Origin of the sequence: Myroides odoratimimus (assembly GCF_030326305.1) — a bacterium.
Classification (GTDB): Bacteria; Bacteroidota; Bacteroidia; order Flavobacteriales; family Flavobacteriaceae; genus Flavobacterium; species Flavobacterium odoratimimum_A.
This window is the reverse complement of record NZ_JACAKB010000023.1, coordinates 1-57,671: the sequence shown is the minus strand read 5'-3', so window position 1 is coordinate 57,671 and position 57,671 is coordinate 1. Positions and strand designations below refer to the sequence as shown.

Sequence of the window (57,671 nt, the reverse complement as noted above, 5' to 3'; positions counted from 1 at the left end):
GCCAAAATACCTTCTTGACTAGCAATTTTATTAGTATAAGCATACGCTTCTTCTTTACCTATAGTGATAATACCATCAAAGATATCTGTATTTACTACTTTAGGTATAAATCCAGCACCAATACCTTGTAATGGGTGTGGACCAGGTTTTCCTCCACTTAAGACAGGAGAATTCTCAGGTTCTACAGCAAATACTTTTAAGTTAGGAAATACTTTTTTTAACTCTTCAGCTACTCCAGTGATATGTCCACCTGTTCCTACTCCAGTGATTAGATAATCAATACCTTCAGGGAAGTCATTGATAATTTCTTGAGCAGTAGTTTTACGGTGTACTTCTGGGTTTGCTAAGTTGTTAAATTGTTGAGGAACCCATGCATTCTCCATTTCTTCTGCTAATTCAGTTGCTTTAGATACAGATCCTGATGTTCCAAGTTCTTTAGGAGTAAGTACAAATTTAGCTCCATAAGCAGCCATAAGTTTTCTGCGTTCAATACTCATTGACTCAGGCATTACTAGGATTAATTTATAACCTTTAACAGCACATGTCATAGCTAGACCAACTCCAGTATTTCCTGAAGTAGGCTCTATAATAGTAGTGTCTTTATTGATTACTCCTTTTGCTTCAGCATCTTCAATCATAGCTAAGGCAATACGGTCTTTTAAACTTCCTCCTGGGTTTTGTTTTTCTAGTTTGATCCAAACATTAATATCATTTGGAAACAATTTATTTATTTTAATATGAGGAGTATTTCCAATTGCCTCAAGTACATTATTTATTTTCATGATTCTTAGATTTTTTTGTTTAATTAAATTATGAAATTTATTGGTTCAGGATAATTTTCTTGATCTTTAGAATAACTTTTACTTTTGCTATACATAATAGAGTTTGGTTTCACACTTTTGGTTAACCATACATTACCACCTATAACAGTATCATGACCTATAACAGTATCTCCACCTAATATAGTAGCTCCAGAATAAATAATAACATTATCTTCTATATAAGGGTGTCTTCTTGTATTAGCTTTATCTTTAGATACAGAAATAGCTCCTAGAGTAACTCCTTGATATATTTTTACGTTTTGCCCAATAACACAAGTTTCTCCTATCACGATACCCGTTCCATGGTCTATGCAGAAATGAGATCCAATGGTAGCAGCAGGATGAATATCAATACCTGTTTTACTATGTGCATGTTCTGTCCATATTCTTGGTAATAATACTACTTTCTGTGTATGTAGTTGATGTGCAAAACGATAAATAGCAATGGCATAGAATCCTGGGTAAGCTATGTATACTTCTTGAAGACAAGTTGCCGCAGGGTCATTCTCTAATATAGCTTGTGCATCTGTTTTAAGTGTAAAGAAAATATGCGGTAAAGCATCAAAAAAGTCATTAGCTATTTTTTGAGATTTATCTACATCATTATTAATTTTAAAAACAATAGAAAGTAATTCTAGCTTTAGAGTAGACAAACGGATATTGATAGCCTCTTCTGATAGGTATTTCTTATCTTCTAATTGGAATAGAAAGTGAAATAATGTATCAGTGAATTTTTCAATTCTTTGTTTGTCTAAGAAAGATTGTGAACTTTCATTTTGTGTCAGTATTTCTCTAACGAAATCGTTTTGCATGGATAAACGTAATTTGAATTAAAGTAATTAGAGTATGTTTATAAGAGGAATATCCTTTAAATAAATATAACTAATAGTGATATTTGATAATGATTAAATGTAACTAAGTACATTATTATGTAAATGTAAGAATTGTAAAATGAAGGTAGAAGAGTGTTTAACAAAACTTTCGATTTATTTATGAAATGTATTTATAGTAGCTTATCTATAAGTCATATAGTGGCAAAGTATCTATTTAGGATAATAGTTGTTAAAAACAAATATTAGCCCTTTTTACTATACAATATTATTTTATCTTTGTTAAAGAATTACAAAGGCGAAGTAATTCAATCAGTTATGTGTTTTGTTTCTGAAATAGATTTTTTATTTTAATTTCTTTTGAGCTGGCTACTTAAAAAGGGATTTGGTTTTGTTGTTTTGTTGTTCTATTTCAAAATTTGTGAAACAAAAAAAAATACATACTTAAAATAAGAAGGGTTCCTTATAAAGGAACCCTTTTTTATTCTAATAATAGTGACTTTAGGTTGATACGATATGCTTTAAGTAATTCAGCTTTAACGAGGTAACCTAGGTACTTTTTGTTTTCTTGTACTAATACGAATTCTAAGTTGTTAGTTTCTAAAGTCTGCATAATGATTTTAGAAGAATCGTTTTTAGATACAATTATAGGTGTTTCTATTAAATCTTTGATAGGTGTGAATTTGGTTTGAAACTCACTGAATATAATAGGTCTTACACTATCTAGATTAATAATACCTATGATTTTTTGCTCATTATCTAGTATAGGAATAAACGTTTGTTTTGTATTTGCAAAAATATCTACAACAGCTGCGGTAGTGTGTTGTGGTGTTAAAGTCTTAATATCATTTTTAATATAATCACTTGCTATTATAGTTGATAATATATTAGAATCTTTATCAGAAGTGAACACCATCCCCGTTGTAGCTATAGATTTAATATCCATAGAGTATTTTTCCATATGCTTAGAAATTGCAAAGCTAATAGATGATACGATTAATAGAGGAACCATTAACCCGTATCCTCCTGTTATTTCTGCAATTAAGAAAATACCTGTCAAAGGAGCATGAAACAATCCACTGATTACAGCTGCCATTCCTACTACGGTAAAGTTCTGAACAGGAATTTCTTTTATTCCTAATAGTTGTAACAGCTTGGCTAATGTAAAACCAAGATAAGAACCTACGAATAGAGAGGGAGCGAAGTTACCTCCATTCCCTCCACTTCCCATTGTTAATCCTACAGCATAAGTTTTTACTAAGGCAGCTCCTCCTACGAAGAGTAATAATACCCACTGTTTATTAGAAAAATTAGCTAATAAAGTATTATTTAGAATAGACTGAGGTGTATCACTAGTTAGTATTTTAATGCTTTCGTATCCTTCACCAAAAAGCGTTGGGAACAGAAAGATTAGAACTGCTAACATAGAAGCGCCTATTAATGCTTTTTTATAAGCACCAAACTTCATACTTGATATATAGTGTTCTGTCTTACGAAACATTCTAGCATGGTATACACAAAAGAAACCTGATAGAATACCTAATAAGATATAATAAGCCGTATTACCTGTATCAAAAACCAATTGGTTTTTAAAAGAAAGTAATATGTCTTCTTTTATAATTAGATTAGTTACAATAGTACCTGTAGCAGCAGAAATCATAATAGGTATAAAAGCAGATACAGAAACATCAACTAAAATAATCTCTATGGCAAATAGAACACCAGCTATCGGTGCATTAAAAGCTGCTGATACTCCTGCCGCAACACCACAACCCAATAATAGTATTCGATCTTTATAATTAAGCTTATAGTTCTGAGCATAATTAGAACCAAAGGCAGCTCCTGTAATGGCAATTGGAGATTCAAGACCTAGCGAACCTCCCATACCTACAGTCAAGGAACTTGTGATAATCTGCGAGTACATCTGCTTACGTGGCATAATACCAGACTTCTTAGCAACAGCAATCATAATTTGATAAGTACCTTTTTCGATAGAACCATTTAGAAATTTCCTAACGATAAATACGGTAAGTAAGATACCTATAATAGGTAAAATACTGTTCATATAAGGTAGATGAGATATATTATCTATATATGTAGCAAGCTTAAATACATTGTGAGCAAAGTATTTAAGAATGGTAACAGCTATAGCAGATGAAGCTCCTACTAAGACACAAGAGAAGTATAAAAACTGTCTATTACTTAAGATAGACTTCAGGAAGAATAGTATTCCTTCAGCATACTTAAATACTTGACTAGCATAGTACTTTATTTTCTGTGGATTTATAATTTTCATATTGCAAAAATAATGTAAAAGAAAACCCTTTTGGTAATAATTATCTAGTTTTGTTATTCGTAAAAATATAAAGTTATAAGATAAGATATTATTTTAATAAGTAACGCTCTGTTTTTCTAAAATCAATTAAATGTTCTTGTAATTCTATAAAGAAAGTAGAGAAATGCTCTTCAAATGTCTTATAATGTTCTATTAGTTCTGTTGTAGCGAAGGACATTTTAGAGATTCCTTTTGTTCTACGATCCATTTGTGTAAGTATATATTTTAGACCTTCTATAGAACGATATTTTACAAGCCAGTTTTCTTCAAGCATGATGTGTAAGAAGTTTTGAACTTTAACAGGTAGGATAGTAAAGTTCTCTTGTAATTCGGTATAGAAACGTTGAGTATATTCTTCTAATGGGATAGAACTGTATTGAATCCAATTTTTCGCTAGAAAGTGATCATAATACATATCTATTAGAACCGCGGCGTAATGGTTGTATTGGGGTACAATAAGCTTTTTACTTTTTCTCCAGATTTCATGAGCATCTGTATAAGTATCTATTTCTCGATGTAAGATTACACCTTGTTGAATTTTAGTAGGATAGTTTAAATAGTCTTTTCCTCGAATACTATCTGCTACAAAGTTTCCTATTTTAAGTAAATTGTCATCCCCAGAGAGGTATATATGGGCTAAGAAGTTCATAATCTCATTTTGACTATAAAAATACGGTATTTTACAAAATTGTTCAGGCTGTCCCACCTATAATTCTATATCTTTGTGTTAATAAAAAATATGTAATTATGACATTGATTAAATCTATATCTGGTATACGTGGTACTATAGGAGGAAAAGTAGGGGATAATCTTACTCCAATTGATGCAGTGAAATTTGCATCAGCTTATGGAACATTCCTTAAAAACAACTCAAATAAAGAAAGTTTAAAAGTGGTAATAGGTAGAGATGCTCGTATCTCAGGACCTATGATTCATAATTTGGTAGTAAATACTTTAGTTGGGTTAGGTATTCATGTAATAGACTTAGGTTTATCTACTACGCCTACTGTAGAGATAGCTGTTCCATTAGAGCAAGCAGATGGAGGTATTATCTTAACTGCTTCTCATAATCCAAAACAGTGGAATGCTCTAAAGTTATTGAACAGTAAAGGAGAGTTTCTAAGTGGTGCTGAAGGGCAAATCATTTTAGAAATTGCTGAGAAAGATGCATTTGATTTTGCAGATGTAGATAGTTTAGGGACTATAGAGCATAAAGATAACTATATGGACATCCATATAGAGGAGATATTAAAACTAAAGTTAGTAGATGTTGAAGCTATTAAAAAACGTAAGTTTAAAGTAGTAGTAGATGCTGTTAACTCATCTGGAGGAATTATTATTCCTGCTTTATTGAGAAAATTAGGAGTAGAGGTAGTAGAGCTTTATTGTGATCCAACTGGACACTTCCCTCATAATCCAGAACCTCTAAAAGAGCACTTAGGTGATATCTGTGCCTTAGTGAAAAAAGAGAATGCAGACTTTGGTGTAGTAGTTGATCCAGACGTTGATCGTTTAGCTTTTATTTCGAATGATGGCGAAATGTTTGGAGAAGAGTACACTTTAGTAGCAGTAGCAGATTATGTTTTAAGTAAAACACCTGGTAACACAGTATCTAACTTATCATCATCACGTGCATTAAGAGACATTACTCAGAAGCATGGAGGGACTTATAATGCATCAGCTGTAGGAGAAGTAAATGTAGTGGAGATGATGAAGGCTACTAATGCAGTAATCGGAGGAGAAGGTAACGGAGGTATCATTTATCCAGAGACACATTACGGACGTGATTCTATCGTAGGAGTAGCTTTATTCTTAACACATTTGTCTAACTTAGATATGACTGTGGCAGAGTTAAGAGCTTCTTACCCTCAGTATTATATGAGTAAGAATAAGATAGAACTTACGCCTAAGTTAAATGTAGATATGATCTTAGAGCAGATCGCTGAGAATTATAAAAATCAAGAAGTATCTACAGTTGATGGTGTGAAGATAGACTTCCCTTCGTCATGGGTACATTTAAGAAAGTCTAACACAGAACCTATTATTCGTATATATACAGAAGCAGGAACACAAGAAGATGCAGACAGTTTAGCTTTGCGTATGATAGACGAATTAAAAGTGATTGCTGGAATATAAATATAGAATTATAGCAAATAATAAAGGGAACCAAATCGGTTCCCTTTATTTGTATAATAAGTATTCATTGAATTCTGCATAGTAGTATACTGAATACAGAATCACTTACCTAGCGCATGAACAAAGGTATCACACCTCTATAATAAAATTATACGGAAATCCTCATTCCGAAATAAAAGATGTTTACAATTTATATTTTCTAAAGATACCTTCTTGAAAGGGAGTCCATAAGCAAGCTTTCATCTTAGCTTTTTTTAGACCAGAATTAGCCCAAGTATTACATGTATATAAGAAGCTATACTTTCCTTCTCCTTCATAAAAAGAATCATTTAATCCGTATGCTTTATCAGTTTTGATATTAATTATATTGTTATCTGTATTTCGTTTAAATGAAGATAGTATATAATCGATAAGGATCTGATATTGTTGTTTTGATAATTTTACTTCTCTTGTGTTTTCGTCTAGTTCTATATTAGATAAGTAAGTAGAGTGTATTGCAGTAGTTCCTAATCCAAATGCAGCATTTAGAGCTATACCAGGTTTTACACTATCCCAATCTTCTACATCTAAAAAGAAACCTTTATCACCCCAACCTAATGCGATATAGGCAAAGTTTCTACGTTGTCCTTTTGTATGTTCGAATTTTAGTTCTTTACTCCAATCTATTAAATCTGATTTGACAGGAAACACGAAGTCTGTATGCATACCATTAGTAGTAAGGTACATGGTGAATTCTTCAGGTTCTTCTTGTACTTTATTTACAGTAATATTAGAAAGTCCTCTTGCGGCTAAAAAGTAAATAATAACACATACCCCTAAAGTAGAGATTGAAATTAAGATTATTTTGATTAATAGTTTTATATATTTCATAAAAAAGTAAGATACTTTTATTGTGCTAATGTAGTAATTTACAATGATACAAACGATGTAAACTTCTTTTTATTATAAATAAAAAATCCTTTCTAATCAGAAAGGATTTGATGATATTACTATTTGATATTAGCAGGTTTTTTACCTCTGTGTTTCCATCGTTTATGTGTCCAGAAGTAGTATGAAGGCGCTTCTATAATTTGCTTCTCTAATTCACCTAAGAATCGATGAGTCAATTCATAATTAGGAACATCCTCTAGTGCTTCTCCTTCTTTTAATAAAGGAACAAAAGTTGTTTTATAATGTCCTCTTTTAATGTACTCTACTTTTAGATACATAGGTACCATATCGAATTTCTTACACAGCGCTTCTCCTCCTGTAAATACAGGAACTTCTATCCCCATAAAGTCTTGCCAACAATTGGCTTTACTCACCATAGGAGATTGATCACTAATAAAAGCGTAAACACCGTGGTTTTTACTCACTTCATTTTGTCTGATTACTTTGATAGTTTCCTTCATTTCGACAAGAACAGTGTTAAATCGAGAACGAATCTTTTTGATTAACTGATCAAAATAAGGATTACCTATTTTTTTATAGACAGCATAACCTTGGAATTGAATAAAACGATCTAAGATGATGATCCACTCCCAGTTAGCATAATGCGCACAGAATAACATAACACTTTTACCTTGTTTCTCTACTTCTAATACAGTGTCTAGGTTAGAAAAGGTAAATCTCTTCTTTAGTTCTTCTTCAGAGATAGTAAATGTTTTGATCATTTCTAAGAAGATATCACATAAATGTCTAAAGGATTCTTTCTCTACTTTTTTAACCTCCTTTTCAGAGAGGTGAGGCATAGTCATTCTAATATTCTCTCTCACTGTTTTCTTTCTGTATCCGACAACTTTATATAACAATACATAGAAGATATCAGAGATAAAGTAAAATATAGGGAAAGGCATCTTAGAGATTAGCCATATTATAGGGTAAACAAGTATATATATAAGGAAATTCATTCTGTTTAATTTTGTGCAAAGATAGTTTAATACCATAATCTAACACAAATTTAATAGGCGAGTAGCGAACAATTCTTTATTTTTAACCAAATATTTTTATATGGATATATCTACGATTACCCTAATCCTTCTAGGGTTAAATGGACTTGTTACTTATAAGGGGTTAAATGATTTTAGCTTTTTTAATAAGTATTGCTTTGATATTAATCAAATTAATAAAGGAGAGCGCTATCGCTTTATAACATCAGGTTTCTTACATGTTGATTGGATGCACTTTGCATTTAATATGTTAACCTTGTATTTTTTTGCAGATATTATTATCCATGTTTCAGGAGTATTATATTTCTTGATAGTCTATATTGCAAGTTTATTAGTGGGAAATATATTGACTTATCAGTTTTATAAAAACCAACCTCATTATAGAGCAGTAGGGGCATCAGGAGCTATTATGGGAGTATTATATGCATCTATTATGCTTAATCCTTCTATGAGTTTGTATATGTTTTTTATACCGATTCCTATTCCTGCTTATATGTTTGCAGTAGGGTATTTACTGTATTCACTTTATGGAATGAAGAAGAATAATGATGGTATTGGGCATACAGCACATATTGGAGGAGCATTAGCAGGTTTAATATTGATTGTATTAAAGTACCCTATCTTGATCCAAACAGAATTTAAATTAATAGCAATACTATTAATCCCTGTATTGATTTTAGTAGGAATGTACAGAAGTAAAAGGATTCAATAGACTTTTTTTGGCAATTATTTATGACCTTGGTACTATTTACAGTATGTTTTTTAGATACATTTGTAATATAACAAAGCAAAAAGAAAGTCACAAATGAAAAAAATGTCAATTATGTTCGCGTCATTATTAATGACAACAACAGCTATCGTAGCTCAAAATAACAACGGTGTAGTTGTACCTCAGATTCAAGTAAATGGAGTAGGAAAGGTAAATGTTACACCAGATAAAGTAGTAATCAGAGTAGGAGTAGAGAATAAAGCCGAAGTAGCAGCAGATGCTAAAAAAGCAAATGATAAAGCTATTGCAACTATCATTAAGTACATAAAATCAATGAAAATAGAGGATAAAGACATGCAAACAGAACGCGTGAGCCTTTATAAATCTAGAGACTATGAAGAGAAGAAAGATTACTTCTCAGCATCTCAGACTTTATCTATTACATTGACAGATATCTCTAAATATGAGAAGTTAATGGTAGGACTTACAGAGTCTGGAGTGAATAGAATCGATGGAGTAGACTTCCAGTCTTCTAAGACAGCAATGTATGAAGCAGAAGCTCGTACACTAGCAGTAAAAGAAGCAAAACAAAAAGCTATTGACTATGCAAATGCATTAGGGCAAAAAGTAGGTAAAGCTATTTTAGTATCTGATAGTAGTGCATCTACACCTATTATTGTTAGACCAATGGCAATGATGAAAGCATCAGCAGATTTTGGAGAACAAACTATCGCATTAGGAGAACTAGAAGTAGTATCTAATGTTTCTATTAGTTTTACGTTAGAATAGTAAGTTTTTTATTTATAATTAGAAAGGGCTGTCAGATATCTGGCAGCCCTTTTCTCTTTTCTTATTTTACGTAGTCAAACTCTAGTTCAACCTCTTGTTTTTTAGCAATTCTTTCAGCTTGTAGTGCTCTTAGTTCTACGCGCTTTATTTTACCACTAATGGTCTTCGGTAGCTCTGTCACAAACTCTATCTTACGTGGCATCTTATAAGGTGCTAGATGTTCACGAGAGTATTTAAATAACTCTTGTGCTAAAGTTGCAGATGCTTTAGTATGGTCATTTAAGATAATAAATGCTTTTACTTCAAATCCTTTTACTGGATGAGGACTCGCTACTACAGCAGATTCTACTACATCATGGTGTTCTAATAGTACACTTTCTACTTCAAATGGACCGATACGGTAATCAGAAGCTTTGATCACATCGTCATCTCTACCGATAAACCAGATATAACCATCTTCATCTTTATATGCCTTGTCGCCTGTGTAGTATAATCCATGTTTAAATACTTCACTCTGTTTTACTTTGTCGTATAAGTACTCTTTGAATATTCCGTTTAGCTGTCCTGTACCTGTTCTTACACAGATATTCCCTTCCTCATTGATAGCGACTTCTTTTCCATCATCATCTGCAATGACAATATTGTATAAGAAAGTAGGTTTACCCATAGAACCATATTTTAGCTTAGCATTAGGATAGTTAGCAATCATACATGTACTTTCTGTTTGACCAAAACCATCTCTAACGACTAACCCTGTTCCTTCTTTCCACTCTTCAATGATCTCAGGATTTAGAGGTTCACCAGCTGCTACACATTTCTTTAGGCTAAAGTTGTATTTCTTTAGATCCTCTTGTATGAAGAAACGCAGTACAGTAGGAGGAGCACATAAAGATGTTACCTCGTGTTTCTCTATCATTTCTAGTGTTTTAGCTGCATTGAAGCGCTCTTTCGTAGCAAAAGCAAATATAGTAGCTCCTACATTCCAAGGAGCGAATAAACTACTCCAAGCAAATTTAGCCCACCCAGGTTGTGAGATATTATAGTGAATATCATTGCGCGTAAGTCCTATCCAAGAGGTAGTAGTAAGGTGTCCTAGAGGTTGACTTAACTGAGTATGGCATACTATCTTAGGCATTCCTGTAGTACCAGAGGTAAAGAACATAAATAGAGTGTCATCAGGTTTAGTCATTTCACCTTTTGCCTCTTTACTCTGTTGATCTAGTACAGTTAGTGGGGACCATCCCTCTCTTTGTCCATCTACGATAATCTTTACAGGGATCACTATACCAGACTCTTTTTCAGCCTGATCTATCTTTTCTACATTATCACTATCTGCTAATATTACTTTAGGAGCTATCTTTTGGAATCTATACACTAAATCTTTTACACCCAATATACTTGCAGCTGGAGATAATCGATATCCAGCTTTTATTGTTGCTAAATGTGTTACCCAGTTAATGCGTTGTAGCATCATTTGTGTTAGAATCACATCATCTTTTTGAATTCCTTTAGAACGCAAAAAGTTAATCAATTGATTATACCGATCATGTAAGGTCTGAAAGGTGTAGTGATGAGTCACCTCTCCATCTGTCCATAATAGGGCAGTCTTCTCAGGTGTTTCTTTTACGTGTATATCTTCATACACTTCTTGTACCCAGTTAAAGTACTCTGGCTTTTCGATTTTTAGATCATGTAAGGCATCGTAATTCTGATCGATGAGTAATTCACCGATTTGTTTATACAAATCTTTCATTCTTTATTAAATTAGTTTTTGGTAGGGGTAATTTACAGAATTAAGATGTATATAAAAATAAAATAATCAATTATGAATAGATAAAGTGCTTGTTTTTAGTGGTTTTAATTAACTAAAATGCAATGAAAAGTAGTGCAATATGATAATTAAATAATTTAAATTCGCTCAGTAGAGTTGTTTTTTAACTATTATTAATAAGAGTTGTTTATCACTTTAAAAATGATAAAAATGAATTTATACTAGTTGATTTGTATTTTAATTGAAATTAATCAACTAGGTATGTATATTTTTTGAAGTAACTCTTCGTATTCCTTTTCTACTTCACTAGAAGATGTAATTCCTCCACCACTTTTATACACTAGTTGATTAGCTTGCTGCTCTATAAAGCGAATCATCACAGCACTATCAACGCTTTCACCATCATAGATACCACATACTCCAGTATAGTAATTGCGGTCGTATTGTTCTGCTTTGGCTATTATATTTACCGTACTTTCTTTAGGAGATCCAGTGATAGAGCCTGCGGGTAGTAGTTTGCTAAATATAGTTCCTATCTCCTTGTGCCAATTAGGAGATAGTTCTCCTGCTATCTCAGAACTCATCTGTAAAATAGCCCCTTTAGAAGTCTCTAGTTTATCTAGGTATCTAAAGCGGTTTACTCTCACTTTTTTAGAAACGATATTTAAATCATTTCGGATTAAATCAACAATCGTATAATGCTCTGCCGTCTCTTTTTTATCATTTAAGAGAAGTTCACTAGCATTGGGAATATCTGCTTTAATAGTTCCTTTCATAGGATAGGAGTATATCGCATTATCCTTGATCTGAACGAATATCTCAGGTGAGAAGCACGTGAACTGATCTTTTACCAGTAGTTTATACTTTGCCTTAGCAGTGTGATACACATCTTCTAAGGTGTATTCAGATGATATAGGCGTAGCTACAGTGAGGTTAATAAGGTATGTATTCCCTAGCTGTAACTCTTGTTTGACGATATCAAACTTCTCTTGATATTGCTCAAAGCTAAGAGGTCTTGCTTCTATTTTTAGATCAGAGATATGCTCTTTTGGTTGTGTATTGCTTATTCCGTTGAAGTTATATTTTATTTCTTCTTGATCAATATCTTTTAAGGGTTGGATGATACAGTCTTTTCCATTATAGCTAATGATAAAAAGGAAAGGAATTCTCTGTGATCCCAATGAGTTCATTAGAGAGATAGTTGTATCTTTGAGCACCATATTTAATCAAGTTTAAAGGTTCAAAAGTACAAAATAGTTTATGAGTGAAATCAAACAAATTGTTATAATAGATAATCATGACTCGTTTACTTATAATTTGGTTCAACTCTTTGATGAGAACGAACATTGTAATATTACAGTAATTCCTCATGATGAGGTTGTTTTAGAATCTTTGGATAAGTTTGATATGCTTGTTTTATCTCCAGGACCAGATGTCCCTCGTAGTTACCCTATCTTGTTTCGAATATTAGATAGATATAAAGCAGATAAACCGATCTTAGGTGTTTGTCTAGGGCATCAGACTATCGGAGAGTACTTCGGAGCTACATTAGAGAATCTATCTTATGTCTATCACGGGCAGTCTACTACCTTACATTACAGAACAGAAAATATTTTATTTGCTACTATAGATACACCTGTTTCAGTGGGGTTATATCATTCATGGGCTTTATCGACTACTGATTTTCCAGAAGAACTAGAGATAGTAGCGCTTAGCGATGAAGGAGTTATCATGTCTATTCGCCATAAAGTGTATAATATTAAGGGAGTACAGTTTCACCCTGAATCTTATATTACCTCTCATGGTAGAGAAATCATAAATAATTGGGTATTATCCCTGTAATGATTAGATTATTTATTGTGCTTTGCTTGTAATAGCATTTTTTTATCAATCATTATAGAGTTTGTCTATCAAATTTTGCAGTATAAATAATATAAAAATTATCTATCTAATAATAGTATAGCTATAAAAATTATATATTAATAAAGAAAGAGATAGGGAAATGTATAATTGATATAACTATTGTTTTTTCATCATTTTAAAGCCTATTTAGGATAAAAAATATCTATCTAATTCATTAAATAAATGAGAATAGATACTCTAATTTTGCACTGTGAAAAAGAAATTATTAATTACTAAATGATTTAGAATACAATGCAAGCAGGAGTAATAAAAGATGAAAGAACACGCAAATATTTGCCATGGCTGGGAGCTCTAGCCATCTTTATGCAAGCACTAGATGCTACAATTTTAAACACAGGATTACCCTCTATCGCGAAGAGCTTAGGAGAGTCACCCTTAGGGATGCAGAGTATCATTGTGTCCTATACATTGACAGTCGCTTTGTTGATTCCGTTGAGTGGATGGTTAGCAGACCGATTTGGTACGAAGAGAATCTTTATCTTAGCAGTGGGGCTATTTACGTTAGGTTCTGTATTCTGTTCTATGTCAGCTACCTTAGATCAGCTAGTTCTAGCACGTATATTTCAGGCTGTTGGAGGAGCGATGATGGTACCTGTAGCTCGATTAACTTTAATTTATGCTTATCCTAAAAACCAGTTGTTAAAGGTGATTAACTTTATCACCATACCTGGACTGATAGGACCTATGTTAGGACCTGCAGTAGGAGGTTTTTTAGTAGAGAAGTTGTCTTGGCATTGGATATTCCTTATTAACGTACCAGTAGGAGTGATAGCAGTACTTTTTGCTAGAAAGATTATTCCTAATTTTACCAATACGGTAGGGCGTTTTGACCTTCTGGGATGGGTGTTGTTTAGTGGAGGACTGACTACCTTAACTTTAGTAATAGAGAAATGGAATAGCCCTACAATATCTTCAGTACAATTAATTACACTATTTATTGTAGCGATGCTGATGGGAGTAGCTTATGTATTCTATGCTAGAATGACAAAAGAACCTTTGATTAAATTGAGCTTATTTAAGATTACCACGCTTCGTTTAGGGTTGATTGGTAACTTAATTACACGTTTCGGAATTGGGGGAATGCCATTGATGATTCCTTTATTATTACAAGTTGGATATGGATACTCAGCGATGTACGCAGGGATGATGATGATTCCACAAGCCTTGTCTAACTTGGTCTCTCGTAACTTCGTAGTACCTATTGTAAGACGTTTTGGATACAGAAGTACGTTGATTACCAATACAGTACTGACAGGGTTGTTAATCAGCTGTTTCTTCTTTATAACGCCTACTACACCTTATTGGGTAATTATCTTACTGATGATCGGTAACGGTGCTTTTAACGCGATACAGTTTACCTCTATGAATACTATTTCTTTAGCGGATTTAGACCAAGATACGTCTAGTGAAGGAAACAGCCTGCTATCCGTGACACAGCAGTTAGCAGTTAGTTTAGGAATATCTTTATCAGCGATGGTGTTGATGTTGTTTCAGAACAGTCAGATTGCAGAATCAGGTGATAAGATAGGTGTGTTTAGATATACTTTCTTAGTTATGGGATTGATTACGATACTGTCTAGTTTAGTATTTATTAATCTGAGTAAAGATGCAGGATCAAGTATGTCTGGAGCGCGCTCTTATAAAAAAGAATAAAAACATTGTCTCTGTTTTTTAAAATAGTTACATTTCTTTAAAATAAGTAGAGATGGAGATAAGAAAGATGGAAATCAACGATGCTGGTGTAGTTGCTAATCTTTTAGAACAAATGGGGTATCCTAATACCTTGGGTTTTTTGCCCCATAGAATAGCCGAAATGAATAATTGTGAACGAGAGGCACTCTTAGTAGTAGAGGACAAGGGACAAGTCATCGCCTTTATCTCAGTACACTTTATTCCTCAGATAGCCTTAGAAGGTGATTTTGCAAGGATAAGTTATTTTGCAGTAGATCAGAATATCAGGAGTAAGGGTGTGGGGAGATTAGTAGAAGAACACGTAACAGCTCTAGCGAAAAGCAGAGGGTGTGATAGAATAGAACTCCACAGCCATAGTAGAAGGACAGATGCACAGCGCTTCTATTTCAGACAGGGATATGAGGATGTGCCTAAGTATCTAGTCAAGTATTTAAACCCATATTTGCATTAGAAATACTATAAGGTAATTCTACTTCATATTTCTTTCATTAGTTCTTAAACCATATTATAGTATGCTTTACTAACTAATTTAGAGCTATTTTGTATAATTACTTTTCGTTTATATGTCTATTGCGTATCTAGGTTAAAGTAGAACTTCAGTCTTAGAGGAATAGATCAGAAAATATATATTATGAAGCAGTAGTAGACTTTGGTCTACTACTGCTTTTTTATGCACTCTAGTCTTGTATTCTTATAAAATTGCTCCTTATTTTTTTCTTTTTGAGTAGAAAATAGTCTCTTAAAACATCGTTTTTATAGTTTTTAGGTTTCTTTTTTTCAGTTTAAAGGTGAAATAAGCGATATATCCCTGTTTTTATAAAAAATAAGGAGTATTTTTTTGGCTTGAAATCATGATAATTAATTGATAGTGAGATATTTGTTTGGTTTTTGTGTTCTTTTTAGCACTTATCTACAATAGCTCTTAACCCCTAGTATTTTTGGGGATTATAAGGAAATCCTTCGACAATACATGGACAATACCTCGATAATGGTGGATCAGAGCATGGTTTAGTCCAATAAATGTCCTTTTATACTCCACTTACTGTTCTTGTATTTCATGTTATGATAAAATCTAAATTAAATAGGAATAGAAGCTCCATTGATACACTTACATTATCCTATTCTGATTTAAACACACTACTAATGACAGCTTTTAAAAGAAAGAGAAAGATAGAAGTGTAAAATTGAGGATTCTGCAATCGTTCTTTTTAAGGTTTAATAGGTAGAAAAGGTAATCTTCGGGAGAGGAATAACTTCTTTTTAGATTAAATTCTTAATATGAACTATTAATAGAAAAATACAGTTTAGTGTATAAAAGAAGTAGGAAAGATACTTATTTAGGTTTATTACAACTTTTATAGAAAGCTTTTTATTCCGTTTACGCGACTTTTTAGAATATATATAATATATACTTAAATGTAGTAAATAAGAGGGTTTCGTAGTTTTATCTGTTTATAAATTATGAATAATACAATAGATTTCTTTTTTAGGGATCTGAAATGAATATAATGATTTTTACTACTGTTTAGTTGTGTTTATTTGAAAGAATACATAGAGGATATGGTGTATTGTTATTTGTTGTGCTAATTAAATTTGTTAAAAAGAGCGTTGTGGTATGGAATTTGATTTTGTTGTTAAAAGAGTAGCATGTTCTTTAGAAGTTTTAGTACTATTTATAATGATTATATAATTTGTTATAATTTATTATTTTTTTAAGGAATGTTATTTATGTTAAAAATATTTGATAATTTTAAATACAAGTTCACATTGATTGTGATATTATATTGATGTACGTTAATGTATATAGGTAGTGAGCAAAACCAAATGATGGCTGATATATGTCATCTTTGAAATAACACTAAAATTATACTTTTAACATATAAATAAAGAAAACAATTAGAGTCTGTTTAAAATTAGAATATAAAACTGTTTATAGGATATTTTTGAGTGTATCAAGATATTTTACTCTTATAGAATCTATATATCTAAAAGAAGTAAAAACGAAGAAATACTCCATAATAAATAGAAGTAAAATATAGTACTGATTTTCTATATAGGCTTTTAGTAACAATAATAAGGATTCATTAATTATTAAAAACAAAGTACAAAGATGAACACACTCTCACGCAAGATTGTAATGGCCGCGACAGGATTATTTCTTTGCTTTTTCCTATTAATTCACTTTTTAGGAAATACACAGTTATTTTTAGAGCCAGAACACGCAAGACTTAGCTTTAATGCGTACTCGCATTTTCTAACCGGAAATCCATTGGTAAAAATGGTTTCTTATGTTTTATATGCTTCTATTATAGGACATGCCATCTATGCTTTAATTATTACTTCTAAGAACAAGGCTTCTGGAGGTACATATAAAAGAGATAATAGAGGTAGAGCTAGTAAATGGTACAGCAGAAATATGGGAGTACTAGGGACAATAGTTTTAATCTTTATTGTTCTGCATTTTCAAAACTTTTGGTATGTGTATAAGTTTGGGGAAATAGGCATCGATGCTAATGGAAACAAAGATTTATACGCAGTAGTAGTTACAGCATTCCAAGAGCTGTGGTTGGTAGTGGTATATGTTATCGCGATGATAGCATTGTGTTATCACTTGATCCATGGAATTACGAGTGGAGTAAGAACGTTAGGTTTATTTCACCCAAAGTTTGTACGTTGGGTTAATATCTTCGGAGTTGCTTATTCAGTAATTATCTGTGTTGGATTTGCTGCAATGCCAATTTTTATTTACATCACTAATCTTAAAAACTAGCTATGAAATTAGATGCAAAAATACCTCAGGGGCCATTAGAAGAAAAATGGTTTAACTATAAAAAAACTGCTCGTCTGGTAAACCCTGCGAATAGAAAAAAACTTGATGTAATCGTTATCGGAACAGGATTAGCAGGAAGTTCATTAGCCGCTTCTCTAGGAGAGATGGGATATAATGTAAAAGCTTTTTGTTTTCAAGATACGCCTCGTCGTGCGCACTCTGTAGCTGCACAAGGAGGGGTGAACGCTGCAAAAAATTATAAAAACGACGGTGACAGTGTGTACCGTATGTTCGTAGATACATTAAAAGGAGGAGACTTTAGAGCGCGTGAAGCGAACGTATATCGTCTAGCAGAATGTTCTCTTAACTTGATCGACCAAGCGGTAGCTCAGGGGGTTCCTTTCGGTAGAGAATACGGAGGATACTTAAACAATAGATCATTCGGAGGGGTACAGGTAAGTAGAACCTTCTACGCAAGAGGTCAAACGGGACAACAATTATTATTAGGTACTTACCAAGCGTTAATGCGCCAAGTGGATAAGAAAACAGTACAACTATACTCTTCTCATGAGATGTTAGATATCGTGGTGATCGATGGTAAAGCGAGAGGGGTAGTAGTGCGTAACTTAGAGACTGGTGAGATAGAGAAACACTCAGCACATGCTGTAGTATTAGCAACAGGAGGTTTCGGTAAGATTTATTACCTATCTACTTTAGCGATGGGATGTAATGGATCTGCTATCTGGAGAGCACATAAAAAAGGAGCGTATTTCGCTTCTCCTAGCTGGACTCAGATTCACCCAACTTCATTACCTCAGTCTGGAGATTACCAATCGAAACTAACATTAATGTCAGAATCACTGCGTAATGATGGACGTATATGGGTACCTAAAAAAGCAGATGATACAAGAGAGGCTAACGATATCCCAGAGGATGAAAGAGATTACTACTTAGAGCGTCGTTATCCTGCATTCGGAAATTTAGCACCTCGTGATATCTCATCTCGTGCAGCTAAGGAGCGTATAGATGCAGGACATGGTGTAGGACCATTAAAGAATGCGGTATACTTAGATTTCTCTAAAGCAATCAAAGAGCAAGGACAACCAAAAATCGCTGAGAAGTATGGAAACTTATTCCGTATGTATGAGAAGATCACAGGTATCAATGCGTATAAAGAACCAATGAAGATATCTCCTGCGGCTCACTTCTCTATGGGAGGACTATGGGTAGATTATGAGTTAATGACTACTATTCCTGGATTATTTGCATTAGGAGAAGCGAACTTCGCTGATCACGGAGCGAATAGATTAGGAGCGAACTCATTACTTCAGGCTTCTGTAGATGGATACTTTATCGCACCTTATACGATCGCTAACTATCTAGCAGATCAGATTAGAGTAGGTAAGATCTCTACAGATCATCCAGAGTTCGACAAAGTGGTGACTGAGAATAAAGAAAAAATAGACCAATTATTAAATATAAAAGGGGATAAGTCAGTGGACTACTACCACAAAAAATTAGGTAAGTTATTATATGATTACTGTGGTCTAGCTAGAACAGCTGAAGGGTTAACTTATGCAATCGAAGAGATTAAGAAGTTAAGAGATGAATTTTATAAAAACGTTCATGTTCCAGGAGAGAATGATACAATGAATGCTGAATTAGAAAAAGCAGGACGAGTAGCAGATTATCTTGAGATTGGTGTGTTGATGTGTTATGATGCATTGACTAGAAACGAGTCTTGTGGAGCACACTTTAGAGAAGAGTACCAGACAGAGGAAGGGGAGGCTGCTCGTAATGACGCTGAGTTCCAATACATCTCTGCATGGGAGTGGCCAGGGTCATTAGATAAAGAGCCTATCTTGAATAAAGAGGAGTTAAAATTCGAATTCGTACAACCAACTATCCGTAGTTATAAATAATTAAAAAAGTCTATGAAACTGCATTTAAAAATTTGGAGACAAAAAAATCGTAAAACACAAGGAAAACTTGTTGATTATACGTTAGAAAATGTGAATCCACATATGTCTTTCTTGGAGATGTTGGATACATTAAACGAACAATTAATTGTAAATAAAGAAGAACCGGTAGAGTTCGACCATGACTGTAGAGAAGGTATCTGTGGACAATGTGGTGTAGTAATCAATGGAAATCCTCATGGACCATTAGAAAATACAACTACATGTCAGTTACACATGCGTGAGTTCAGAGATGGTGAGACGGTATTAATAGAGCCTTTCAGAGCAAAGGGATTTCCTGTGAAGAAGGACTTAAAAGTGGACAGAAGTGCCTTTGACCGTATTATCTCTGCTGGAGGATATGTGTCTGTAAATACAGGACAGGCTCCAGAAGCTAACACAATTCCTGTATCACATGAGACAGCAGAAGCAGCTTTTGACTCTGCGGCATGTATCGGATGTGGAGCATGTGTGGCTACTTGTAAGAATGGTAGTGCTGCTCTATTCACATCAGCTAAGATTACTCAACTAGCGCTGTTACCTCAATCTCAAGAGGAGCGAAAAGAAAGAGCATTGAGAATGATCTCGCAGATGGATGCAGAAGATTTCGGACACTGTTCTAATACAGAAGCGTGTGAAGTAGAATGCCCACAAGGTATTTCTGTACTTAACATTGCACGTATGAACTACGAGTACAATCGTGCTAGCTTTTTAAAGTTTAAGAAATAACAAATAAAAAATAAGCCTATGAGCACTCTCACACTCTATAATAGCTTAAAATTTAAAATAATAGTAGGAGCAGGATTATTCTGCTCCACTATTTCATTCGCACAAGAAGTCAAGACAGATACAATCAAAGTCTTCGAAGACAAGGTTATTATCAATCCTGAACCGCAGAAATATCCTAAGTTTAAAGTAGGAGGAGTATTCCAGACTCGATACTTAGATAACTTTAAAAAAGGTGTGGATATAGATGGACTACATCACTCAGAAACACCGGAAAAGACAAATTATGCTAACAATTCTTTTGATATCAAGAGAATGCGTGTTTCTATGAATGCGAAGATTACTGAAAACTTAGAAGTAACAGCTCTTGTTAATTTTGCGGACTTTAAGAATAAAGACGTAAGTACACGAGTTTTAGAAAATGCGTATGCTAAGTATACGGTTAACCGTTACTTTCAGATTACAGTAGGACAGTTTAGACCTCTATTCGGATTAGAAGAGACGTATGCGGTAGATATTGTGAAGTCAATAGATTACTCTAACTCTTACTATCTATTTGGTAACAATGGGTGGATGAGCTTCCAGGTAGGTGCTGCTATTACAGGTAGTGTAGACTTGGGTAAAGTGCCAATGAGTTACGGGTTCTCTGTGACGAATGGTAATGGAAAGAATAAGACGGATAGTGATGATGGTAAGCATTACTCAAGTAGACTTTTATTTAACCTGAATAAGAAGCATGATTTTAATGTAGGTATTAGTGGAGGTATAGGTGAGGTGCAAAAAGAAAATGTGTATGCAGTAGGAGTAGAGGCAGCAGCTAAGTTTCCTATTGGTGATCGTTGGTGTTTTGATTTTCAAACAGAGGCTAAGCAAGGAACTAATCACGATGCGTTCTTTAAGTTGGCGGCTGATAAGCGCTTAGGTAAATTAGATGATTATGTAATGAAGAGTTTCTATGTGCTACCAAACATTCGTTATGAAGTTGGTAGAAAGCACTTCCAGGCTATAGAGTTCGCATGTCGTTATGAATACCTTGATGCGGAATCACAGTTAAATTCTAATGCACGTCAGACATTGACACCTATGTTTAGTTTAGAGTTCCTTAAAAATTATGGAGCGAGAATCCAAGTGGGGATGCAAATAGACAACTTTAAAGAAAATATAAAAGATTCGAAAACTTATAATTCTAATCTAGCATTTATCCAATTACAATGTAGATTCTAATTGTACCACAAAGACGTATAAGTGATGAAAGAAGTAAATCTTAAGAATCTTGCGATTACAGCTGTAATCGGGATTGCACTATGGTTTTGTCCAATTCCAGAAGGAGTAACTCCAGATGCCTGGCATTTATTTGCCATATTCGTAAGTACCATTTTAGGTATTATCCTAAAAGCAGCACCAATGGGAACAATGTGTATGTTAGCAGTAGGTCTAACAGCATTCTTTCAATTGTTAGCACCTGGAGATCCAGGTAAGTCAATAGCACTGAGTTTAAGTGGTTTTGGAGATAAAGTAATCTGGTTAATTGGTATCTCTTTCTTTATAGCAAGAGGTTTTATCAAAACAGGATTAGGGAATAGAATTGCGTTTTTATTTATTCGTGCCTTTGGAAAAAGTACATTAGGGTTGGCTTATGGTTTAGGACTAGCAGATTTAGTATTAGCACCTGCTATTCCTAGTAATACTGCTCGTGGAGGAGGAATCATCTATCCTATCATGAAGTCTATGGCTATGAACTTTGGTTCTGATGCAACTAAACCAGAAACACATAAGAAGTTAGGTTCTTTCTTGACATTGAATTGTTATTATATGAACTTGATCGCATCATCTATGTTCTTAACAGGTACAGCAAGTAACCCAATGTGTCAGAAGTTCGCTGCTGATATGGGAATTAATATCTCATGGATGTCATGGGCAGCTGCAGGTTTTGTACCTGGGTTAGTTGCTTTTATTTTGACTCCGATAGTATTGTATAAGATCTTCCCACCAGAACTTAAGAAAACAGGAGATGCACCTAAAGTAGCTGCTGAAAAATTAAGAGAAATGGGTAAGTTATCTATATCAGAGATCTTGATGTTAATGACTTTCGTTATTCTGTTAGTACTTTGGATTACTGGAGACTTATTTAGTATCGATGCGACTACTACTGCGTTTATTGGTTTAGCGATCTTACTGTTGACATCTGTGTTGACATGGGACGATGTAAAAGCAGAAAAAGGAGCTTGGGATACTATTGTATGGTTCGCTGTACTAGTGATGATGGCGAGTTCATTGAATAAACTAGGTTTCATTGGATGGTTCAGTGATTTAGTAAAAGGTAAAATGGGTGATATGGATTGGCATTATGCCTTCCCTATTATTGTGATTGTTTACTTCTTTAGTCACTACATCTTCGCGAGTGCAACTGCTCACGTAGCTGCTATGTATGCAGCCTTATTAGGAGTAGGGGTGTCGTTAGGAGTACCACCTGTATTATTAGCGATGATGTTAGGTTTTATGGGATCTATCTACGGAACATTAACACACTATGGACATGGCCCTGCACCTGTATTCTTCGGAAGTGGATATGTGGAACTAAAATCGTGGTGGACTTATGGTCTAATCATCGGAGTAATGTTACTCGCTATTTATTTAGTAGTAGGTACGAGTTGGATGAGTTTAATAGGAGCTTTTTAATAAGTAGTTTATAATTTGATTATGCAGGGCTAAGTATTCTTTTATATCTTTCGGGAATAAAAGAATACTTAGCCCTTTTTTTGATAATACGAAGGTAATCTGTGGTTAAATAAGAAAAACGATGAGAAAAGCAGAAGTAGTAGTAGTTTGGTTTAGACGTGATTTAAGACTAGAAGACAATGTCGCCTTCTATCATGCAGCAGAGAGTGGATATCCTATTCTACCTCTATTTATCTTTGATAAAGATATTTTAGAGCAGTTTAGTCAGGTAGAAGATAGACGAGTACAGTATATTCATGAACATATTGTGAAGATAAACGACGAGCTGAAGAAGTATAATTCAGGTATACTATGTTATCACAGTACAGTATCTCAAGTATTCGAGCAATTAACAGATAACTATTTAATAAAGGCTGTTTATAGCAATGAAGATTATGAGCCTCAAGCTATTCAAAGAGATTGTGAAGTAGCTTCTTTTCTTCAACAAAAGAATATTCCTTTTTATCAGTATAAAGATCACGTCATTTTTAGAGGAGGTGAAATCTTAAAACAAGATGGAACTGCATACCAAGTATATACTCCTTATGCTAAAAAATGGAGATCATTATTGACAGAAAATAATTTGTTTGACTATACCGTAGCATTAGAAAAGGCGTTGTTCCATCATTTTCAAAGTGATATTATTTCTCTAGAACAGCTAGGGTATCGTTCTTCTGAAAATAGGAAGATAACGAATGAAATAGATTTAGCTATCATTTCAACGTATGATCAGTATCGTGATTATCCAGGTATAAAAGGAACTAGTCTATTAGGTACAGCATTGCGCTTCGGTACTATATCTATTAGAAAATGTGTACGTATTGCTTTAAAAGAAAATGATGTATGGCTATCAGAGTTGATTTGGAGAGAGTTCTTTAGTCAGATCATGTATTTATACCCCGCAGTAGAAAAGCATTGTTTTAAGTCCAAATATGAGGGTATAAAATACCGCAATAATGAAGAAGACTTCTTGGCATGGTGTGAAGGTAATACAGGTTATCCGTTGGTGGATGCTGGGATGAGAGAATTAAATGCTACAGGATTTATGCATAATAGAGTGCGTATGGTAGTTGCTAGTTTTTTAGTGAAGCATTTATTGATTGATTGGCGTTGGGGAGAAGCTTATTTTGCTCAACAGTTACTAGATTATGACTTAGCCTCTAATAACGGGAATTGGCAATGGGTAGCAGGCTGTGGATGTGATGCTGCACCCTACTTTAGAATATTTAATCCAACAGAACAGGCAAAGAAGTTCGATAAAGACGGAAGCTATATGGACAAATGGGTTCCTGAGTGGAGAGAACTCTATTATAGACAACCAATAGTTGAACATAAGTTTGCTAGAGAAAGAGCTTTAGAAGTATTTAAGGAGGGATTAAAAGAATATTAGTATATTTTGGTTGTAATGTATAAAATATTGATAAAAGGATTAACGAGTTCGATGCGGATGATAATTTTTTATACTTTTAGCTTTTCTTAGAATCAGGAAGTGTAATGTTTAGAAAATACATTTTATATTGTTTATTAATCCCTTTTTTTCATAGTTGTACTAAAAAAGGGGAAAGACAGTTAGATGTACAAAAGCATAATCTGCACGCTGGGAAAGTAGAAAAAATGTATTATAATGATACAATTAATTACTCAGAAACTGACCGTCTAGTTAAACGACTATTGCTATTAGGTAATGCTTATTATAGACCAAGTACATTAGCTAATAAAGATGATATCTATAAGGAAAAGAACAAGTTAACTTATGCGTATCTTAATGCCTTAAAGAATCAAGATAGTGCATCTCTAGCCAATACTTATTTTGACTTAGGAGAACATTATCAATATACTACTGTATCTGATAGTAGTTATTACTATTACAATAAATCAGCACAATATTACAAGAGTATAAAGGATATTAAGAACCTTCAAAAGACTTATTTATACTTTAGTATATTGCTTTCTAGTAGAGGGGTTTTCTTAGAAGCTCAATTACAGTTGTTACAAGCAATAGCTTTAAATGGAGATAATGTAGATAAACATACTTTATACAGTCAAGCATTCATATTAGGAGTGATAGAATTGGGCTTAGAAAGAAATGATAAGGCTATAACTATGCTAAATAAAGCTGATGAGTATTTGGGGGCAGAAGAATTAAAAAACTTCTATTCGCAAGAACAAATACTCATGAATAAGATTTCTATTAAAAATAACCTCTCTCGTGCGTACATAGAAAAAGGGAATTATGATCAAGCAGAGCAAATTATTCAAGAAGCTTTTAAACATTTAGAGCTATTAGAAAATAAGGATAAAGAGTCTTTTTATTCTATGTTATTGCACACTAATGCTTCTCTTCAATTAAAAAATAAGAAGTACGACTCTGCGATAAGTTATGTGGTCGAGGCAATGAATCACAGTCTAGGTATAGATAATCTACATGCCTATAATCTAAACAAAATATTATATGCCGAATATAAGTTAGAAAGAGACGAACTCACGCATGGAATTCAGTTACTAGAAGAAGTGTTATCTTCTGCTACTCACTATGATGATTTAAGAATACAGAAGAAAGCGTTAGAGTTATGATAAACTTGATTCTAAAACTAACTTTTCTTATTATCAGTATATCAATGAATTGATTAATAACGATATTAATACGATCAGAAGCAAGTTCGCACGATTACAATATGAATCAGACTCTCTTATCAGATCAAATCAGATATTAAAAGATCAAAATAACCTTATAACTTATGCGAGTATAGCTTTGTTTTTTAGTTTTATAGGAATATTGTGTATTGTCTTTTATAGAAGTAAAGCTAAAGAAATAGCTCTTGTTCAGATGTATCAGAAGGATACTGAGAATTATTATGACTCTATTATTCATATTCAGAATAGTATAACAAGAGCACAAGAATTAGAACGAAAGAAATTTGCTAAGGAATTGCATGATGGTGTTTTAAATAAGCTATTTGTTACACGATTTTCTCTTTTACAGTTAGAAAACGATAATCTAGAAACTATTAAAGAGTCTTTAGTTAAGGAGGTACAAGAGGTAGAGCGATTTATTAGAAATAGTTCTCATGCATTATACAATGAAGAGAAATTCTTAATTAGCAATTTTGGACAACTTTTAGAGGAATTAGTCTATATGCAAAATAGAAATGTTAGTACAGTCTTTGATTGTAAAATAGATTCTAAAATAGAACTAGAGAAGCTAAGTCATAAGATCAAGGTAAATATTTATAGAGTGCTTCAGGAAGCGTTTCAGAATGTTCAGAAATATGCTGAAGCGAGAGAGTGCAGGCTAATAGTGGAGTATTTATCAAATGACTATTTCCGAATCGAGGTAGTAGACAATGGAAAGGGATTTAATGTAAAATCTGCTAAACGCGGATTGGGAATTAAAAATATGGAAGATAGACTACGTGTTTTGAATTCAAAGCTTATTCTTAAGAGTAAGAAAGGAGCTGGTACTTCTATATCCTTTACAATACGCAATAATTAAGGGGTTATACTTTATATATCATCCAAATATTAGGTTCTATATACTCACCTTTATTTAGCTCGACATTTACCTTAAGGGTACTTAATCCCATAGGTAATATATATTCTCCAGTTGATTGGAAAGTATATCCTGTCCATTTTTCCCATTGTAATATCGTTCCTTTAATATGAAATGAAGAGGAGCATACACCTTGAATTATAGCTCCATTGATTACATGTTTTCTAACCTCAATATCATATGGTAACCCTGAATTATTAATCCATTGTGAATAATTGGTTGTATCTTGAAGAGGGTAATGTTGTTTCATTTTAGGCCTAATCGGGCTGATAATATTTTGATATTTCTTTTGAGTAGCTATCTGTTTTAGGTTACTCATGATATAGCGGTGTATCTCATTTTCGGGATAAGACTTATTCGTAAAAATAGATAGACAACACCATGTATTCGGTTTTAGAATGCGTTCGTGATCAGCAAAGGATTTCTCTAATGCCCATCTCCATCCTCCTGCAGGAAGTTTAGCAAACTCTATTTTAGTTAAGTGTAAAGGAATACAATGGATGGTAGCAACGAGGTTGTTGTCTTCTAGTATTATGAATTGATCAGTAGAAAATACTGTAAAGATACTATTCCAATATTTGTTTCTTATGCTATCTGCATTTAAGTATGCTGGGAAAGTATCTAATTCTGTAATCTTTTGTATTAAGTTATCTTTCTGAACTGAGTTTAATTGATTAAAACATATAAAGCTAAATTCTGCTGTATTCATTGTGTGTAGAAAATTACCATTTGCTATGAGTTAGAAAGATACTGCATTTACTGAGATAAATATCTCTTTCTTGAGATTATTATTAACTATTTTATAATCAGAATATAAACTATTTTAATCTAAAAAATTGTATTTTTAGATATAGAAGTGGCTTGGAATTTGAGTGTAATGTATAAATATATGTATTGAGTATATTTATGTTTTTAATTTTAATAATAGATTTTACCAATAGTTGTATTGAGTCAAAGTATGCTAAAATCTAGTTATCAGTGGATTATATCTGTAAGTTTGTAAAAGAAAAAGAGAGATAAACGACAAAAATAATAATTATGAAAGAACAAAAATTGACAACAGCTTCAGGTAGACCTTATGTAGATCATGAGGATTCATTAACAGCAGGTGCTAGAGGTCCTGTATTACTAGAAGATTATATTTTACATGAAAAGTTAGCTCACTTTAATAGGGAGCGTATTCCAGAGCGTATTGTGCATGCTAAAGGTTCAGGAGCTTATGGAACATTTACAGTAACAAACGATATCACGAAATATACTAAAGCTAAATTATTTAGTGAAGTAGGAAAACAAACAGATGTTTTTGTTAGATTCTCTACTGTAGGTGGAGAGAAAGGGTCTGCTGACTCAGAACGTGATCCACGTGGTTTTGCAGTGAAGTTCTATACAGAAGATGGTAACTGGGATTTAGTAGGTAACAATACACCAGTATTCTTTATTAAAGATGCTAAGAAATTCCCTGACTTTATCCATACTCAAAAAAGACACCCAGGTACTAACCTAAAATCACCTACTATGGTATGGGATTTCTGGTCATTAAACCCTGAGAGTTTACACCAAGTATTGATCTTAATGTCTGATAGAGGTACTCCATTTGGATTTAGACATATGAATGGATATGGTAGCCATACCTTCTCTATGATCAATAGTGAGAATGAAAGAGTATTCGTGAAGTTCCACTTTAAAACAGCTCAAGGAATTAAAAACCTTACAGGGCCAGAGGCAGACCAAATGAGAGCGACAGATATGGACTATGCACAACGTGATCTATATGAAAATATCTCAAATGGTAATTTCCCTAAATGGAACTTAAAGATCCAAGTAATGACTGAACAACAAGCTAAAGAAGCAGTTGTTAACCCATTTGATGTAACGAAAGTATGGCCACATGGTGATTATCCACTAATCGATGTAGGTGTATTAGAGTTGAATAAAATGCCTAAAAACTACTTCCAAGATGTGGAACAAGCAGCTTTTGCGCCAACACATATTGTAGACGGTATTGGATTCTCTCCAGATAAGATGTTACAAGGACGTATCTTATCTTATCCAGACGCACAACGTTATAGATTAGGGACAAACTATGAGCAAATCCCTGTGAACCGTTGCCCATTTATGACTAATAATTATCAAAGAGATGGTTATATGAGAGTAGATGGTAATGGAGATGATGCACCAAACTACTTCCCAAATAGCTTTGATAATATTACAATAGACCAAAGTTATAGAGAACCAGCTCAAGAGCTGAATAGTGTTATCGCAGATAGATATGATAGAAATGGTGAAGGAGAGAATGATCACTTCAGTCAACCAGGAAAATTATATGAGATCATGACTGCAGAGGAGAAAACGAATACTGTTGCTAATATTGTTGCAGCAATGGGTGGTGTAGACGGACCTAAGCGTGATGAGATTATCGGAAGACAGTTATGTCACTGGTTTAGAGCTAATGTTGAATTAGGTACTAGAATTGCTCAAGGACTTAACTTTGATATCAGTAAACATATGAATTCATAATAGTTATCTATATATTTTAAAAGATTCCATTGCTTCTAGCATTTGGGATCTTTTTTTGTTTTTACTATTATTTATTGAATAGAGTAGTAAAATGGTATTCTAGATTATTATACCTATTTTTGTTAGTAACCTTAATTCAATATTTATGCGTCACTATACTTTAGTCAAGATAATACTTGTATCAACTCTATTTGTAGGATGTTCTTATCAAACTTATCAGCCTATTTATTTTTCTGATTTAGATAAAAATAAGAATGTAACAGAAGGTAAAAAAGGCTATATGGTACAGTTAGCCCCTGATGAAAAGCTTGTGTTAGATCAAAAAACTCAAGTAGAAACAGAGGTGGGTAAGTTCTTTGTACATAGAAGTGAGCGACCAGTATTTCCTATTGTTTCTAATGGTGATACTGTATATCGATCGAATAGACATATCGAGTTTAAGAAGGTTCATAACTTTCGTGATATGGGAGGGATTAGAAATAAAGATGGAAAACAGATTATATGGGGACATTTCTTTAGAAGTGGACACTTATCTAAACTAAAGAAAAAAGAGTATACTAAACTTGATAATCTAAATGTAAAAACAGTTATAGACTTACGTACAGATAAAGAAATAACGAAGAAACCAGATAGGGTACCAGAAGGCATAGAATATAAGAATGTACAAGTGTATGACGACTCTGAGGATATGTTCTCTAAGACTAAAAAGGAGGTGCTTAAAGGAAGAGTAACTCCTGTACAATCTGATAGTCTAGTGATGGAGTTTTATAAACTGTATATGACAGAGAATCCACAGTTAGTCAGAGGGATAATGGATGATGTTTTTGAATCTAAAGAAGCAGTATTATTTCATTGTTCTGCAGGTAAAGACAGAACAGGTATGATAGGAGCAATGATACTTAGCATTCTAGAGGTAGATAGAGAGACGATTGTTTCTGAATATATGTTGTCTAATAATTATAGAGTAAGTGAAGTAGAGGGAAGAATGAAGCTTGCTAAAGTAGGTAAAGTGATCTTTCCGAAGATTAACTATCAAGTCATAGAGAATTTCTCTTGGATTAAGCCTATTTATATTGAAGCAATGTTTCAAGGAATAGAGGAGAAGTACGGATCTGTTGATTATTATATTGAACAAGGTTTAAAAATAAGTAAAGAGAAGCGAGCTGAATATATTCAGAAATTTACCTATTAGTTATTTTGTGTTCGTTTTCAATTGTTTTAATTTAGAGAAATTAAAAGTTAGAATATATGTATAGAGTTATATTTACTATTGTAACCTTCTTCAGTGCTTTACTTATGTCAGCACAGGAGATGTCTTTTAGCCAAAAGATAGGCCAGTTAATGGAATTAGTAACAGAAGAGCAGGTTGATAATAGTCAAGTAAGAGAAATATTAAAGACCTTAGCTATTGCTCCTAAAGAAATGAAAGAAGGAGCTATGGATTACAGTATATATGATAATTTTGAAGGAGATACGTTGTATTATATTCCGTATAAGACAGCAGAAGAATCTCGTTTTTCTGTTGAGAAACTAAGACAGGGAGATAAGTTGTTTTATACACTTCAGTTTTTAATGCAAAGTACCTATACTAAAGATAAACAAGGCAATATAGCGTTTGTAGATCCTACGTATTTATATAATACAACAATAGAAGAACTACAACCTTATTGTACTACTCCGATGAAGTATAAAAATGGCAAAGGAAATAGTCCTGAGTCTCCATTGTTAAGCTGTGTTTATATCAATCCTAAAAGCAAAAGAAAACTAATGTATTGGGTAGTATGTGAAAATAAAATAGGCAATACAAAAGGAAATACAGTAAAAGAAATCAAGATTCAAAGTCAAGAACTTTGGAGATAAACTATAAATACAAATTAGAGATATGCTATTATCTAATGTAAGTAGAGCAGACGCCTTAATGGTCGCAATTAAGTTATTGATTATATCATCTGTAGCAAGCTTGAACTGTTTGCTTATTCAGCACAATATATATACTAAAGCGAATCTAGGAGTACAGTATATCAATAAGGATCTAGTAAGATTTGAAACTATAAATTTCATCGTAACGATATTGAATATTGTAGCAGGTGCCTTTTTTCTTATTGTATTTGTTGTATGGTTTTATAGAGCTTATGTGAATATGCAGTCTTTAGACACTCGTCTTCATGATTCTAAATATTGGGTGGTCTTTGGATGGTTAATACCTGTTTTTAATCTAGTGATGCCGTATCGTTTATTAAACAAGATGACAATCAGTGCGGTATCGTATATACATAAGAATACGACTACGAGATTGCAGAAGTTTAGGTTTTATTGGATTTTATTGATTTGGATTAGTTTCTTATTGATCTATTTGTTGCGTATGTATCAGTATAGTATGGCTACGAGAATAGATGTTATGTATATTATCGAACTAGGGATAATTATTAATGCATTATCATTACTTACTTTATTTGTGTTTGCTTCTTATTTTAATTTCTATAGAAAGATGGAAGCCTTAATCTATAAGTTAGAACATGAAAATAAAGAAGGTAATGTAAATTGTATTGAATTGGTAAGAGAATAATACACAAACCTAAAACTGTTTTTATGTCAGGAAAACAAGTTTTTTTACAATTCGTCCATGGTATCAGTGCTCCCTATCTAGATAAGGGGTTTATAGCTACTCAGAAAGGTCTAGTGCTCAAACAAAAGCTAGAGGACACAGGCTTTGAATTGGTGCTGAAGTTCCATGCAACTCAGAGTGATGTAAAGGCCAGTGTACAGCTATCATGCCTTATCATGGTATTATCGGAACAGCTAAAAAAGTGGAGGTTACAAAAGTATAGAAGTAGAGATCTAGCAGTAGACACTGTCTTTATATCCTATCTTCATGATATTATCCCTGTTATGTCTAATAAGTTTAGTTGGGAAATTACCCCAAAGAATATCGACGAACAAATAGTAGTTTTTAGAGAACTTTTAGTGAGTTATGTCAATCCTATATTTGAACAATTTAGAAATAAAGACTCATTGATCGCTTATACGATAGAACAAGGATGGAGATTTAATGTAAATATGTCTCCTAAACAGTTTGTCTATCCTATTGATTTTATGACCTGTTTTGCTTCTTATGAAGAGAACTGTTTAGGCTTTAACAACTTTATAAAGCAAGAAGGGCTAACAGGACAGGCTAAGCGCATCTATAAAGAAATGAGCTCTCCTAAGTATAAAGGATATATTAGCAGTGATGCTATAGAAGATAAATTATTCCAACTCGCTTATATGCATAAGATTCCGATTTGGTAATGAATCATTGTATAAAGACAAGAGCGAAATGTACACCTACATTTCGCTCTTGTCTTTTATATTGAACTTATATTATCTAGTTAGTACCTACTCTTTTATAAGTAAAATCTTGATTATTTTTTTCTAAAACAATGATATTCTCATTAGTCGCTTTTATTGTAAAGTGTAGTGTATCCTTATTAGAAAGAACTAAAAGCTCGTGATTCTGTACCCACCAGTTTTTATATTCATTATTAACCATATTCACAGATGTAGCGTCTCCATTCTCTTTTAAAGAAAAATTTTTAGGCTTTTCTTCATTAAAAGGAGAGAACTCTGTCCAATCACCAATAACTGCTTTACTCAATATCTTTTCTTGTTCTGACATCTCAGGAAGCTTAAAACTCTCTTCCTTTTTACAGCTCATGAATGTAACTGCGCATAATGTTATAAAAATACAAGTCTTAAATATTTTCATTTTAAATGTTGAAAATTTATAATAATAAATAAATATATTAATAATAATTAAATTTTGGTTATTTAATTACTATAGATTGAGTTCTATTTAGAAAATTTTAGTGTATGTATAGAGCGATATAGAATATCTAGGTTTACTTCCATTTCATCTTTTGTTAAGTGCCCGAATCCTAATCTCATACCTGTTAGTTTTTTATCTTGATAGAGTAGCGTTTTAGGTAGGTAAAGGTTATTCTTAGCGCATTGTTTATGGAGTTGCATTAAGTTGATGGGTATATTCCATTCTGTCCAGATAGCTAATCCACCAGCAGGTACTGTAAAATGAATATCATCATTAAAAAAATGTTGTAACAACTCTGCGAATGAGTCACGTCTTTCTTTATATATTTTAGAAGCTTTTTTTAGATATCTAAAGATTTCGCCTTCTTCTATTAATTCATTTAATACCTGTTCCATGATGATGTCTCCTCTAGGATCTAATAATCTTAGAAACTTTTGCATTTCTATTAGAACACTTTCTGGTGCTACAATAAACCCATGCTCAAAAGTGGGCGCTAATGATTTGCCAAAAGATCCAATGTATACTACCATGCCATCTGAGTCTACACTCGCTAGTGGTAATACAGGGCTTTTGTCATAATGAAAATCATAGTCATAGTCATCTTCTAGGATGATAAAGCCATACTTACGTGCTAAGTTAAGTAGTTTTACTCTGCGCTGTGCACTTAAGGTTACAGTAGTAGGGTAGTGGTGATGAGGTGTTAGATACAGCATACGGATAGTATGTGATTTACACATTTCTTCTACTGCTTGTACATCTATGCCCTGTTCATCTACAGGTACTGTTAATACATGAGCTCCAGTTTCTTGAAACGTCATATTACTAGAATAGTAGCTCAGCTTAGCTACGATCACTTTATCACCAGGAGAGAGTAATACCCTACAAGCTATATAGATACTCATTTCAGTATTACGAGTGATTAGTATATTATTCTTACTGATATGTAGTCCTCTAGATAGGTTTAGATAATTAGCCATATTGTTTTTGAATGGGTAGTTATCCTCACTTTTTATATTGTATAGTTTTTTTCGATTGCTTTTTCTTTTGAGGTTAGCGCTATAGAAAGAAGAGAGTTGACCTAGTTGACTAATTCTAGTATCTGTTGTCCCATCGTTAAACATATAGTCACAGTGGTTTGTCTCATAAGGAGAATCTAGTATATTATTGATTTGAAAAGAGTATCCAGGTTTAGCAGGATATTGTTGGATATTTTGATAATCGATATCTGTATTGGTCTTAGGTCGAATTGATTTTTTACTTAATACAAAACACCCTTTGTTAGGGATCATTTCTATCCATCCTTGTGTTGTTATTTCTTCAAATGCTGCAATTACTGTATTTCTATTTACAGATAGTAATGTTGCTATCGTTCTAGTCCCAGGTAGTTTAGTTCCCTCAGGGATAAAGTTGCGTTGTATAGCATTGCTAAATTGATTTGCTATCTGCATATACACTGCAGTAGTAGAGTTTCTATCTATTTTTATAAAACTCTGATAAGGTATTTTAGCCGGACTAGCCATGATGAATAATATTAAGTGTAATCTAATCCAGCAATATACATTTTTTAGCATATAGTAGTATCCTTTTATAACCAATATTTTTGAGAATATTGGCATTTAGTTTTTTGTGTCGTATTTTATATTTATATAATTTAGGGCTTTATTTTATAGCTATGAATGTATCGATACTTCAGATGGTTAGTGTAGTAAGTTATTCTAACGCATATTTAAATGATTGTTTACCAGAGATTTCTAATCAAGGAGAGAAGATCTCTATGTATTGTAATAAAGTGTTATTTCATATTCCTGTAGTAGGAGATAAGAATCAATATACAACTCAAGCACCTATAGACTGGTTTATTTCTTTAAAATTCAGAGGAGTGAAGCAAGTGAAGTTATTTTATCAATCTTTTGCTAAACCTAATACCCCTGAGTATATGACAGCCGGATTTGTAGGAGGTGGAGGAGTATGGATGGTAGAGACTGTCTTAGAAGATCGATCAGAATTTTGGTATAGCAAGTGGGAAGTCAATGAAGATAAGCGTCAGCTAGGGGCAGATAGAGTGTGGGATGTGATCTATAGACTTGCTCCTATCCATGAGTTGCCTAGTACTAAATATGATGTGACGGTACAGAGTATCGCCCTTGCGTCTGTATTAGATGAACTAGTAACCTTCTGTAAGCAAGAAGAGTTGTCTAATTGGGAAGCGATATTCTCAGGAGCGAAGAGCGTATTGGAGAATAAGAAACCATCATCTGCTACGTATCTAAAAGATATGATCGTACAAGGCGGATATACAGATGAGGCATTAGCCTTAATGGAGGCAGCGGATAGAGCTTATGTATTTGGAGGTATGGGGTCATGGAATGATGTAGGGCAACTGAGTGACGATGCTCAAGAGCAGAAATACAAAGAACTATCGGCGCAATTATATGCTGTTTTAAACCAAAGTATCCTAGCATTCACTAACTCTTGATGCTAATACAACTAAATCTCAACGATTATAAAATCGCTATATTAAAAATAATTGAGAATTTTATTTTCATTTGATAAAAAATAATAAAATAATATTATCCACCTTTGCACGCTTAAAATTTTAGAACAAATGAACTGGATAATTTTAATTATTGGTGGATTATTTGAAGTAGGTTTTACTTTTTGCTTAGGTAAAGCTAAGGAAGCTACAGGAGCAGAAGCAGTAGGATGGTATGCCGCTTTTTTGATAGCCTTAGTTTGTAGTATGGCAGCTCTTGTAAAGGCAACTCAATCCTTACCACTAGGAACAGCATATGCAGTATGGACTGGTATAGGTGCTGTAGGAACAGTATTAGTAGGAATATTTGTATTTAAAGATCCTGCTACTTTTTGGAGGATGTTTTTTATCGCTACTTTGATAGGCTCTATTATTGGACTTAAAGTAGTAGCTGCATCATAAGTAGTAATAAAGACTGTTTTTTAGAATCTATTATAGATAAATTAAAAAAGGGACTATCAAGCGATAGTCCCTTTTTCATTGATAAAAAGTAGTTGATTGTGTTGTTAATAGTAGTAATTATAGATTAAGACCTTCTAACCTTTGATTGTCTCATCCTAAAAGTAATAAGGTTTTTTAGAATACAAAACAGGAGTGTTTGTTAAGTTTCATTATAAAATGATATTGTTTGAAATGTGATATATTTTGTTGTAGATAAAGCTTTTTCTATCGTTTTTATATTGCTGTAAAAAGCGTTTCTTTGTTTTTTATTTTTGAGCAATGAATATGCAGAAGCAGTATTTTGAAGTTTTTATAGCACATTTAAGACAGACTATTACACTAGATGAACAGGCTGTACATAAAGTATTAGACAGTTTAGAAATAGTGAAGTTAAAGAGAAAGGAGTTTCTACTTACACCAGGACAACCTTCTAAATATATGCGTTTTATAGCAGAGGGTAGTGCTAGATGTTATTATCTAGACGAGAATAGTCAAGAGCATACCCTACAGATTGGTATTGAGAATTGGTGGATTAATGATCTGTATAGTTATCTAACGCAGAAAGACTCTCAGATGTATATTCAGGCTATCGAATCAGCTGTGGTCTTACAGATTAGTCAGGCTAATTTAGAGCGACTGTATTTAGATGTTCCTGAGATATCTACTTTCTTCAGAATTAAGATTCAGAACGCTTATGTAGCACTACAGGAGCGTATGTTAGAGAATCTCAGTACAGAGGTGTACTCTCGTTATCAGAATTTTATAAAGCAGTACAGAGATATAGAGCAACGTGTACCTCAGTATATCATTGCTTCTTACTTAGGTGTTACCCCTGAGTTTTTAAGCTATTTAAAGAAAAAGCACTTATAATAGATCAGTTTTTTTACCGTATAGGTGTTTCTTAAGTTATCTTAAGAAGCACGTTGTCTCGAGCTAATACATTTGTCCTATATAAATAATGATAGAATACAAATGAGATTAGCTTTTTTTTATGCAGTTGTTATAATGTTTTTTGGGCAAGGTGTTTTAGCTCAGAAATTTTCATATAATCCAGAAGGAATGGTAGGGCACCGTTCTTATTTTTACACCCATACATTTAATTATCAGATAAGTGATAAGGTAAAACTTCAGAACCTTATTCTATTCGATACAGAATATGATAATGATAAGCACAATATTCTATTTATGCGTAATACGTTAGCTTATCAATTTTCAAAACATTTTAGTTTAAACACTTCAGTAGGTATTAAGAATCCAGGCAAGTTTGCCAGTATGTTGTTACAATATCAGGTATCAGGTAAGGAGGTATTATTCTCTTATGCTGTAGGGACAACTTACCAAGCGGGTTTTACACTAGAACAATCATTGTTATTTGAATACAGCCCTCAGTTAACTGATAAGGTGAAAGGACTATTCAGAGTATCCGCAGTGGGTAATGTGAATGCAGAAGAATATACCAGAGGATTCCAACATATCAGATTAGGGGTGAAGTATGAGGAATATAGTTTTGGGATAGCAGCCAACTTAGAACAGTTTAATAATTCATGGAAACACCTAGAAAACGTTGGTGTTTTTGCAAAAATAAATCTTTAAAATACAATAGAAATGAACAAGAATCAAGATATCGGTTTATTAATTACGCGTATTAGTATTGGCTTTCCAATGTTGTTATACGGAATAGGAAAATTATTTAATGGTATTTCGTTTATCCAAAGTGTGTTAATGGATAAAGGGCTTCCTGCCTTTTTTGGATACGGAGTCTATGTAGGAGAAGTGATAGCACCTCTTCTGATCTTAATAGGATATAGAACGCGATTAGCCAGTTTAGTATTTGCAATTAATTGTATTACGGCTATGTTATTAGTACAGAGCTCAGATATCTTTAGCTTGAATGATAACGGTGGATGGAAGGGAGAGTTATTAGGTATCTATGCCTTAGTTGCTGTTGGGTTATTCTTTACAGGAGGAGGTAAGTTAGCCTTGTCATCTGAGCATAAATGGGATTAAATAGAAGAGGTAGAGTAGGTATTAATTTTATTCTAAAAAGAACATTATCATTATAGAGGTAATAAAATACTCTAGAATACTATCTGTGATAAAAATAGCATTACCCCCTGTCAATACTCAAGTTTAGTGAACTAAATGATGAGGTATAGTGTAGAATTATGAATAAAAAATCATTCTATTCGTTCAAATTGCTTTTTTGGCACAGCATTTGTTATTGTATAGATGTAGTATACATTTTCATAGTTATTTTTTTTTTGGAGCGATGTTAACCTAGTTAATTAACATCAGATAAGTAATAAAGATTTTATTATTTAGGTTTTGTTTATAAAGCATAAGTTTATTGAGTTGACTTATGCTTTATTTTTTTTATACACCATTAATGAGTGTAGTGCCTTAATCTTGGTGTAGGATGCTAGGAGATTCCTTGGGGGGTCTAGGAGTATTCTTGCTGAAAAACGTGCTTTGGGCTAGTAAACTCGAAGAAAACCTCTAGCAAACCTCAAGAAACTCGAAGAGAATATAAGGAGGAAGTCTATTTATTAGAAAGGGGAACTGTTATAAACGTTAAAAAAGTGTTTTCAACTTTACAGTATTCTATAGAATCATTATCTTTAAAGAGAAGAGTTTTGGGAGATAAATTAAGTGGTTCTTAATCTATATTAACTAGTAATGAATAGAGCTTCTATACTTTTACACTAGAACAATTAAGTATTCATCAATTAAATAATCATATTATGTCAAACGTAGATTTAGTTATAGAGGAACGTGCAGCGAGTATTGGTAATTTCTTAGTAGGTAGATTATTACCTTTTAGACAAAAGAGAACCGTAGGACCATTTTCTTTTATAGATCATATGGGACCTATATCCGTAGCAGAACACGATAATTTAGATGTAGATCCACATCCTCACATAGGTTTATCTACATTGACTTATCTATTCGAAGGACAGATCATGCATAGAGATAGTGTAGGAAGCGTAGAGCGTATCACACCAGGTGCGGTAAACTGGATGACAGCAGGTAGAGGTGTAGTACATTCTGAGCGCATGCCAGAAGATATACGTACTACTACACCAGATGCTATTCTACATGGGTTACAGATTTGGATAGCATTGCCTAAAGAACTAGAAGATATGGAACCTTCTTTTGTGCATATCGAAGCAAAAGATTTGCCTAGTTGGGAAGAGGATGGTGTGTCGTATAAACTGATAGCAGGAGAAGCATTAGGAAGAAAATCACCTGTGCCTGTACATAGCCCATTGTATTATATCGAAATCAAATCTACAGAACATAAAAAGATCAATATCGGAAGTGGACTATTCGGAGAGGCAGCGATGTATATCTTAGAAGGAGGAGTGAAGAGTGGTGAGCATGAGTACGAACCTAAGAATATCTTGATCTCTAATGATAGTACGCTATGTGAGTTCGAAATGAAGCCTAATACTACAGTCTATATCTTCGGAGGGGAACCTCTACCAGAAGAGCGCTATATACTGTGGAACTTCGTGTCTCATGATACTGATAAACTAGAGAAAGCAAAACAAGACTGGATCAATCAGAATTATGAGGTGTTTCCTTTAATTCAAGGGGATAGTGATAGTTATGTACCATTTCCAGAAGGGATGAAATCATTTAAAAATAAGAAGTAATATGGACGTGATAGTAAAAGCCGTTTTAGGTACTGAATTATATTATACAGAGGTTACAGCTGGTAGTAATGTATTGATTACTGATGAGCCTGCTGATCTAGGTGGACAGAATAAAGGGTTTAACCCATTCGAAGTATTAGCTACTTCACTAGCGAGTTGTACAGCTGCTACACTGAGAATGTATATGGATAGAAAGAAGTGGGAAGCTGAGAAGATCGTGGTGGAAATAGAGATGACTAGAGATACTACAGGGACAAAGACTACTTTTAATAGAAAGGTGTCTTTCGAAGGTGCATCATTAGATGCTGATATGAAGAAGAGATTAGCGATTATCGCTGATAAATGTCCTGTACATAAGGTATTGACAGGAGAAGTGACTATAAATACAGAATTAGCGGTTTAGAGAACGAGAAACAGGGAACAGAAAACCGATAAGGAGTATTAAGAAAAAAGAAAAGTATTAACCAATAAAAGAAATATATTATGGAAATAAAACATGAAGCTCAAGAGACAAAAGGCACTTTCGTTGCTTATATAGACGGACAGCGCGCTGGAGATATGACTTATTCTGTAGCAGGTACAGATAAGATTATTATAGATCATACGGGAGTAGAAGAAGCATTTAATGGTAAAGGAGTAGGAAAGGCTATATTACTTGAAGGTGTAATTCCTTATGTAAGAGAAAAGAATTTAAAGGTATTGCCGTTATGTCCTTTTGCAGCAGCTATGTTTAAAAAGATGCATGCTGAGATAGGAGACGTATTAGTATAATTAAGAATTAAGTTTTTCTTATAGACAAGATGTACTTAGTGGTTATTGTGTGATATAAATCCGCGCCATCGGCATTACAACACTATGTGTAGGCAATTCTGATAACTGATAGCTGTCCACGGTAAACTAAATAAGTTTTGTGTGTTATACAAGTATGTCTATATTGTTTTTGCTACCTTTGCACAGAATTAAACGCTTTAAATCTTATGAACGAAAAAACATCTTTTGGGTTAATATCTACAATAGAAGTACCTTATGCATTAAGCGTAAAGGGGAGCTGTTGGAATAAAGAGGGACTGTTAATCGCAAATTATATTTATTCGAATGAAGGAGATACTAATACTTATGAGTTAGTATATACTATCATTGATAAAGATGGGAATACAAAAGAGGAGAAAGAGACTAGGGGAGTATTGCCTACTTTATTTTTAAGCCCTACTAAGGATAACTTTGTTTCTTTAGTAAGTGGAGAGGAAGAAGAGATGACTTCTTATGCAATATTTGATAAGAGTGTAAAAGGATTTAAAGGGAGCAAGTCATTTGATGGACGCTTTGTAGGATGTACAGTAGACCATTCTATTTTCTATAATGTAGATATCTGGAGCGAAAAAGCGGCAGATGTAATGAACGTTATAGCATTTAAAGAAGGTGTGCTAGTGGATGAAAAGAAAGTAGCTATTCCTTTTCCTAAAGATAATAAGATCTGTGTACGAAATGGAGAGATTCATATCATTACAGAGGTAGAGGATGGATGGCTTCACCGTCAGATAGATGAGAATGGAGAGGAACTGAGAAGAAGATTACTAGAGTTTGATTTTCCTTTTGTACACGAAGCGTTGACTTTGTCATTTGATGAGAAATCATATTTATTATGTGAGGAGAATGGTGAGATAGGTATCGTAGAGATAGATGCAGATGGAGAAGGGATGTACGGAGACCTATTTAATATCGGTGATGAGTTCTTTGGTACTTGGCATCCACAACGCGTAAGCGATGATACTAATGCAGTACAATTCACGACTGAGTTTGGAAATGGGTGGTTAGTGATTAAGAATGATGAACTAGTAGAGCTGTTCTATAACAAAAATAAAAAAGGATATCAAAACTTATTGACTAAGGAAGTGTTGTCTATTGATAATAATGATTTAGTATTATCAGGGATAAGTCCTATCACTGATGGTAAGATAGGCTTAGTATTCTATCCTCGTAAACAACGTAAAGAGACGTATAATAAAGCTTTCGTTTTGCAACACGAGATATAGTTTAATTAAGAATTAAGAATTTTCTGACTTAATGTACTTAATTTAAAGATATAATAAAGGTCACTAGCTTATGTTAGTGACCTTTATTGTTTTTGTGTTTATTTGCTATTGAGCAGGCATGTATTTATTGATAAACTTCACTAGTTCATCATTCTTCCATACGATTGCTTGAGTGTGTCCAGCACCTTCTACTAAGATAATCTCTACACTAGGCGAACCTAGGTCTTGTAAGCCTTTTACCATTTCTTGAGTCACGATAGCAGGTACATTAGTATCCGCTTGTCCTTGGATGACTAAGATAGGTTTGTCTATTTTCTTGGTTCCTGGCTGACTATCTTGTAAGAACTTTTGGATGACAGGGTCATTCTTAAACTTCTCATTATTAAGACCAGGGTAAGTCATTACTTTATTACTAGGATCTTCATTCATATACTTAATGATATCAGCCATAAATGCTTGACGTACTCCATCTAGACAGTCACCATTATCTCCATTATTTCCTTCTGCTAGTTTAGCAAAGCCTTTAGCTCTATCTTCAAATATCGCAGTATAGTCATAAGACGGAGTTTCTGCTTTAATACCTACTCCTGCTAGGGCAGCGTAAGCTAATAGCGTAGCATAAGATGTAACAGAGCTTCTCTTTTCTAAAGGTATAGGAGTAGGGCTAGCATTCTCCATAGCTTCTATTTTAGCAAGAGCTACTGGAGCTACTTCTAAAATAATCTTTCCTAAACTAGAAGCAGGTGCACCAGCTACAGCTCCTTTATAAGTAGTATCACTATTTGCTAACTCAGCTATACCTAGAGAAGCTTGACCACCTTGAGATTGTCCAGCAGACATCCAGTCTCCGTTAAAATCGTTAGTGTATTTATCTTTTACAGCTTTGATAGCATAAGTAGCAGACAGGGCTTCACTCTTTAGGTGTAAGTAAGGGTGTATACCTGGAGTACCTAGCCCTTCATAATCAGGAGCTACGATTACATATCCCTGAGCTAATAAGGCTTTAGCAGTTACTTTAAAGTTCTCTCCCAATGGGTTATTACTAGGAGCACAAGCATCTGCTACTCCTACTGTACCGTGAGCCCATACCACGATGCGGTAACCATCTTTTGGTTTAGGTGTTTTGGGATACATGATAAGAGCTGTGGCACTTTGACTCTTTCCGTTTAGATAAGGCATATTATAGGTCATTACTTTAATAGCCCCTGCTTCATCCAGCTTATCTAGACTATAGTCCTTTTCAGAGATAAAGTGTTCTTCTTGTGGCTTGTTTCCGTTGTCATCATTCTTGTTACAAGCTATTAATGATGTGAATATAAAGGTTGAGCACAGAATCGTACTCACCAAAAAACTTCTTTTTTTCATAATAGTTCACGAGTTTAAAAATTCGATATGTTTTAGTTATAGAACTAAATATAGAAAATAGTTTTTTATTGACAATAAAAGGCAGTGTGTTAAAGTCTAACAATGATAGTAATTACAATATATTTAAAGATTTGAATTATATATGATACGGTATAAGTGTTAAATTGACGTTTTGTTGCAATAAAAGAAGAGATGGAGAGTTATTTTAGATAAAATCTATATTATGAACAGAAGTATATTGATGCTATTATTAGGGACTATTCTGTTAGGTAGTTGTAATACAGCTAAGAAAGAAAGTACAAAGGATGAAATAGAATTAAGTGATGCAGATAAACAACAGGAGGTAAAATATGAGTTGGCTAAGGGGTATTTTGTAAAAAATACAGTGGAGAATGATAAAGTAGAAAGCCTTCGTATTACTTCACAAGATTATTTTGAGTCTTATTTTGGTACTGCAGCTACAATGGAAGAGCAGGGAGTACCAACGTCTATTGATTTTAAAAAATCATTTGTCTTAGCTTTAGTAGGTCAGCCTACAGATAAAGATACTTCTTTTGAAATAAAGGAATTAGTAGCGAAAGGAGATGTGTTAGAGTTGTCTTATACAATTAAACAAAGTCAAGAAAATAGAAGCTTTACTATACATCCATGTATTATCTTAGTGGTGGATAAAATCAATGAGAAAGATGTTCGTTTTATAGCAGAATAAAGAGTAAACTGTTTCTACGCATGACAATAGAAGTAATAAAAAAAGAAGAGATCACAACTAGTGTTTGGTCAGGAGGTAAGACGAATGAGTATGTGATATATCCTCGAGATGCTCAATATGCAGATAAGGATTTTATATTTAGAATAAGCAGCGCTACTATAGAAGCAGTTCCTTCTGAGTTTACTCGTTTTAATGGATATAGGAGATATCTGTCTATGCTAGAGGGGGATTTAAAGCTATATAGACAAGGGAAAGAGGAATATTATACTACTAATATTCTTTTCTCTTTTGGTTCTGAAGAAGACATTACCTCTTATTCCTTAGGTAAAGATTTCAATCTAATGTTACATCAATCTATAAAGGATGAGGTGGTACAGATTAGTTCTGGTGGGGTGACTACTAATGCTGTGTACCTATTTATATTTGCATTAGTGGATAGTATCGCAGTGGTTAATGATGTGTGTTATTCAATGCAACAATACGATTGTTTATTAATAATTAATGAAGAGTCTGATGATATATCTCTTACTTTAGATCAGAAAGCTATTATAGGATATTGGTAAGTATAGAGTACTAAAATAATAGATTAATATTTGTCTAATATTAATATTATATAGAATAAAGGTTAAAAAGTTTGATTTGTTTCTTTATTAGTGTGATTTTAATAATTTAGTTATGATTACTTAAGATTTGGATTACAATACAGTGTATTATATATAGTAACTTGGATTAAGATAACATTAAACTGAGTTGTATATGGAAATGTCTTATATCGTAGTGCCTTTAGTGGATTGTAATGAGAATGCTTTTAATCAAGAATTGAGTAAGTTATTTCCTTTTAGTAATATTGTTAGTGTGGTATGCCATCAGAAACAATTCCTAGTTGTATATAGAGATATCGATACTCTAGTCAACGGGGCAAAGGAAGTAAAAGAGGTATTTGCGTATGACAATGGGATAGAATCCTTCAGTAGAAGACATCCTTATCTAGATATAGCTGTTTTGCAAGTATTAGGAGAAGAAAAGAATTGTTTTTATGATGGATTTATCATGAAAAACAAGAAGAAAATAAAAGAACACAGTGGGATGCACAATGCTTATATCCCGATACTTCAATATTTTATGCCTGATTATGATGGGAGTGATTTAAGTATTTTTTCAAGTAATTTTTAAAATAGTTATTACCAATAGTATTATCGTTTAAGATACCTTTTTATGGCGATATAATTATCTGGTTAAATTCACTTTCTTTGTAGTAGGAAAAAGAAAATTATGAATGTACAGATAGAGAGAATAAAAGATAAGCTTAGTACGATTAAGGATTTTGATCAGGAATATCAAGTTTTTGGAGCAAGATCACATCAATATGGAATAGGAGAAGTAGTACGTCACACAGATATAAAACACTTTGAACAAGAGTATAATGTAGAGTTGCCAGAGGCTTATGTCGCTTTTCTTACTCAGGTAGGAAATGGAACTAATCAAGAAGATGCTTATGGGAGTAGTGCTGCAGGACCTTATTATGGTATATATCCTTTAGGGACGAATCTAATCGATGTATTTGTAGAGGATATTAAGAAGTCTATAGCACAAGCGTGTATTTTAGATCCTAAAATGACCAAGGAGGAATGGGAAGCATTAACTCTTGCTTTACAAGAAGACGATTTGTCTGATGAGGACTACTATGAGATTCAGAACAAACTATTTAGTGGTTTATTAGCCATCGGTACTCAAGGATGTGCTATCACTACCTGCCTTGTGATGAATGGGGAGCATCGCGGAAGAATAGTATATATAAATGAAGATTATCAACCAAGCTTCGCTTATGAAGTGCACTTCCTAGACTGGTATGAGCGATGGTTAGATGAGATTATATCAGGAGAATTAGTAAGTAAAGACGCTGGATGGTTTGGATATGCTAGAGGAGGAAGCAGTGAAGCGCTATGGGAGTCATTTAAGACCATTGAAGATAAAGAGGAGAAATTAGAATATCTAGTTGGTCTAATGCGAAAGAAAGAGATTAGTGAAGCTATTCTTCAAGAGATAGAATATGTTCTTTCTGAGAAGTGTGACGATGATATAAGGAGTTCTCTTACGATGATTTTGGCAAAAGTAGCGTTTACAAGAGCTATTCCTTTTATTAAAGAACTAATAGGTCAAAACTTTCTTGTCTCTTTAAAAACAATACATTGGTATGCAGAGGATAAGGCGTATTGGCTGCCGTTTATTACTCCATTAAGCGATACTATCAATGATGAGGAGACTTTTTGTTTTTATACCTATGTTGTGTCAAAAGCAACAGATGATTATGTTGATTATATATTAGCAGGGCTTCAATCTGCTAATCAGGCCATACGTGCAACAGCTATTTATACATTAGGAGAGGCTAAGAACAAGAAAGAATATCTAAATCAGTTTATCAAATGTTTATATGATGATGATAAGAGGGTCGTTTTATATGCTTTACAAGGGTTAGAGGAAGTAAACGATGAGAGATTGTTGTCGTGCTATAAAGTGGTGTATAAGAAGTATAAGGATAGTGAAGAAGAGAATTATATTATAGTGAATTTAGAACATAGACTTAAAGAGTTAGGGCTAAGTTTGGAAGAATTAGAAAGATAATGGACGAAAGTAGAAAGAAAAGTATAGGAAAGTTTTTAAGTCTAGTACTTAGACATGAACCGAGTAAAATAGGAATACAATTAGACGAGAATGGGTGGGCTGATGTAGAGGAGTTAATCAGTAAATGTGGTAAACATAGAGTTTTGTTTACCAAGAAAGAGTTAGACGAAATCGTAGAGACTAACAATAAGAAGAGGTATGCATATAGTACTGATGGTACTAGGATAAGAGCTAATCAAGGACACTCTATCGCTGTTGATCTAGAGTTTACACCTGTAGAGCCTCCGCAGTTTTTATACCATGGTACAGCAGATCGTTTCTTGAATAGCATAGAGGAAGAGGGGATTAAGAAGATGAGTAGACAACATGTACACTTAAGCCAAGATAAAAAAACGGCTATCAATGTAGGTTCTCGTCATGGTAGAGTAGTGGTGCTGACTATCTTAGCGGGTAAGATGAATGAAGAGGGAATAGAATTCTATCAATCAGCTAATGGGGTATGGCTAACAGATTATATCGATCCGAAGTATATCTCTAAATAAAGAGCATTAAAATTGTGTTAATGCATGGCTATACTTGTTTTGATTACTTGAATATGTAAAAGAGATAAGTATTTTTGCACAGTAGGTTATAGAGTTCTAGTAGCCTATTTTATTAAATAGATAAAACACTTATTATGGAAAAAGAGAACCCGATTTTTTATGCAAAAGGAGATGACCCTATCTTAATAGAGGCATATAAGAAAGCTCAAGATACCTTCAAATACTTTTGGAGAGAGTTGTCTTGGGAATATAGAAGAATAGTACCTGCTTTTGATATGGCTAGTGTTAAAGTGGCTTTCACACAAGAGGTAGAAGGAGAAGAAGAGCCTGTAGTAGAGCATATGTGGATCGGTGATGTAGACTTCGATGGAGATATTATCTATGGAGAGTTATTAAATCAACCTAATATGCTTACAAATATAGAAGAAGGAGAGCAAATAGGAGTAACTCTTGATCAGATTAGTGACTGGATGTTTATTAGTCAAGGTAAAGCTTTTGGAGGTTTTACTGTACAGGCTATGCGTTCTGTGATGACTGAAGAAGAGAGAAAAGAGCACGATGACGCTTGGGGATTAGAGTTCGGAGATTTTAATGATGTGGTTTATGTTTATGAACAAAAAGAACATCCTGAGAACCTTATAGAACACCCTATGAGTAAGAATATGAAAGAGAGTTTAGAGAAATTCTTAGATGAGAACTCTGATGAGGTAACGAATAAGGATGAGGCTGGATATACGTTCTTACACAAAGAGGTTATCTCAGGTAATCTTACAAGTGTTGAGGTATTATTGGCAAAAGGAGCTAATAAGAATGAACCAAATAATGAAGGTAAAACTCCAATAGACTATGCTAAACAGTTAAACTGGGAACATATCATCCCTGTATTAGGATAATCAGTTTTTAAATAAAAGTAGGAAAGCTCTAGTAAATAATACTAGGGCTTTTTTTGGGGTTAACGGTTGACAGTTTGTGGTTGACAGTGTATTGTACGGTTTTTAGTTGTAATATTTGGTATGTTTAGAGGGGGAGTATATTTCCATTTATGATTATATTTGAACATCAGTAATAATCAAAATGACACATAAAGAACTATATCAGATCGTATTAGCAACAGATATACACGTTAGGAGTCGTGTAGATACTTTAGCAGTTATTGGTAGTGATGAGGAGGTATTAAAGTTCTTGCTGAAGTATAGCTTCGAATACGATGATGCTATCCATGTGATGTCTACTGTATTGTTGCAAGATATTCTAGATAGGGATATCCTACGTTTAGAGCCTTATCTAGATACTTTTATAGATAATGTAGAGTTCATTACTAATGAATCAAGTAAACGTTTAATAAGTCGTATATGTTGGTTAGTCGCCAAAAGTAAGAAGCTAATCTGTACTTCTGTTCAAGAAAAAAAGCTAGTAGATGTCTCTCTACTGTGGCTGTCTAATGATTCTAAAGTAGCCTCAGAAGCTTTTGCGATGGATATTTTGATGTTATTAGGGCATCAGTATAAAGAGGATATGAAACTAATTAGCGAGGTGGTAGAGCTGAATTATCCTCATCGAACAGCTGCTTATCAGAATAAAGCGAAGAAGTTTATAGCTTATAGTTTACGGTTGACAGTTGCCAGTTGACGGTTTTTTTGCTGCTGTATTTGGTATCAAAAGAAGGGATATTACCTTATTTAAGTTGAAATATCTTATAGGCATTATTGTCTGTAAATGCACAGAGATAAGTTTTCGCAAAGTCAGGAGATTCTGCCAAGTATTATAAGTTTATAGTTGACGGTATTTAACTCAAAATAATATCAAGTAACTTATTTAATACCGTTTTTCTTCAGGAACTTTAATGCCCAGTCATAATGGCTAGAAGTAGCGGATACAAGATAGGCTCCTAATGAGGTGCTTCCTGTCCAATGATATCTCTTCTTCTCGAATAATTCTTCGTTACTATGTTGTTGAATGATTTGAAGTACAGAGTTATGAGATTCTTTAATCTTTTGAATACTGTCAAGTACACCCGTATTTTGATACTTTTGATTAATGGCAATATTTAATTCAGGAGTAGTCTTCCAGGTATACCCCTTAGCAGGCATAATTGGCTTATTTCCTGACATACCTACTTGATACCAAGACATAAACATATTGTGCCATTCGTACAGGTGCATAAGTACATCCCTCACATTTTTGTTGAGACTATCTTCTGTAAAATTGTCGTTTAAATGTTGGTTGTTTAAAGATTTAATCGTAGATATAAGTTTATTAAACAAATCATTAGACATTGTTATTAATTCTGTTTTATTAGTAGGTCTTGCCATGGTAGTTTATTTAAGCGTATTCTTATCTAGTTGTTGTTGAATAGCAATCGCCAATTCTACATCTGATACGTTAAGCATATTGGTATTAATGAATATAGAAGTACCATGTGTTTTTAAGTTAGCTTGCATTGATTTCTTTTTGATTATATTCTTTTGTCTGGCGATATATTCTTCAGGATTCTTTATATAGATCAATACAAACTTCTGACTCTGCATTTTATAGAGTTCAACAGAAGTAATATCCTGCCAAGGAATTAACCCATTGACAACAGCAGTGGCATTCTCAAGTATCCCTTGTTCATTAATGACAATACCTGGTTTATTACTAAATAATTTACTAATAAACATTATGGAAGCATATCCAAAGAATACTATAGCCAATACAGCTATAGCATAGGTCAGTTCTATAGAACCTAAGAAATATCTTCCCTTGTGATACAGACAGTTATAGAATACAAGTACTCCTGCTGCTACAAGTAATAAAGATCCTATAAGGTATAAACTTACTTTAATCTTGCTGATAGAATAAGTGATTGGTAGAATAGTATTCATAATGTTATAGCGTTAAAATGAATTGTTGCATCTCTCTCATTCTGTTTTTTAAAGGGCTAGGTTCTATGATAAAGTCATACGCATGGATAAAACCGAATTTATTAGGAATGCTTACGCTTGCCTCATTACCTTTCTCTACAGTATAAAGTATAGACGAGGTATTGATTTCTGACTTGGTTATCTCTATCAGTTTTTTAGTAATCTCAGTACCATATCCTTTGCCCTGTTTAGAGGCTTTAATCCAAAGCCCTATTTCTACAGATTCTTCATTGATATCACTTAACCCACAGCTTCCGATAAACTCATTGGTTTCTTTGTCTAATATTACTAATACTAAAGCTGTACCATTGGCGATTTCGATGCGAGAACGTCTGATGTATTCTTTTAACAAAGGTTGATTACCATTAGCATCAAAGCTTAAGAATCTCGTGATTTTAGGTGTTAGATTGGTTAAAAAGTCTTCTAGATGAGCATCTTCTACGATAACGTATTTTAGGTGTTCACTAGTCCACGTCTTATCAAGAGAAATATCATTTCTCTTTTGATCTTTTACCATTTTAACTACAGTGAGTATGTCGTATATCAGCCCTTGTTCTATATCATCACGAGCTACTAATTGTTCTAAGACGGGCTGATAAGCACATAAGACCTCTTTTGTATAATACCACGCATAGTCAAAGACTTTTTGCATATCTGTAGCAGCCCATATCATAGCATCTTGTTCTCTTGTTTCGAATTCAGGCCATAAGAACGAAGAATGGGTACTATATAGCTCTTGGATAGAAGGGATGTTATCAAATTCATTGCTATCTCTAAAAAGCTCCCATTGAAAGCCTATTGCCTTAGCAACTTTTAGGATAACACGCAATAACATATCTTGATTATAAGGCGTTTCTTTAAATAACTGAAATAAGCGTATTAATACAACAGGAGTAGTGGTAATCACTCCACCTTTGTGTTCTATATTATTCGCTAGAGAAAAAAGAGCATATCTACTGTCTCTAATATCACTGCTTATGGCCTGATCTAGCAACGGTGGCAAGTCATCTGCACGTCCGTTATAGTGTACTAAAAATTCCCAAGGAATGGTATTAAAGTCAATCTGTTCTAATTCTGTTATTTTATAACGCATAATCTATATTGTATTCAATTATTGAAAAAAAGTTCAAAAAACACTGTGCTCTTTGAACTTTTTAATTTCTTATTTATTACTTCTTTTTATTGTCCTTGCGGTACTGAAGCATATTAAGTATCTTCTCTTCACTTATGTTTCTCACGAAATCACTATGGTAAACATAACCTAATTTCTCAGCTATCTTAATACTTCCATGGTTATTCTTCTCTACGTTGTAGATTAGATAGTCCACTGTAAGGTTTTCGTTTACATAAGTTTCTAATGCAGTGATAAGTTCTTGTCCATATCCTTTGCCAAAAGCAGATTCTTTTAACCAGATACCAAGAGAGATAGACTCTTCATTTACATCGTGTATACCACAACATCCGATAAACTCTTTTGTCTCTTTATCTACTGCTACTAAAGTGATATCAGTACCTTGGTCTAATACACCCAAGCTATAATCAATAAAACCCTGTGTGTCTTCGATTTTACCTGTTGGTATAAAAGGTAAAAACTTAGCTACTGTAGGTGTTAACTCACGAAAAATATCTTCTTTAAAGCTATCGTTTACTACTAGGTAAGATAGTCTATCAGAAGAAAATTGGATATCTCTACTAAATCCCATATTTGTTATTATTTATTCTTTTTAAAATGGCAGTACACAAAGTTCTGCTTGGTGTCAAATGGCGTAATATGATCTTCATAAAAGCTGTCCTTTAGTGTAAAATAATCTTTAAATAGCTCATTTAGATCTTCTGTATTGTATTGAATAATCTCTAATCCACTACACTTGAGAGGTCCTTGTTTAGAGAACGTAGCGATAATAAGATTTTCTTTTACTGACTTGGCAACTAACTGTGTATAAGCTTGTGTTTCTTCAACTGTCAAAAAGTGAAATACAGCACGGTCATGCCACACATCGTATTGCTCAGTAGGGGTAAAGGTAGTGATATTACTCTCTATCCACTTCACTTGATGAGCCTTATCACCTAATCTCTTCTTAGCACGTTCTAGTGCTTCTCCAGAAATGTCTAACACTGTGATATCCGTATATCCCTTCTCTAGCAAGTAGTCAACTAAATTACTATCTCCACCACCGATATCGATAATCTTAGCGTCTTTAGAGATATTACTATTCTCTATTAGGCGAAGTGAGTTAATCGGTTTTATTTGTGTCCAACTTACCTGATCTGGTGTTTTAGTTTTATATACACCTTCCCAATGTTCTTTTATATTCTCCATGGCATTTAAAATAGTAAATAACAAAAGTAGTAATTCCTTAATCAAGAAGGAAACTGTCTTTTTGTTTTTTCGTGATGTCGTGAAACCGCTGTTCCTTGTTTTCTGTTCCTTAGCCGTAGGCGATTTCCCAGCGAAGTGGCTCCCTAGTAAGCGAAGTTAGACATTTTTCATTTAATCAAGAACTACAAGCCAATACTATACTTAACGAGAAAACTTAAGATAACTCGAGTAGAGAACCTAAGGGCAAGGAGAATTTTATATCTGAATGAAATGTCAGTGTGATGATGGTGTGTTAATGTACAGCTAGATGAGAGAATTTATATCCGATGTATTAGAGTAAAAACAAAAAAAGTCAGATAAGAGACTTACCTGACTTCAAATGATTAATTGAATTAGTTAGCGTGTATAGTTTTTATATCTATTAAATATGATCTATACTTAGATGTCCTGTATTAACTACTAATATCATAAAGATAGTAGTGGTGAACTGAACACTCTAATAACAAATATACGATTTATTTTGATTATTTATTGTCTAGAGGTTATTTAGATTCGTTATTGTTAGTCTGATGAAGTACTACGAGATTTATGATAAATGAAGATTATAAGGTGAGAGTCGGTAAGGGGAAAGATAGTTGAACACTAGAAAAGAGTTCTATTTTAAAGAATGATGAGATCTAACGGATTATTTATTTAAAAATATTAAAAAAATAATTTTAAAGTACTTTGCTCATTTATAATTAAATATGATTTTGGTTGAAGAAAATGATAGAAATACTAGCTTTTTTATCTTCTCGAAATTTGCAGAACTCAAAAACTCGTAGTATGTTTGCACCGCATTAGAGAAGTAATGATCTAAGCAACGGAGAGGTGCCGGAGTGGTAACGGAGCAGATTGCTAATCTGTCATCGGGTAACCGATGCCAGGGTTCGAGTCCCTGTCTCTCCGCTAAGTTTTTCGGGGTGTAGCGTAGCCCGGTCATCGCGCCTGCTTTGGGAGCAGGAGGTCGCAGGTTCGAATCCTGCCACCCCGACGAAATAACTTAGTTTAAAAAATATTAGATGACCAAATCGGGGTGTAGCGTAGCCCGGTCATCGCGCCTGCTTTGGGAGCAGGAGGTCGCAGGTTCGAATCCTGCCACCCCGACTAGAACAGAGTTATTCTGTGTCTAAATCCGTAAATATCAATTATTTACGGATTTTTTTGTTTTTAAACATTACAAAATAACCCATAATATAGGATCAATCCTAAAAGTTGTGTTTATGCATAGAGTTTGGGATCAGTGACAAAAGTTGGGGACTAGGCAAAAAGTCTAGTTAATCTAAAAAGAAAAAACTTCTTATCCCTAACACCTCTATACATCATACGGAAGTATTTAATTTTGGCATTAAATGATTCCGCAGAAGCATTTGTACTTCTATTAATAAAGTAATTGATAATTTCGTTATAGTGTACATTAAACGTCTTTAAAACAGTACTAAAGTGTTTGAGTGAAGCTTTTTCAATATCATTAAACCAATGAGCAAGCTTAGTCATAGCTATTTCTTTATCTATTTGTAGATTATATATCTGTCTAAGGTTATTAGCAAGTAGATAGGCTTGTTTAATCTCTGGGTATAATTCAAATAGTATCTTAGCTCTTTCTTGTTGGTCAGATGTCCAATTAATTTGGTTTTTATAAAGTAGAGAACGTGAGCGAACTAAAAGTTGCTTCTTAGTATCTCCATTACTAAGTATTTCAGGATTATATATAATGCCTTCTTCCTTAGCCTTTAAAACAGCAGTGTTCTCAGCGTCAAGCTCAGCCCATCTATATTTTATTCTAATATCTTGTACAGCTTCACTTACAAGCTTTTGTACATGAAAACGATCAATTACTTGCACAGCTTTAGGGAAGCACTTCTTAGCTATCTGTTTCATAGCCCCTGCCATATCTAAAGTAATCTCGGTAACTTTATCTCTAAGTTTTTTAGGTAGTTTAGATAGATGCTTTATTATAGTATCTGATTTTGTTCCTTTAACTATCGCTACAATGGTCTTTTTCTGACCTTTACCTGCTTTAGAAGTCAGTATAGTGTACAATTCTCCCATAGATAAACATACTTCATCTATGGACAGTTGTTCAGTTATATTTTCTGGGTAGAGTAGCCAGTCTTGTGCATGTTCTTGTTGATCCCATTGTTTGAAACCACTAGTTTTATGTTTGTATTGGCGTTGAAACTTCTCTCCTTTAACCCCAAATAATTCACCAATAGCCTTACAGCTAAGTACTTTAGTATCGGCCAATTTTTTTTAAGAACTCCGAGAACTCTGTAGTCATTCGTGTTCCTTCTGCGATGATATTCCAATCACGTGATATAATTTCTCCTGTTTGTTTATCTGTCCAACGACGACGTTGTACGTGTAGTTTAACTGATTTACCTCGTAACGGGAAGTCTTCAATAGTAATCATACTATGGAAACCTTTAGAAATAAGCTGTCTTTCAGGGCTCTGATTTCCGTAATCATTCTTCTCTTCAAAGTAGATATGTAGTTTGGTCTCTAATTCTTCTACTTTAGTAATATTGAAGTGTTCTACTAAGTAAGTAGGTAAGATTAGTTTTAGTATTTCTTGGCTATCCATCATAGCACAAAGATATTATTTTACACTTTCCTCCCCAACTTTTAACGTTGATCCAGAGTTTGCTGTCCCAAATGTTTAACAGGCTAAAATCGTTGTAAAAACAATCGGCTACTATAACGCTGCCCTTGAGTAAAGGAATGTCGTAAGCGCCTTTATTATCCGCTATTTTACCATCTGTTATGTTGATGTAAGCAGGTAAGTTACCATCAAAATCAAGTAGTGTATGCATTTTAACAGCTCCTTTGTTGGTCTTGTATTTTGCCCAATCGAAAATACTCAAGCATAGAGATATTGTGGTAGAGTCAAAAAGTAAGATTTTGGACTTGATACGGAACTTTATCTGCTTAAACTTAGGATGCTGTCCTAAACTTTGTAGTAACGTAAAATAATACTCTTTAAACAGCTCATGAGTTCTGTTTTTATTCTGATAACTTACTGATGATTTAGATGGGGCCTTATCTATACCAAGATGATTTAGATTTCCAGTAGCTCAGCGAAGCCCATTACTAATGTCTCGAACAGATTTACTACGGGCAAAATGGCAAAATAGCATAGATACTAAATGACTCCAACTATCAAAGCCTTTATTGTATTTATCAGTCTGCTTATCTTTTACAAGCTTCTTGAATTTTGAGCGATCAAGTTTTGCTATTATTTGAGAAAACAATGTTATATTTACCATCGAGAGAGTGTTTTTTGGGTGTCCAACTCAAAGATAATTTGAGATCCTTAATTTACTCTCTTTTTTTGTACCTTCTTTTAAACGTTTAGGACGCTATTGTTTTAAATTTAGAAGAAGATTTTAATGATATTCGAAAATTTGCAATTGATAATGAAATTAACTTAGGTGTTTTTGTTCCTCATCATGGTATAAACTCTACTTCAAAACATTTAATAGAAAACAAAGAAGATGATCTTGAGGAGCAATTGTTTTCTAATCCAAGATTTAATGATGGTTATCAAAGAGATATCAGTTTGTTTTTACAACTAAATAAGGAAATGAGTTTTGAGGATTTTAAAACTGATTATCAAAGTAGAATAGAGGAATTCAGTTATGATTATCGCACAGATAATGCAGGGTATCCTTTTCTTAGAAATCTAGCACATATTTATTTTAAGACACCTTATTTCCCTGATAAATGGAGAAAGATTTAAGATAGAAATAAACTAGATTTACATGTATAAAAAAAATCAAATATAAAGTCATTATACACCTATGAATAAAACCTTTCAAGACATACTTATAGACAGACCGCTTTAACTATATTACATGAATTTAGTCATGTAATAGATATTGTATCAGGAGCTAGACAAAAGTGGTTTAATGCTTATGGAAAAGAGGCTTCATAAGCTATTACTGAAGTAAAAGCTTATGAATTGGAGCAAATATGGGGAGGTATTATAAATTATAATACCACTTATTTAAATTTTAAAAAACAGTTTGATGATAATAATTGGAGTTTTTAAAATGAATAAAATGTTTATTTTAGTAATCACTGTGTTTACTATTTTTACGGGATACTCACAAAAAAAAAATGAAGGAGCTATAGAGTTAAGTATATTAAAAGATACTATTACTAATAATAGCTTAATCACAGTTGAGTTTTATAATAATAGTGATACAGCATATTACTTTCCAATAGATACATCTATAGATCGATTTATTTGGAACAATAGTTTTCTTAAACACGGAGAGAAAACACTTACGATGGGGAAATTTTCAATTAAAGAAAATTTTTTAGATAAGAATTTGCAATCATGTGAGATGGTTACTATGGAGTTGATTCACTGTTTTACAAAACAGACAAATATTAGCAATGCAATATTAAAGGATGAAATAAATTCAGTCAATATTGACTTTGTTTTTTTAGCACCCAAAGCTTATGCTAGATTGACAGTTCCTGTTCAGTTTGTTAAAAATTATTTTCATATATGTGATATTCATACTTTAAATAATATTTCTTCTCTAGAATATTTACAATATACTTATAAGGTAATTGAGGATGAGGTTAATAATTTAAAGATAATGGTAAAAGGAAAACAATTAGAGAGTTATTATAATGATTTAAATTGGGAAGGGCTTACATATAAACTTTATATAGGGGAAATTAAAAGTAATATAGTACCTATTAAATGGGAAAGAAGTAAGGAATTATTAGATGGTGATTATGATGTAGTTCTTAAGGAAAAATACAAATAATTTTAGATACAGAGTCTAATTTTAAAAACTAATTTAATTGAAGATAGTATTTAGAAAACATTGTTGTCCGGTAAAAATATGTTGTAAAAAAGAAGCCAGCATGCTGGCTTCTAAAAAGTTATCGTAGTTTAGTCTTGCAAACAATAAACACGATGAGTAAAAGTACATATTTTTCTAGTAAATCCGTATTCGGACAGCTGATTTCTTTAATAAATACAGAGATTATCAAATCAACAGTAGTCAAAGCCAACTCTGATTATTACGTAAAGAAGTTTAAATCCAAAGACCATCTAATAAGTATGCTTTTTTGATATTTACTATAAAAGTAATCTACCAGATCTTTTTTGGATCGGATGTCCCAAACTTTTTTTAGCAGTTCACGTTGAACTTCTAATTCTATTTCTATTTCTTTATCACTTAGCAGTTTACGAAGAATCTTATTCTCTTGCTCTGCTTTTTAAGTTCTTTTGATTTGTCAGAAACAGCAGGTCTTAATCCTGATTCTCCTTGAGAATCGAATTTCTTCTTCCATGAGTAGAAAGTACCTGTACTTAAACTGTGTTTACGACAAGTTTCTATTGCCCCATTTTCTTCTGCTTCTTGTAAAATTGATAGCTTCTCAGATAAGCTCCATTTCTTGTATTTCATAAGTTCAAAGTTATGTAATTAATTTCTAAGTACACGACAAAAAACTAAAGCAATTGATATTTAAAGGGTTGTGTCCATTTTTAGAGAGTAATAATCTT

General features: G+C 33.3%; 60 protein-coding genes and 3 tRNA genes (1 of these 63 running past the window's edge). 41 read left to right on the top strand and 22 right to left on the bottom strand.

Annotated features, from left to right (window positions below; all coding sequences use genetic code 11):
• From cysK to HX049_RS14375, 4 genes are all read right to left on the bottom strand, one after another.
• Positions 1 to 782 carry the 5' portion of a cysteine synthase A gene (cysK, locus tag HX049_RS14390; protein ID WP_286416697.1) on the bottom strand. 154 nt of this gene lie to the left of the window's left edge, so the window shows 782 of its 936 coding nt (coding positions 1–782); it begins with the start codon at positions 780 to 782; its stop codon lies off the left edge, out of view.
• A 23-nt stretch (positions 783 to 805) separates the two neighbouring features.
• Entirely contained in the window at positions 806 to 1,633 is an 828-nt protein-coding gene (locus tag HX049_RS14385) for a serine O-acetyltransferase (RefSeq protein WP_286416696.1), read from the bottom strand.
• Between the two features lie 499 nt (positions 1,634 to 2,132).
• Positions 2,133 to 3,947, bottom strand: a complete 1,815-nt coding sequence (locus HX049_RS14380) for a chloride channel protein (RefSeq protein ID WP_286416694.1) — start codon at positions 3,945 to 3,947, stop codon at positions 2,133 to 2,135.
• An 88-nt stretch (positions 3,948 to 4,035) separates the two neighbouring features.
• Positions 4,036 to 4,635 (bottom strand): acyl carrier protein phosphodiesterase, encoded by a 600-nt coding sequence (locus HX049_RS14375; RefSeq protein WP_286416693.1) that lies wholly within the window; start codon positions 4,633 to 4,635, stop codon positions 4,036 to 4,038.
• A gap of 98 nt (positions 4,636 to 4,733) precedes the next feature.
• Between HX049_RS14375 and glmM the strand changes: the two genes are divergently transcribed.
• On the top strand, positions 4,734 to 6,122 hold the full coding sequence (gene glmM, locus HX049_RS14370; protein WP_286416691.1) for a phosphoglucosamine mutase: 1,389 nt from the start codon (positions 4,734 to 4,736) through the stop codon (positions 6,120 to 6,122).
• A 183-nt stretch (positions 6,123 to 6,305) separates the two neighbouring features.
• Here the strand turns inward: glmM and HX049_RS14365 are convergent, their stop codons facing one another.
• Entirely contained in the window at positions 6,306 to 6,992 is a 687-nt protein-coding gene (locus tag HX049_RS14365; protein ID WP_286416690.1) for a TIGR02117 family protein, read from the bottom strand.
• A gap of 119 nt (positions 6,993 to 7,111) precedes the next feature.
• Positions 7,112 to 8,011 (bottom strand): lysophospholipid acyltransferase family protein, encoded by a 900-nt coding sequence (locus tag HX049_RS14360; protein ID WP_286416688.1) that lies wholly within the window; start codon positions 8,009 to 8,011, stop codon positions 7,112 to 7,114.
• 100 nt (positions 8,012 to 8,111) lie between these two features.
• Here HX049_RS14360 and HX049_RS14355 point away from each other — a divergent pair, with 100 nt between their 5' ends.
• Together HX049_RS14355 and HX049_RS14350 are read left to right on the top strand one after the other, a co-directional pair.
• A complete protein-coding gene (locus HX049_RS14355) occupies positions 8,112 to 8,762 on the top strand; it encodes a rhomboid family intramembrane serine protease (protein WP_286416686.1) in 651 nt (216 codons plus the stop codon).
• A 93-nt stretch (positions 8,763 to 8,855) separates the two neighbouring features.
• Positions 8,856 to 9,548: an SIMPL domain-containing protein gene (locus tag HX049_RS14350; RefSeq protein WP_286416685.1), complete on the top strand. Its 693-nt coding sequence runs from the start codon at positions 8,856 to 8,858 to the stop codon at positions 9,546 to 9,548.
• Between the two features lie 61 nt (positions 9,549 to 9,609).
• Here the strand turns inward: HX049_RS14350 and HX049_RS14345 are convergent, their stop codons facing one another.
• On the bottom strand, positions 9,610 to 11,301 hold the full coding sequence (locus HX049_RS14345; protein WP_286416684.1) for an acyl-CoA synthetase: 1,692 nt from the start codon (positions 11,299 to 11,301) through the stop codon (positions 9,610 to 9,612).
• A gap of 269 nt (positions 11,302 to 11,570) precedes the next feature.
• Positions 11,571 to 12,539, bottom strand: coding sequence for an aminodeoxychorismate synthase component I (locus HX049_RS14340; protein WP_286416682.1), 969 nt, complete (start codon positions 12,537 to 12,539; stop codon positions 11,571 to 11,573).
• Positions 12,540 to 12,579: 40 nt separating this feature from the next.
• Here HX049_RS14340 and HX049_RS14335 point away from each other — a divergent pair, with 40 nt between their 5' ends.
• The 11 genes from HX049_RS14335 (at position 12,580) to HX049_RS14285 (ending at position 26,599) form a co-directional block, all read left to right on the top strand.
• Positions 12,580 to 13,161: an anthranilate synthase component II gene (locus HX049_RS14335; protein WP_286416680.1), complete on the top strand. Its 582-nt coding sequence runs from the start codon at positions 12,580 to 12,582 to the stop codon at positions 13,159 to 13,161.
• A 312-nt stretch (positions 13,162 to 13,473) separates the two neighbouring features.
• Positions 13,474 to 14,895: a multidrug transporter subunit MdtD gene (gene mdtD, locus HX049_RS14330; RefSeq protein WP_286416679.1), complete on the top strand. Its 1,422-nt coding sequence runs from the start codon at positions 13,474 to 13,476 to the stop codon at positions 14,893 to 14,895.
• Between the two features lie 52 nt (positions 14,896 to 14,947).
• The gene (locus tag HX049_RS14325; RefSeq protein WP_286416676.1) at positions 14,948 to 15,385 is read left to right on the top strand and encodes a GNAT family N-acetyltransferase; all 438 of its coding nucleotides are present in this window, start codon (positions 14,948 to 14,950) and stop codon (positions 15,383 to 15,385) included.
• Between the two features lie 1,659 nt (positions 15,386 to 17,044).
• Positions 17,045 to 17,704, top strand: a complete 660-nt coding sequence (locus tag HX049_RS14320; protein WP_286416673.1) for a succinate dehydrogenase cytochrome b subunit — start codon at positions 17,045 to 17,047, stop codon at positions 17,702 to 17,704.
• A 2-nt stretch (positions 17,705 to 17,706) separates the two neighbouring features.
• Positions 17,707 to 19,626: a fumarate reductase/succinate dehydrogenase flavoprotein subunit gene (locus tag HX049_RS14315; RefSeq protein ID WP_041893041.1), complete on the top strand. Its 1,920-nt coding sequence runs from the start codon at positions 17,707 to 17,709 to the stop codon at positions 19,624 to 19,626.
• Positions 19,627 to 19,638: 12 nt separating this feature from the next.
• A complete protein-coding gene (locus tag HX049_RS14310; RefSeq protein ID WP_041893038.1) occupies positions 19,639 to 20,391 on the top strand; it encodes a succinate dehydrogenase/fumarate reductase iron-sulfur subunit in 753 nt (250 codons plus the stop codon).
• A gap of 18 nt (positions 20,392 to 20,409) precedes the next feature.
• The gene (locus tag HX049_RS14305) at positions 20,410 to 21,612 is read left to right on the top strand and encodes a porin (protein ID WP_286416672.1); all 1,203 of its coding nucleotides are present in this window, start codon (positions 20,410 to 20,412) and stop codon (positions 21,610 to 21,612) included.
• Between the two features lie 24 nt (positions 21,613 to 21,636).
• Positions 21,637 to 23,067 (top strand): anion permease, encoded by a 1,431-nt coding sequence (locus tag HX049_RS14300; RefSeq protein WP_286416671.1) that lies wholly within the window; start codon positions 21,637 to 21,639, stop codon positions 23,065 to 23,067.
• A 121-nt stretch (positions 23,068 to 23,188) separates the two neighbouring features.
• Positions 23,189 to 24,496, top strand: coding sequence for a cryptochrome/photolyase family protein (locus HX049_RS14295; RefSeq protein WP_286416670.1), 1,308 nt, complete (start codon positions 23,189 to 23,191; stop codon positions 24,494 to 24,496).
• A 104-nt stretch (positions 24,497 to 24,600) separates the two neighbouring features.
• Complete coding sequence (locus HX049_RS14290; RefSeq protein ID WP_286416669.1) at positions 24,601 to 25,680, top strand: hypothetical protein; 1,080 nt, start codon at positions 24,601 to 24,603, stop codon at positions 25,678 to 25,680.
• A gap of 49 nt (positions 25,681 to 25,729) precedes the next feature.
• On the top strand, positions 25,730 to 26,599 hold the full coding sequence (locus HX049_RS14285; RefSeq protein ID WP_286416668.1) for a sensor histidine kinase: 870 nt from the start codon (positions 25,730 to 25,732) through the stop codon (positions 26,597 to 26,599).
• Between the two features lie 4 nt (positions 26,600 to 26,603).
• On the opposite strand, the gene HX049_RS14280 is transcribed toward HX049_RS14285, so the two are convergent.
• Positions 26,604 to 27,365: a hypothetical protein gene (locus HX049_RS14280; protein ID WP_286416667.1), complete on the bottom strand. Its 762-nt coding sequence runs from the start codon at positions 27,363 to 27,365 to the stop codon at positions 26,604 to 26,606.
• Positions 27,366 to 27,694: 329 nt separating this feature from the next.
• Between HX049_RS14280 and HX049_RS14275 the strand changes: the two genes are divergently transcribed.
• The 5 genes from HX049_RS14275 to HX049_RS14255 all read left to right on the top strand — a co-directional run bounded on the left by HX049_RS14275 (position 27,695) and on the right by HX049_RS14255 (position 32,461).
• Complete coding sequence (locus HX049_RS14275; RefSeq protein ID WP_286416666.1) at positions 27,695 to 29,173, top strand: catalase; 1,479 nt, start codon at positions 27,695 to 27,697, stop codon at positions 29,171 to 29,173.
• A gap of 145 nt (positions 29,174 to 29,318) precedes the next feature.
• On the top strand, positions 29,319 to 30,365 hold the full coding sequence (locus HX049_RS14270; protein WP_286416664.1) for a tyrosine-protein phosphatase: 1,047 nt from the start codon (positions 29,319 to 29,321) through the stop codon (positions 30,363 to 30,365).
• Between the two features lie 56 nt (positions 30,366 to 30,421).
• Positions 30,422 to 31,033 (top strand): hypothetical protein, encoded by a 612-nt coding sequence (locus HX049_RS14265; RefSeq protein ID WP_286416662.1) that lies wholly within the window; start codon positions 30,422 to 30,424, stop codon positions 31,031 to 31,033.
• A gap of 22 nt (positions 31,034 to 31,055) precedes the next feature.
• Positions 31,056 to 31,739, top strand: a complete 684-nt coding sequence (locus HX049_RS14260) for a DUF4328 domain-containing protein (protein ID WP_286416661.1) — start codon at positions 31,056 to 31,058, stop codon at positions 31,737 to 31,739.
• A gap of 23 nt (positions 31,740 to 31,762) precedes the next feature.
• Positions 31,763 to 32,461: a hypothetical protein gene (locus HX049_RS14255; RefSeq protein ID WP_286416660.1), complete on the top strand. Its 699-nt coding sequence runs from the start codon at positions 31,763 to 31,765 to the stop codon at positions 32,459 to 32,461.
• A 76-nt stretch (positions 32,462 to 32,537) separates the two neighbouring features.
• Here HX049_RS14255 and HX049_RS14250 read toward each other — a convergent pair whose 3' ends face one another.
• The gene (locus tag HX049_RS14250; protein WP_286416658.1) at positions 32,538 to 32,867 is read right to left on the bottom strand and encodes a lipocalin family protein; all 330 of its coding nucleotides are present in this window, start codon (positions 32,865 to 32,867) and stop codon (positions 32,538 to 32,540) included.
• A gap of 134 nt (positions 32,868 to 33,001) precedes the next feature.
• Entirely contained in the window at positions 33,002 to 34,498 is a 1,497-nt protein-coding gene (locus HX049_RS14245) for a PLP-dependent aminotransferase family protein (RefSeq protein ID WP_286416702.1), read from the bottom strand.
• A gap of 152 nt (positions 34,499 to 34,650) precedes the next feature.
• Between HX049_RS14245 and HX049_RS14240 the strand changes: the two genes are divergently transcribed.
• The 9 genes from HX049_RS14240 (at position 34,651) to HX049_RS14200 (ending at position 41,641) form a co-directional block, all read left to right on the top strand.
• Entirely contained in the window at positions 34,651 to 35,454 is an 804-nt protein-coding gene (locus HX049_RS14240) for a hypothetical protein (protein ID WP_286416656.1), read from the top strand.
• Positions 35,455 to 35,583: 129 nt separating this feature from the next.
• The gene (locus HX049_RS14235; protein ID WP_016649011.1) at positions 35,584 to 35,913 is read left to right on the top strand and encodes a DMT family transporter; all 330 of its coding nucleotides are present in this window, start codon (positions 35,584 to 35,586) and stop codon (positions 35,911 to 35,913) included.
• Between the two features lie 318 nt (positions 35,914 to 36,231).
• Positions 36,232 to 36,822, top strand: coding sequence for a Crp/Fnr family transcriptional regulator (locus tag HX049_RS14230; protein WP_286416653.1), 591 nt, complete (start codon positions 36,232 to 36,234; stop codon positions 36,820 to 36,822).
• 102 nt (positions 36,823 to 36,924) lie between these two features.
• Positions 36,925 to 37,545, top strand: a complete 621-nt coding sequence (locus HX049_RS14225) for a hypothetical protein (RefSeq protein WP_286416651.1) — start codon at positions 36,925 to 36,927, stop codon at positions 37,543 to 37,545.
• Positions 37,546 to 37,557: 12 nt separating this feature from the next.
• Positions 37,558 to 37,959, top strand: coding sequence for a DoxX family protein (locus HX049_RS14220; RefSeq protein ID WP_286416650.1), 402 nt, complete (start codon positions 37,558 to 37,560; stop codon positions 37,957 to 37,959).
• A gap of 734 nt (positions 37,960 to 38,693) precedes the next feature.
• A complete protein-coding gene (locus HX049_RS14215; protein WP_286416648.1) occupies positions 38,694 to 39,608 on the top strand; it encodes a pirin family protein in 915 nt (304 codons plus the stop codon).
• Position 39,609: 1 nt separating this feature from the next.
• Positions 39,610 to 40,011, top strand: a complete 402-nt coding sequence (locus HX049_RS14210; protein WP_225600333.1) for an OsmC family protein — start codon at positions 39,610 to 39,612, stop codon at positions 40,009 to 40,011.
• 80 nt (positions 40,012 to 40,091) lie between these two features.
• Positions 40,092 to 40,379: a GNAT family N-acetyltransferase gene (locus HX049_RS14205; protein ID WP_286416644.1), complete on the top strand. Its 288-nt coding sequence runs from the start codon at positions 40,092 to 40,094 to the stop codon at positions 40,377 to 40,379.
• Between the two features lie 206 nt (positions 40,380 to 40,585).
• Entirely contained in the window at positions 40,586 to 41,641 is a 1,056-nt protein-coding gene (locus HX049_RS14200; RefSeq protein WP_286416643.1) for a hypothetical protein, read from the top strand.
• A 105-nt stretch (positions 41,642 to 41,746) separates the two neighbouring features.
• Here the strand turns inward: HX049_RS14200 and HX049_RS14195 are convergent, their stop codons facing one another.
• Complete coding sequence (locus HX049_RS14195) at positions 41,747 to 43,006, bottom strand: alpha/beta hydrolase family protein (protein WP_286416642.1); 1,260 nt, start codon at positions 43,004 to 43,006, stop codon at positions 41,747 to 41,749.
• A gap of 223 nt (positions 43,007 to 43,229) precedes the next feature.
• Between HX049_RS14195 and HX049_RS14190 the strand changes: the two genes are divergently transcribed.
• The 7 genes from HX049_RS14190 to HX049_RS14160 all read left to right on the top strand — a co-directional run bounded on the left by HX049_RS14190 (position 43,230) and on the right by HX049_RS14160 (position 48,508).
• The gene (locus tag HX049_RS14190; protein ID WP_286416640.1) at positions 43,230 to 43,715 is read left to right on the top strand and encodes a hypothetical protein; all 486 of its coding nucleotides are present in this window, start codon (positions 43,230 to 43,232) and stop codon (positions 43,713 to 43,715) included.
• Positions 43,716 to 43,735: 20 nt separating this feature from the next.
• Entirely contained in the window at positions 43,736 to 44,278 is a 543-nt protein-coding gene (locus HX049_RS14185; RefSeq protein WP_286416638.1) for a HutD family protein, read from the top strand.
• Positions 44,279 to 44,471: 193 nt separating this feature from the next.
• Complete coding sequence (locus HX049_RS14180) at positions 44,472 to 44,888, top strand: hypothetical protein (protein ID WP_006261670.1); 417 nt, start codon at positions 44,472 to 44,474, stop codon at positions 44,886 to 44,888.
• A gap of 99 nt (positions 44,889 to 44,987) precedes the next feature.
• Positions 44,988 to 46,337, top strand: coding sequence for an SMI1/KNR4 family protein (locus HX049_RS14175; protein WP_286416636.1), 1,350 nt, complete (start codon positions 44,988 to 44,990; stop codon positions 46,335 to 46,337).
• Positions 46,337 to 46,879: an RNA 2'-phosphotransferase gene (locus HX049_RS14170; protein WP_286416635.1), complete on the top strand. Its 543-nt coding sequence runs from the start codon at positions 46,337 to 46,339 to the stop codon at positions 46,877 to 46,879. The genes HX049_RS14175 and HX049_RS14170 overlap by 1 nt, the downstream gene beginning before the upstream one ends.
• 134 nt (positions 46,880 to 47,013) lie before the next feature.
• On the top strand, positions 47,014 to 47,772 hold the full coding sequence (locus HX049_RS14165) for a DUF2314 domain-containing protein (RefSeq protein WP_286416633.1): 759 nt from the start codon (positions 47,014 to 47,016) through the stop codon (positions 47,770 to 47,772).
• Between the two features lie 181 nt (positions 47,773 to 47,953).
• The gene (locus tag HX049_RS14160) at positions 47,954 to 48,508 is read left to right on the top strand and encodes a hypothetical protein (protein WP_286416630.1); all 555 of its coding nucleotides are present in this window, start codon (positions 47,954 to 47,956) and stop codon (positions 48,506 to 48,508) included.
• Positions 48,509 to 48,690: 182 nt separating this feature from the next.
• Here the strand turns inward: HX049_RS14160 and HX049_RS14155 are convergent, their stop codons facing one another.
• The 5 genes from HX049_RS14155 to HX049_RS14135 all read right to left on the bottom strand — a co-directional run bounded on the left by HX049_RS14155 (position 48,691) and on the right by HX049_RS14135 (position 52,102).
• Positions 48,691 to 49,191, bottom strand: coding sequence for a ClbS/DfsB family four-helix bundle protein (locus HX049_RS14155; protein ID WP_286416628.1), 501 nt, complete (start codon positions 49,189 to 49,191; stop codon positions 48,691 to 48,693).
• A 6-nt stretch (positions 49,192 to 49,197) separates the two neighbouring features.
• On the bottom strand, positions 49,198 to 49,743 hold the full coding sequence (locus HX049_RS14150; RefSeq protein WP_286416627.1) for an STM3941 family protein: 546 nt from the start codon (positions 49,741 to 49,743) through the stop codon (positions 49,198 to 49,200).
• A gap of 4 nt (positions 49,744 to 49,747) precedes the next feature.
• On the bottom strand, positions 49,748 to 50,875 hold the full coding sequence (locus HX049_RS14145; RefSeq protein ID WP_286416625.1) for a GNAT family N-acetyltransferase: 1,128 nt from the start codon (positions 50,873 to 50,875) through the stop codon (positions 49,748 to 49,750).
• Positions 50,876 to 50,951: 76 nt separating this feature from the next.
• The gene (locus tag HX049_RS14140; protein ID WP_006258410.1) at positions 50,952 to 51,485 is read right to left on the bottom strand and encodes a GNAT family N-acetyltransferase; all 534 of its coding nucleotides are present in this window, start codon (positions 51,483 to 51,485) and stop codon (positions 50,952 to 50,954) included.
• Positions 51,486 to 51,493: 8 nt separating this feature from the next.
• Positions 51,494 to 52,102, bottom strand: coding sequence for a class I SAM-dependent methyltransferase (locus HX049_RS14135; protein WP_286416624.1), 609 nt, complete (start codon positions 52,100 to 52,102; stop codon positions 51,494 to 51,496).
• Positions 52,103 to 52,966: 864 nt separating this feature from the next.
• On the opposite strand from HX049_RS14135, the gene HX049_RS14130 reads away from it, so the two are divergent.
• The 3 genes from HX049_RS14130 to HX049_RS14120 all read left to right on the top strand — a co-directional run bounded on the left by HX049_RS14130 (position 52,967) and on the right by HX049_RS14120 (position 53,248).
• A tRNA-Ser gene (locus HX049_RS14130) sits at positions 52,967 to 53,050 on the top strand.
• A 10-nt stretch (positions 53,051 to 53,060) separates the two neighbouring features.
• Positions 53,061 to 53,135: transfer RNA gene (locus HX049_RS14125), tRNA-Pro, on the top strand.
• A gap of 38 nt (positions 53,136 to 53,173) precedes the next feature.
• Positions 53,174 to 53,248, top strand: a tRNA-Pro gene (locus tag HX049_RS14120).
• A 153-nt stretch (positions 53,249 to 53,401) separates the two neighbouring features.
• On the opposite strand, the gene HX049_RS14115 is transcribed toward HX049_RS14120, so the two are convergent.
• The 4 genes from HX049_RS14115 to HX049_RS14100 all read right to left on the bottom strand — a co-directional run bounded on the left by HX049_RS14115 (position 53,402) and on the right by HX049_RS14100 (position 55,407).
• Positions 53,402 to 54,388 (bottom strand): ISAon1 family transposase, encoded by a 987-nt coding sequence (locus HX049_RS14115; RefSeq protein ID WP_286416622.1) that lies wholly within the window; start codon positions 54,386 to 54,388, stop codon positions 53,402 to 53,404.
• Positions 54,375 to 54,728 (bottom strand): ISAon1 family transposase N-terminal region protein, encoded by a 354-nt coding sequence (locus tag HX049_RS14110; RefSeq protein ID WP_286416621.1) that lies wholly within the window; start codon positions 54,726 to 54,728, stop codon positions 54,375 to 54,377. Before HX049_RS14110 ends, HX049_RS14115 begins: the two co-directional genes overlap by 14 nt.
• Positions 54,718 to 55,041, bottom strand: a complete 324-nt coding sequence (locus tag HX049_RS14105) for a transposase (protein WP_286416701.1) — start codon at positions 55,039 to 55,041, stop codon at positions 54,718 to 54,720. Before HX049_RS14105 ends, HX049_RS14110 begins: the two co-directional genes overlap by 11 nt.
• 174 nt (positions 55,042 to 55,215) lie before the next feature.
• On the bottom strand, positions 55,216 to 55,407 hold the full coding sequence (locus HX049_RS14100; RefSeq protein WP_286416620.1) for a DUF4372 domain-containing protein: 192 nt from the start codon (positions 55,405 to 55,407) through the stop codon (positions 55,216 to 55,218).
• Between the two features lie 293 nt (positions 55,408 to 55,700).
• Here HX049_RS14100 and HX049_RS14095 point away from each other — a divergent pair, with 293 nt between their 5' ends.
• From HX049_RS14095 to HX049_RS14085, 3 genes are all read left to right on the top strand, one after another.
• Positions 55,701 to 55,880, top strand: coding sequence for a hypothetical protein (locus tag HX049_RS14095; protein ID WP_286416617.1), 180 nt, complete (start codon positions 55,701 to 55,703; stop codon positions 55,878 to 55,880).
• Between the two features lie 289 nt (positions 55,881 to 56,169).
• Positions 56,170 to 56,925: a hypothetical protein gene (locus HX049_RS14090; protein WP_286416615.1), complete on the top strand. Its 756-nt coding sequence runs from the start codon at positions 56,170 to 56,172 to the stop codon at positions 56,923 to 56,925.
• 152 nt (positions 56,926 to 57,077) lie between these two features.
• Positions 57,078 to 57,236, top strand: a complete 159-nt coding sequence (locus HX049_RS14085; RefSeq protein WP_286416614.1) for a DUF4372 domain-containing protein — start codon at positions 57,078 to 57,080, stop codon at positions 57,234 to 57,236.
• Between the two features lie 106 nt (positions 57,237 to 57,342).
• On the opposite strand, the gene HX049_RS14080 is transcribed toward HX049_RS14085, so the two are convergent.
• Entirely contained in the window at positions 57,343 to 57,573 is a 231-nt protein-coding gene (locus tag HX049_RS14080) for a transposase (protein ID WP_286416612.1), read from the bottom strand.
• Positions 57,574 to 57,671: the final 98 nt, after the last annotated feature.

What these genes read in the sequence shown, in the direction of transcription:
- HX049_RS14385 (WP_286416696.1), bottom strand. Translation starts at nt 1,633, where the DNA reads ATGCAAAACGATTTCGTTAGAGAAATACTGACACAAAATGAAAGTTCA.
- HX049_RS14380 (WP_286416694.1), bottom strand. Translation starts at nt 3,947, where the DNA reads ATGAAAATTATAAATCCACAGAAAATAAAGTACTATGCTAGTCAAGTA.
- HX049_RS14375 (WP_286416693.1), bottom strand. Translation starts at nt 4,635, where the DNA reads ATGAACTTCTTAGCCCATATATACCTCTCTGGGGATGACAATTTACTT.
- glmM (WP_286416691.1), top strand. Translation starts at nt 4,734, where the DNA reads ATGACATTGATTAAATCTATATCTGGTATACGTGGTACTATAGGAGGA.
- HX049_RS14365 (WP_286416690.1), bottom strand. Translation starts at nt 6,992, where the DNA reads ATGAAATATATAAAACTATTAATCAAAATAATCTTAATTTCAATCTCT.
- HX049_RS14360 (WP_286416688.1), bottom strand. Translation starts at nt 8,011, where the DNA reads ATGAATTTCCTTATATATATACTTGTTTACCCTATAATATGGCTAATC.
- HX049_RS14355 (WP_286416686.1), top strand. Translation starts at nt 8,112, where the DNA reads ATGGATATATCTACGATTACCCTAATCCTTCTAGGGTTAAATGGACTT.
- HX049_RS14350 (WP_286416685.1), top strand. Translation starts at nt 8,856, where the DNA reads ATGAAAAAAATGTCAATTATGTTCGCGTCATTATTAATGACAACAACA.
- HX049_RS14345 (WP_286416684.1), bottom strand. Translation starts at nt 11,301, where the DNA reads ATGAAAGATTTGTATAAACAAATCGGTGAATTACTCATCGATCAGAAT.
- HX049_RS14340 (WP_286416682.1), bottom strand. Translation starts at nt 12,539, where the DNA reads ATGGTGCTCAAAGATACAACTATCTCTCTAATGAACTCATTGGGATCA.
- HX049_RS14335 (WP_286416680.1), top strand. Translation starts at nt 12,580, where the DNA reads ATGAGTGAAATCAAACAAATTGTTATAATAGATAATCATGACTCGTTT.
- mdtD (WP_286416679.1), top strand. Translation starts at nt 13,474, where the DNA reads ATGCAAGCAGGAGTAATAAAAGATGAAAGAACACGCAAATATTTGCCA.
- HX049_RS14325 (WP_286416676.1), top strand. Translation starts at nt 14,948, where the DNA reads ATGGAGATAAGAAAGATGGAAATCAACGATGCTGGTGTAGTTGCTAAT.
- HX049_RS14320 (WP_286416673.1), top strand. Translation starts at nt 17,045, where the DNA reads ATGAACACACTCTCACGCAAGATTGTAATGGCCGCGACAGGATTATTT.
- HX049_RS14315 (WP_041893041.1), top strand. Translation starts at nt 17,707, where the DNA reads ATGAAATTAGATGCAAAAATACCTCAGGGGCCATTAGAAGAAAAATGG.
- HX049_RS14310 (WP_041893038.1), top strand. Translation starts at nt 19,639, where the DNA reads ATGAAACTGCATTTAAAAATTTGGAGACAAAAAAATCGTAAAACACAA.
- HX049_RS14305 (WP_286416672.1), top strand. Translation starts at nt 20,410, where the DNA reads ATGAGCACTCTCACACTCTATAATAGCTTAAAATTTAAAATAATAGTA.
- HX049_RS14300 (WP_286416671.1), top strand. Translation starts at nt 21,637, where the DNA reads ATGAAAGAAGTAAATCTTAAGAATCTTGCGATTACAGCTGTAATCGGG.
- HX049_RS14295 (WP_286416670.1), top strand. Translation starts at nt 23,189, where the DNA reads ATGAGAAAAGCAGAAGTAGTAGTAGTTTGGTTTAGACGTGATTTAAGA.
- HX049_RS14290 (WP_286416669.1), top strand. Translation starts at nt 24,601, where the DNA reads ATGTTTAGAAAATACATTTTATATTGTTTATTAATCCCTTTTTTTCAT.
- HX049_RS14280 (WP_286416667.1), bottom strand. Translation starts at nt 27,365, where the DNA reads ATGAATACAGCAGAATTTAGCTTTATATGTTTTAATCAATTAAACTCA.
- HX049_RS14275 (WP_286416666.1), top strand. Translation starts at nt 27,695, where the DNA reads ATGAAAGAACAAAAATTGACAACAGCTTCAGGTAGACCTTATGTAGAT.
- HX049_RS14270 (WP_286416664.1), top strand. Translation starts at nt 29,319, where the DNA reads ATGCGTCACTATACTTTAGTCAAGATAATACTTGTATCAACTCTATTT.
- HX049_RS14265 (WP_286416662.1), top strand. Translation starts at nt 30,422, where the DNA reads ATGTATAGAGTTATATTTACTATTGTAACCTTCTTCAGTGCTTTACTT.
- HX049_RS14260 (WP_286416661.1), top strand. Translation starts at nt 31,056, where the DNA reads ATGCTATTATCTAATGTAAGTAGAGCAGACGCCTTAATGGTCGCAATT.
- HX049_RS14255 (WP_286416660.1), top strand. Translation starts at nt 31,763, where the DNA reads ATGTCAGGAAAACAAGTTTTTTTACAATTCGTCCATGGTATCAGTGCT.
- HX049_RS14250 (WP_286416658.1), bottom strand. Translation starts at nt 32,867, where the DNA reads ATGAGCTGTAAAAAGGAAGAGAGTTTTAAGCTTCCTGAGATGTCAGAA.
- HX049_RS14245 (WP_286416702.1), bottom strand. Translation starts at nt 34,498, where the DNA reads ATGGCTAGTCCGGCTAAAATACCTTATCAGAGTTTTATAAAAATAGAT.
- HX049_RS14240 (WP_286416656.1), top strand. Translation starts at nt 34,651, where the DNA reads ATGAATGTATCGATACTTCAGATGGTTAGTGTAGTAAGTTATTCTAAC.
- HX049_RS14235 (WP_016649011.1), top strand. Translation starts at nt 35,584, where the DNA reads ATGAACTGGATAATTTTAATTATTGGTGGATTATTTGAAGTAGGTTTT.
- HX049_RS14230 (WP_286416653.1), top strand. Translation starts at nt 36,232, where the DNA reads ATGAATATGCAGAAGCAGTATTTTGAAGTTTTTATAGCACATTTAAGA.
- HX049_RS14225 (WP_286416651.1), top strand. Translation starts at nt 36,925, where the DNA reads ATGAGATTAGCTTTTTTTTATGCAGTTGTTATAATGTTTTTTGGGCAA.
- HX049_RS14220 (WP_286416650.1), top strand. Translation starts at nt 37,558, where the DNA reads ATGAACAAGAATCAAGATATCGGTTTATTAATTACGCGTATTAGTATT.
- HX049_RS14215 (WP_286416648.1), top strand. Translation starts at nt 38,694, where the DNA reads ATGTCAAACGTAGATTTAGTTATAGAGGAACGTGCAGCGAGTATTGGT.
- HX049_RS14210 (WP_225600333.1), top strand. Translation starts at nt 39,610, where the DNA reads ATGGACGTGATAGTAAAAGCCGTTTTAGGTACTGAATTATATTATACA.
- HX049_RS14205 (WP_286416644.1), top strand. Translation starts at nt 40,092, where the DNA reads ATGGAAATAAAACATGAAGCTCAAGAGACAAAAGGCACTTTCGTTGCT.
- HX049_RS14200 (WP_286416643.1), top strand. Translation starts at nt 40,586, where the DNA reads ATGAACGAAAAAACATCTTTTGGGTTAATATCTACAATAGAAGTACCT.
- HX049_RS14195 (WP_286416642.1), bottom strand. Translation starts at nt 43,006, where the DNA reads ATGAAAAAAAGAAGTTTTTTGGTGAGTACGATTCTGTGCTCAACCTTT.
- HX049_RS14190 (WP_286416640.1), top strand. Translation starts at nt 43,230, where the DNA reads ATGAACAGAAGTATATTGATGCTATTATTAGGGACTATTCTGTTAGGT.
- HX049_RS14185 (WP_286416638.1), top strand. Translation starts at nt 43,736, where the DNA reads ATGACAATAGAAGTAATAAAAAAAGAAGAGATCACAACTAGTGTTTGG.
- HX049_RS14180 (WP_006261670.1), top strand. Translation starts at nt 44,472, where the DNA reads ATGGAAATGTCTTATATCGTAGTGCCTTTAGTGGATTGTAATGAGAAT.
- HX049_RS14175 (WP_286416636.1), top strand. Translation starts at nt 44,988, where the DNA reads ATGAATGTACAGATAGAGAGAATAAAAGATAAGCTTAGTACGATTAAG.
- HX049_RS14170 (WP_286416635.1), top strand. Translation starts at nt 46,337, where the DNA reads ATGGACGAAAGTAGAAAGAAAAGTATAGGAAAGTTTTTAAGTCTAGTA.
- HX049_RS14165 (WP_286416633.1), top strand. Translation starts at nt 47,014, where the DNA reads ATGGAAAAAGAGAACCCGATTTTTTATGCAAAAGGAGATGACCCTATC.
- HX049_RS14160 (WP_286416630.1), top strand. Translation starts at nt 47,954, where the DNA reads ATGACACATAAAGAACTATATCAGATCGTATTAGCAACAGATATACAC.
- HX049_RS14155 (WP_286416628.1), bottom strand. Translation starts at nt 49,191, where the DNA reads ATGGCAAGACCTACTAATAAAACAGAATTAATAACAATGTCTAATGAT.
- HX049_RS14150 (WP_286416627.1), bottom strand. Translation starts at nt 49,743, where the DNA reads ATGAATACTATTCTACCAATCACTTATTCTATCAGCAAGATTAAAGTA.
- HX049_RS14145 (WP_286416625.1), bottom strand. Translation starts at nt 50,875, where the DNA reads ATGCGTTATAAAATAACAGAATTAGAACAGATTGACTTTAATACCATT.
- HX049_RS14140 (WP_006258410.1), bottom strand. Translation starts at nt 51,485, where the DNA reads ATGGGATTTAGTAGAGATATCCAATTTTCTTCTGATAGACTATCTTAC.
- HX049_RS14135 (WP_286416624.1), bottom strand. Translation starts at nt 52,102, where the DNA reads ATGGAGAATATAAAAGAACATTGGGAAGGTGTATATAAAACTAAAACA.
- HX049_RS14110 (WP_286416621.1), bottom strand. Translation starts at nt 54,728, where the DNA reads ATGATGGATAGCCAAGAAATACTAAAACTAATCTTACCTACTTACTTA.
- HX049_RS14100 (WP_286416620.1), bottom strand. Translation starts at nt 55,407, where the DNA reads ATGGTAAATATAACATTGTTTTCTCAAATAATAGCAAAACTTGATCGC.
- HX049_RS14090 (WP_286416615.1), top strand. Translation starts at nt 56,170, where the DNA reads ATGATAATAATTGGAGTTTTTAAAATGAATAAAATGTTTATTTTAGTA.
- HX049_RS14085 (WP_286416614.1), top strand. Translation starts at nt 57,078, where the DNA reads ATGAGTAAAAGTACATATTTTTCTAGTAAATCCGTATTCGGACAGCTG.
- HX049_RS14080 (WP_286416612.1), bottom strand. Translation starts at nt 57,573, where the DNA reads ATGAAATACAAGAAATGGAGCTTATCTGAGAAGCTATCAATTTTACAA.